Below are 56,922 nucleotides of genomic sequence, written 5' to 3' on the forward strand. Positions count from 1 at the left end.
GTCCACGCCCAGGTCTTCGGGCTTGAAGGTGTCCAGCTGCTTTTTCTTGGCCTTCATGATGTTGGGCAAGGTGACGTAGCGGGGCTCGTTCAGGCGCAGGTCGGTGGTGATGACGGCGGGCGTAGCCAGGGCCACGGTTTCCAGGCCGCCGTCCACTTCGCGGGTCACGTTGACCTTGTCGCCGGCGACTTCGACCTTGGAGGCGAAGGTGGCCTGGGGCAGATCGGCCAGGGCCGCCAGCATCTGGCCGGTCTGGTTGGCGTCGTCGTCGATGGCCTGCTTGCCGCAGATGACCAGACCGGGTTGCTCCTTGTCCACCAGGGCCTTGAGCAGCTTGGCCACGGCCAGAGGCTGCAGCTCGACATCGGTCTCGACCAAAATGCCGCGATCGGCACCGATGGCCATGGCCGTGCGCAGGGTTTCCTGGCACTGGGCCACGCCGCAGGAGACGGCGATGACTTCGGTCACCACGCCTTTTTCCTTCAGGCGCACGGCTTCTTCGACGGCGATTTCGTCAAAGGGGTTCATGCTCATCTTGACGTTGGCGATGTCCACACCCGTGCCGTCCGACTTCACGCGGACCTTGACGTTGTAGTCCACCACGCGCTTGACAGGGACCAATACCTTCATTGCTGCGGCTCCTTAATGATTACTGCATTGACGTTTACGTAAACTGGATTCATTTTATGCGGCACTGCAACACTCTCTGCACAATTTTCCGGACAATCTGCCCGGAGATCTGTGCAGCAGCCTTCGCAGGTGGAATGGCACAAAAAAGAACGACCGTTCAATTTTATGCACAAGCCTTGCGAAATCATGGGTCTCAGATGGGTCAAATCAGGGTAAAACCTAGGAATTGAGTCCATCAGTGCCATGCCTGCATCCAGATAGGCCTCACGGTAACACTGCCGGAAGGCCGCCTCGTCGTTCAAATGGACGGGCCGAAAACACAAGACTCCGCGCTGCGAACGACGCCATCCACGCAGCTCTGCCTGCCCAACAACGAAGGCTGGGGAGCGCAAATCCAGGGTTTAGCGCCAGCGAGGCCTGCGCTTTTGCGCAAAAGCCTGAGCGCCTTCCTGCGCGTCGGCATCCAGCATATTGGTAGCCATGGTCTGACCCGCCAGCTGATAGGCTGACTCCAGGCCCATTTCACGCTGCCGATAGACCAGTTCCTTGCCCATTGTGATGGCCACCCGGGGCTTGCTCACAATGGCAGACACCAGCTCTTCCACGGCAGCATCGAGCCGCTCCGGCTCGACCACGCGATTGAGCAGACCGTAGTGCAGAGCCGTCTGTGCATCGATGAACTCCCCCGTCAGCAGCATTTCCATGGACTGTTTGATCGGCATGTTGCGCACCAGGGGCACGCTGGGCGTGGAGCAGAACAAGCCGTATTGAATGCCGCTGGTGGCAAAGCGAGCCTCGCTGCTGGCCACGGCCAGATCACACTGCGCCACCAGTTGGCAACCTGCAGCCGTTGCAATGCCCTGTACTCTTGCAATGACCGGAACGGGCAGCTTCTGAATCGAGAGCATCATGCGGCTGCACTGGGCAAACAGTTGCTGGTAGTAAGCCAGCTCCGTATGGGCTGCCATGTCCTTGAGGTTATGTCCGGCGCAAAAGGCCTTGCCCTGGGCGGCAAGCACCACTACACGCGCCTGCTCGCTTTTGGCCACGGCATCCAGCGCCGACTGCAGGGCCATGAGCATTTCACTGCTCAAGGCGTTGAAACGCTGCGCGTCGCTCAACGTGATGCGTGCCACGCCGCGCTCGTCCTGACTCAGTTGCACCAAGGAATCGCTCATTGCTGTCACCCTGCTTTCGGACTAGATATCGGCCAATACGCGCAGATGTGCTTCCACGCTGCGCGCCAGCGGGTCCATCACGTAACCGCCTTCGAGACAGGAAACAATGCGGCTCTTGGAAAAACGCCGTGCGATGTCCTTGATGCGAGTGGTGATCCAGGCAAAGTCGTTTTCCGTCATGCCGAGCTGGCCCATATCGTCTTCGCGATGCGCATCAAAGCCGGCGCTGATGAAGATCATCTCGGGCTTGAATGCTTCGAGGCGCGGAATCCACATCATCTCGATGATCTCTCGAATGTCCATGCCTTTTGTATAAGCAGCCACGGGCACGTTGAGCATATTGGAGGCCGGGTCCTTGTCGCCGCTGAACGGGTAGAAGGGATGCTGAAAGATGCCGCACATCAGCACGCGCGGATCACCGGCCAGGATGTCTTCCGTGCCGTTGCCGTGATGTACATCAAAGTCGATCACGGCCACGCGCTTGAGATGGTGGCGCTCCAGCGCATACTTGACGCCCACGGCCACATTGTTGAAAAAGCAAAAACCCATGGCCTGGTTGCGCGTAGCATGGTGACCAGGCGGGCGCACGCTGCAAAAGGCATTTTCCAGTTCTCCGGCCAGCACGGCATCGGTAGCCGCCAGTGTGGCCCCCGCAGCGCGCAGTGCGGCCTTGAAGGTGTGGCGGTTGATGGAGGTATCGGTATCGAGCTGCTTGTACTCGGGCCCGCCGGCAGCCAGCTCCTGCTCCAGCCTGTCGGTCAGCCCCTGCAGGGCGGCAATATGCATGGGATCGTGCGCCAGCTCGATCTCGGCCAATGATGCCAGCGGCACATTGCAGCGCTCCAGCGCATCGCCCACGCCGCTGACCAGCAGCCTGTCTTCTATCGCGTCCAGCCGCGCCGGGCATTCAGGGTGGCCCGGCCCCATCTCATGCAACCAGCAATCCCGGTGGGTGAAATAACCTGTCTTGCCCACAGTCATGTCTCCGCTATCGCTTATTTAGGATATGTTTCTGCCATGCATGCACAGAACACAATTAATGCGCTTTTGAGTCAGCTTAACACGGTGATGGAGGGCAAGCCGGATCAGGTCAGAGACGGTGTCGCCTGTTTGCTGGCAGGCGGTCACTTGCTGATCGAAGACGTTCCCGGTGTAGGCAAGACCACCCTGGCCCATGCGTTGGCACGCAGTTTCGGCCTGCAGTTCTCACGTGTGCAGTTCACCGCCGACCTCATGCCCAGCGACCTCACGGGGGTCTCCATCTACGATCGCGGCCAAGAGGCTTTTGTGTTCCACCCCGGGCCGGTGTTTGCCCAGGTATTGCTGGCCGACGAAATCAACCGTGCCAGCCCCAAGACCCAGAGTGCGCTGCTCGAAGCCATGGAGGAGCGCCAGGTCACGACCGAAGGCAAGACCCACAGCCTGCCCACCCCCTTCTTTGTGATTGCCACCCAGAACCCTCTGGAGCAGCTGGGCACCTTCCCGTTGCCCGAAAGCCAGCTGGACCGTTTTCTCATGCGCATCAGCCTGGGCTATCCCTCGCGCGATGCCGAGCGCAAGCTGCTCGCGGGCAACGGCCGCCGCGCCGCTGCCGATGCGCTGCTGCCCGTCATCTCCCAGCAGGAGCTGCAGCAGTTGCAAGCTGCAGCACTGGCCGTGCATGCCAGCGACGCCCTGCTCGACTATGTGCAGGACCTGATTGCCGCCACACGCAACGGCCAGTGGTTTGCCCAGGGCCTGTCACCACGCGCAGGCATCGCGCTGCTGCGTGCGGCCAAGACCATCGCACTGATGGAAGGCCGCGACTATGTGGCGCCCGACGATGTGCAAGCCATACTGCCCCAGGTGATTGCCCACCGTCTGGTTCCCGTGGGCCATGCAGGCCGTGGTGCCGTGGAGCAGGTGCGCGCCATGATGCAAGCCGTACCGCTATCTTGATGCTGCCGATGTATTTCGTCATGAATTTCATAGCATGAAGCGCTCGGCATCAAAGGGCGAGCAGCCAGAGACTTCCAATATCTTCCAGCGGCTCTCACCCCGCGCCAGGGTGCGCGAGTGGATGTTTGCACGTCTGCCGCGCAGCGACCAGCTCACGCTGACTCAGGGCAATGTCTACATCCTGCCCTCGCGCGCGGGCTGGGCCATGCTGGCCACGCTGATCGTGCTGTTGATTGCTGCCATCAACTACCAGCTCAACCTGGGCTACCTGCTCACGTTCCTGCTGGCAGGCAGCGCGGCCGCCAGCATGGTTGTAGGCCATGGCAATCTGCGCGGTCTGCAGCTGAGTCTCGGTGGCGCAGGTACGCAAGGCAGCACATCGGGCGGCTGCTTTGCCCATGCGCCCTGCCCCATGCATATCAGCCTGCACAATGCCCGCCGCTCGCGCCGCTGGGGCATAGGCCTCGCATTGCACAAGACCCGGCACAACACCGATCACTCTGATGCCTGGACCTGGGTCGATATCCCCGAGCAGGGCAGCACCTCCGTGCAGCTGAGCTTCATGCCCACGCGCCGCGGCCGGCAGGAGCTGCCCGCCATCTCCATACTCACGCGCTACCCGCTGGGCGCATTTCGCGTCTGGGCTCTGTGGCGGCCCCAAACCCTGGTCTGGGTCTATCCCGCACCTGAAATCCATGCCCCGCCGCTGCCAGCCGCCAGCCCCGAAGCCGGCGGCCGCAGCAGCGCCCAAGTACGCAGCGGTGAAGAATTCGATGGCGTGCGCAGCTATCAGACTGGCGACCCGCTCAAGCTGGTGGTGTGGAAGAAAGCGGCTCAGTCCTTTGCCGCAGGCAGCCACCAACTGGTCAGCCGCGACCGGCCCATGGCCCACCATCACCGTCTCTGGCTCGATGCGCGCCATACCGGCCTGGCCGACCATGAGGCGCGGTTGTCGCGCCTTGCCGCCTGGGTGCTGATGGCTCAGCAGCAAGGCCGTACCTGGGGCCTGCGCCTGCCCGGAGGCCAGGAAATCGCACCGGCCAGCGGTGTACAGCACACCACGCGCTGCCTCGAAGCATTGGCCGCCTGTCCATGAAAGCAACCGCCTCTTCCCCCGGCGGCAACTGGCTGCAGCGCCTGACTGCCCTGCCGCGCGATGCACGGGACACGCTGTTTCTGCTCGCCGTCATCGCCTGGATCATGCTGCCTCAGGTTCAGCACACACCTTGGTGGACCAGCGCCTTTGCCGCAGCCCTGTTGCTGTGGCGCGCACGCCTGGCACTGACCGGCGCCCCCCTGCCCGGCCGCTGGGTGCTGGCTGGCGTACTGGCCATCGCCATTGGAGCAACCTGGGCCACGCACAAAACGATTGTGGGCCGCGATGCCGGCGTGACCCTGGTCGTCATGCTTCTGGCGCTCAAAACACTGGAGCTGCGCGCGCGGCGCGATGCCATGGTGGTGTTCTTTCTGGGATTTTTTGTACTGCTCAGCAACTTTTTCTATTCGCAGTCCCTGCCCACAGCCATGGCCATGGTGCTCGGGCTGATGGGCCTGCTCACAGCCCTGGTCAACGCCCATATGACGGCCGGCAAGCCTCCATTGACACAGGCTCTGCGCACTGCGGGCTGGCTCGCGCTCTGGGGCGCGCCCGTGATGGTGTCGCTGTTTCTGTTCTTTCCGCGCATGGCACCGCTGTGGGGCGTGCCATCCGACGATATGGCCGGCCGCTCGGGCCTGTCCGAGAACATGCGCGTGGGCGAAGTCGCCGCACTGGCACTCGACGATAGCGTGGCCCTGCGGATCCGCTTCGATACTCCCGGGGGCCAGGAGCCACCCGCCAACACCCTGTACTTTCGCGGCCCCGTGCTCAGCCAGTTCGATGGCCGCAACTGGCAAGCCGACCCTGTGCTTGACGCCATGACCATGCCTCAGCTGCGCGTGAGCGGTGAACCCATTCGCTACCAGATGCTGATCGAACCCAGCAAGCGCCGCTGGCTGACCCTGCTGGATGCCGCCAAGACCGAACCGCAGATTCCGCCGGGCGCCTCGGTAGGCAGGCTGCGCATGAGCTCCAGCCTCCAGTGGCTGAGCTGGCGCCCGATTACCGATGTGCTGCGTGTCGATGCCCAAAGCCATCTCGACTTCAGTCATGGACCGCTGCAGCTCACTCCAGAGCTCAAGCGCTATCTGCAGCTGCCGGCCGGCAGCAACCCGCGCACACGGGCTTTGGGCGAACATTTGCAGGCCGAATTGCGCGCCCAGCCGGGCGCCGGCGCGGATACGGACAGGCTGATCGCCTCCGCCCTGCAGCACCTGAAAACCGGCGGCTACACCTACACACTGGAGCCCGGCGTGGTGGACAGCGTCCACACCGCCGATGACTTCTGGTTTGACAGCAAGCAAGGCTTTTGCGAGCACATCGCCTCCGCCTTTGCCGTGCTCATGCGCAGCATGGGAGTGCCCGCGCGCATCGTGACCGGCTACCAGGGCGGCGACCGCAACAGCGTGGACAATTACTGGACCGTGCGCAACAGCGATGCCCATGCCTGGACCGAGGTCTGGATTGCCGGCCGGGGCTGGGTCCGTGTGGACCCCACGGGCGCTGTCGCACCCAGCCGGGTCGGCCAGTTCCAGCGCCTGAGTGCTCCCCCCCGGCGCCTTTGCCAGCGCCGTTGGCAACTTCGTCGATACCGGCACGCTGGAGAAGCTGCGCGCTGTCTGGGAGGCCGTCAACAACCGCTGGAACCAGTGGGTGATCAACTACACGCAAAGCCGTCAGCTCAATCTGCTGCAGAGCCTGGGCTTCGAATCGCCAAACTGGACGGATCTGCTGCGCCTGCTGGCGTGCAGCTTGAGCGCTCTGGCGCTGCTGTGGCTGATCTGGGCCCGCGCCACACGTCCGCAGCGCGACGGCTGGAGCCAGCTCATACACGATGCCAGACTGCGGCTGCAGCGCGCAGGCATAGCGAGCGGTGCCAGCGACTCCACGCGCAGCCTGTCGCGCCTCGTGCAGGAGAGCTGGGCCAAGGAATCTGCATCCGCGCCCCTGGCTGCGGCCTTATCCGACTGGCTGCTGGACATGGAAAGGCTACGCTATGCGCCATCCTCCGGCACCGAAGCCACCGAACTGAAGACTTTGCGCCGACGCTGGCTGTCCATCCGGAAGCAACGCTGGCCCTATCCCTCAAGAAATAAAACATGAGCATCACCCTCAATAACAGCAAGCACCTCAAAGCTAAAACACTGAGTACTCTGGCCCTGTGCCTGCTGACTGCGAGCGTCATCGCCGCACCGGCCAAAAAAGCCGTCCGCAAGGCAGCACCGGCTGCCGTAGCCACGGCTGCAGCCGCCACGGCCGTGGCCTATGCCGGTCGGGGCGACGCCATGCAACTGGCCGAAGAAATCGCAGTCCGCCGCGACCTGCCTGTCGACTGGGTGCGTGCGCAGTTGAGCGAAGCGCGCAACCTACCTGTGGTCACACGCCTGATGACGCCGGCCGGCAAGACCTTTGTGAAGAACTGGACGGTATACCGCAGCCGCTTTATCGACCCCGTGCGCATACGCGCCGGCGTGAAGTTCTGGCAGGCCAACCACCAGGCGCTCGCGCGTGCCGAGCAGCAGTTCGGCGTGCCCGCAGAGATCATCGTCGGCATCATCGGCGTGGAAACCATTTACGGCCGCAACATGGGCAACTTTCGCGTGATGGATGCTCTGGCCACGCTGGCACTGGACTTTCCGCAATCCCACCCCCGCGCCCAGGCCCGCACCGACTACTTCCGTGGCGAGCTCGAGCAGGTGCTGGTCACGGCCAGCCGCACGGGCAGCGACCCGTTTGCGCTACGCGGCAGCTATGCCGGCGCCATGGGCCTTGGTCAGTTCATGCCCACCAGCTGGGACAAGTACGCTGTCGACTTTGACGGTGACGGTCGCATAGACCTGTTCAACAGCGCCACCGATGCCATCGGCTCGGTCGCCAACTACTTCGTCGGCCATGGCTGGAAGCCGGGCCTGCCCACGGCCTTTGCCGTGGACATGCGCGCCCAGGGTGAGAATCTGGCAACCCTGCTCGCCCCCGATATCAACCCCACATTCACTGCCGCGCAGATGGCAGAACGCGAAGTACAGGTGCTGGGCGCCGACAGCTATGAGCGTCCGCTGGCACTGATCGAGCTGAAAAACGGCAGCTCCGGCCCCACGGAGTACATCGCGGGTACCGAGAACTTCTACGCCATCACACGCTACAACTGGTCAGCGTTCTATGCGCTGTCGGTGATCGAGCTGGGGCGCGAGGTACATGAAGCCTATCTGGCCAGCCTGACCGTCTCTGCCACACGCAACTAGATTCATTCGAGCTGCAGCGCATTTCCAACAAGCGCTGGCAGCTATTGATTTGATAGTTCTCCAGCCAATCAAAAGCGCTTCATCTGGCACTGACCAGGCATCTCTGCCCTGGCCGCAGCAATCTCGCGCACTACCTTGAAGCCGTAGCCCGAGCCTTCCACATCGAAGTCCACGCCTGCGCTGCCTCTTTTTTCCATCATGCCGACCACCAGAGATTGCTGAAACTGGTGGTCTACCGCCCGCATGCTGCCCGAGCGGCCCGCCATCTGGACCCTGGCATGCTCCATGGCGTGGGCCACTGCGACGGTGTCCGTGCTGCCGGCTTTTTCGAGGCTCTGCGCCAGAGCCTCGATCATGAGCTGCATGCGCATATGCACATAGTCGTCCTGCGGCCTGGGATAGCGCTGACGGAAGGACTGGTAGAAGGCGCGGCTCTCGGCCGTTGACACATTGGGCAGCCAGTCGGCCACTGCCAGCACCTTGCCCACGCCTGCATCGCCCAAGGCCGCCGGCGCGCCCAGTGCATTGCCGTAGAAGGTGTAGAAACGCCCTTCATAGCCTGCCTCGCGCGCAGCCTTGACGAGCAGCATCAGATCATTGCCCCAGTTGCCGGTGATCACGGCCTGGGCACCGCTTTGCTTGATCTTGACCGCATAGGGCGCAAAGTCCTTGACGCGGCCCACGGGGTGCAACTCGTCGCCCACGATGCGCACATCGGGCCGTTGCACGCCAAGCTGGCGCCTTGCTTCGCGCAGCACGGCCTGGCCAAAGCTGTAGTCCTGCCCGATCAGATAAGCGCTATGCACAGCCCGGTCTTCCTTGATGACCTCCATCAGCGCAGCCATGCGCATATCGGCATGGGCATCGAAGCGGAAATGCCAGAAGCTGCAGCGCTCGTTGGTCAGCGCCGGGTCCACGGCCGAATAGTTCAGATACAGCACGCGGCGCGAAGGGTCCCGGCTGTTGTGCTTGTCGATGGCGTCGAGAAGCGCCGCCGCCGTGGCCGACGAGTTGCCCTGCATGATGATGCGTGCACCGCTGTCTATGGCCGCGCGCAGCGCCGACAGTGCCTCTTCGTTCTGGCCCTTGCTGTCATAGCGCTCTATCACCAGCTCATGCAGACCGTCGGCCAGACGCACGCCGCCGCGCGCGTTCACCCGCTCGGTCGCCCACAGCAGATTGCGGAACACGGCCTCGCCCGTGTTTGCAAACGGGCCCGAAAGACTCTCCACCAGTGCCAGCTTGATGGGTTGCGCAAGCTTGGCCTTGGCTGCAGCCACAGCAGCGCCAGCAATGCCGAACGGCGCGCACAGTAGTGGCAACTGCAGGTATTTCAAGACATCACGGCGCAATTTATTCATCAAAAAAAACCTCTTGAAATGCGCTTGCCACCACCTACCTATGAATCAAGCGGCAACAACGCAAGCCGCGCAGTTTAAAGGAGTTAAACACCATGTTCTTCGCCCCTGTGATGAGCCGTAATACCTTTGTATCCCCTCGCGCCGCCGACTTGGCCCTGCAACGCTTTCTGCAGGAAACCCTGGGCGCTGCAAGCCCCGTACAACGCCAGGTTCAAGTCAGCCGCGATGACCAATTCACGACCCTGACCCTGGATGTGCCAGGCCTGGCACGCGAGCAACTCAAACTCTCGCTGGAAGGCTCTGTCGCCAAGCTCGAAAGCGTGGAAGGCGCAGCCCGCCAAGTCAGATACACCTGGGATCTCGGCCATGAAATCGATGCTGCCAACAGCAAGGCCAAACTCGAGCATGGCGTGCTGACGCTGACCCTGGCCAAGCTCGAGCCCCAGAGCAAAGCCGTGACGCTGAGCATCGAATAAGCGCTGTTTACGCCGACCAGCCAGCCTCATCCTTTCTTCCATCTCCTCTTAGCAAGAGGTCGGCCGGAAAGCACAAAGCCCGCAATGCCTTGGCGTTGCGGGCTTTTTTCATGCCAATGCCATGGCCGATTCCGGGAGTTGAGCTGATTCGGCGCCTTGGCCTACAGGCGCAGACTGCCGATGCGTGTCGCACTGCCATCTTGAATTCCTACACTGTGAGTTCAGTCGGGTGCACCATTGCTGCACCGCTTTCCAACCCCGTTTGAGGAATTCACCCATGGCGAAAGTGCTGGTTCTCTACTACTCCATGTACGGTCATATCGAAACCATGGCGCAGGCCGTGGCCGAAGGCGCCCGCAGCGTCAGCGGTGCCGAGGTCACCGTCAAGCGCGTGCCCGAAACCATGCCCGAGGATGTCTTCAAGAACGCACGCGGCAAGGCCAATCAGAGCGCAGAGGTCGCCAGCCCAGCCGAACTGGCCGGCTACGATGCCATCCTGTTTGGCGTGCCCACGCGCTTTGGCAATATGCCGGGCCAGATGCGCAGCTTTCTCGACCAGACCGGCGGTCTCTGGGTCAAAGGGGCCTTGATCAACAAGATCGGCAGTGTCTTCACCTCGACCGGCACCGGCGGCGGCCAGGAAATGACGGCCACTACCACCTGGGCGACGCTGGCCCATCACGGCATGATCATCGTGCCGCTGGGCTATCCGTTGCCCGAACAGACCAATCTGAGCGCGGTCAAGGGCGGCAATTCGCCCTATGGGGCCTCGACGATTGCGGGCGCCGACGGTTCGCGCCAGCCTCATCCCGACGAGCTGAGCATTGCCCGCTACCAGGGCCAGAACGTAGCGAAACTGGCCGTAAAGCTTGCCGGATAAGCGCAGGCAGCCATGAAAAAAGCAGCCACCTGGGCTGCTTTTTTGCTGCACAAACTCACCTGAGCGAATCCAGCGGCCAGCGCGGCTTCACATCAAACGCGTATTCATGCAGGGCCTGCTCGCGTCCCGCCTGTATGCGCATGGCGGCAGCCATGGCAATCATGGCGCCGTTGTCGGTGCACAGATGCAGTTCGGGGTAATGCACGCGAATCTTGTGCTTGGCGCAGGCTTCATTGAGCTGCTCGCGCAGCTGCTTGTTGGCCCCCACACCTCCCGCCACCACCACGCGCTTCATGCCGGTCTGCTTGAGTGCGGCCATGGTTTTCTTGACCAGCACATCCACAATCGCGGCCTGCGTGCTGGCAGCCAGATCGGCCTTGCGCGCCTCCAGCTCTTCGCCCAGCTTCTTGGCCTGGGTCAGCACGGCCGTCTTGAGGCCGGCAAACGAGAAGTCCAGGTCACCCGAATGCAGCAGGGGGCGAGGCAGCTTGAAGGCCTGAGGATCACCACCCTCCGCCAGCTTCGAGAGCACGGGACCACCCGGATAGGGCAAGCCCATGAGCTTGGCCGATTTGTCGAAAGCCTCGCCCGCCGCATCGTCGATGGTTTCACCGAGGATTTCGTATTCGCCCACGCCGTCCACACGCATGAGCTGGGTGTGGCCACCCGAGACCAGCAAGGCAATGAACGGGAACTCCGGCGGGTCGGCACTCAGGAAAGGTGAGAGCAAATGGCCTTCCAGGTGGTGCACGCCCAACACAGGCTTGTCCAGCGCGGCTGCCATGGCGCAGGCCGCACCGGAGCCGACCAGCAAAGCCCCGGCAAGGCCTGGGCCGCGCGTAAAGGCAATCACATCGACATTGTCGAGTTGCACCCCGGATTCGGCCAGCACCTTCTCGGTCAGCGGCAGCACACGGCGAATATGGTCACGGCTGGCCAGCTCGGGCACCACGCCGCCATAAGCGCGGTGCATTTCAATCTGGCTGTGCAGCGCATGACTCAGCAAGGTGGGCACACCTTGGCCGTCCGGCGTGCGCACCAGGGCCACACCGGTTTCATCACAAGAGGATTCGATTCCCAGGATCAGCAAACTCATGGCCGCAAGTGTAGGACTTGCGCCCTCCAGATGCAGAAAAGGCGGACATTAGCCCTGCCCGCCTTCGCTATTCAACTAATAGCAACCTACGGTTGATTCACGGTTGATTCACATTGGGTGTCCCGGAAATATAGTGTTCCAGCTGATGGATCGTGAACTGCTGGGCCGAGATGATTTCCTTGACGATGTCGCCAATCGAAATCAGCCCCTGCAGCTCGCGGGTCTCGCTGATCACGGGCAGATGGCGCATGCGATTGCTGGTCATCAGCGACATGCACTCCTCGCTGGTCTGGCGCGGCAGCACGCAATGCACCTTGCGCGTCATGACCTCGTCCACGCGGGTGCTGGCCGAGCTTCGGCCCTGCAGCGCGATCTTGCGCGCGTAGTCGCGCTCGGTCACGATGCCCGCGATATCGCCACCTTCGAGCACCAGCAGCGCGCCAATGCTTTTTTCCGCCATGAGCTGCAGTGCAGCCAGCATGGTGTCGGAGGGAGAAACGCTGTAGATAGTGCTGTTGCCCTTGGCGCGCAGAATTTCGGCGACGGTCGTCATCTGGTTCTCCTTTCTGGATCGGCCGGTCATGCAAAACGCATGACGACATGACCAGTGTGAGAATCCTGCTGCATTGCGGCAATCAGGCTATGCCCGTATACAAAAACAAAAAAGGCAGCCAAAGCTGCCTTGATACTGTCACTCAATCCGGGCTCAGCGCCGACCGCCCAGCAGTCCCGCGCCCAGCTTGAACAGATCTCCGGCATCAAGCTTGCCGTCGCCATTCTGATCGAGCAGGCTGCCGAGGATGCCTCCTGCCGCACCGCCTTGCGACTGGATCTGGCCGCGCTCCTGATCCAGGGCATTGCCCAGGTCGCCGGCCCCCATGCCCTGCGACTGGACTCGGTTGGCCAGGAAGGACATCACCAGCGGAGCCAGCAGGGCCAGCAACTGACCTGCATTGCCACCCAGGCCCGTGGCCTGACCCAGCCGGGACTCGGCCTGCTGCTGCTGACCGCCAAAGATATTGCCCAGGATGGCGCCTGCATCCAGCTGCGAGCTTCCGGCACCGGAGCCGCCTCCCAGCACCGAGCCCAGAATGCTGCCCAGCCCACCCAGGCCGCCAGCCGCACCGGCGCCACCGCCCGCTGCGCCCAGCAGGCCGCCGAGCCCGCCCAGCAGACCGCCCATATCCATCGCACCATTGGCACTGCTGTGATCGCGCTGCAGCGCACCGAACAGATCGGCAGCTCCCTGAGGCTGGGCCGTGTTCTGGCCCAGCGCACCAAACAGCATGGGCAGCGCCACGCCCACGGCCTGCTCGGCCTGCACGGAGTCAATGCCCAGTTGCTGGGCCAGACCCTGCATGGGAGCGCCCTGCAACTGGCCCATGAGTTCGTCGGTCAAAGATGCGTTAGCGGTCATTTCAACACTCCTCAAAAACAGCGCACATATTACGCGCGCCCTGTGCCCCGAAATGTGATCAATGTTCATCCACTGCGCAAGCCCCTCCCGGGCTATAGACCATTGAGACGGCCTGCGCCCTGGACAGGGCCTCCTGGAGGCCACTGCTGCGTCTGATGACGGCTTCGCTCATTGTGGGCTTCACCCGCATCAGGACACCGACTACTTCGACCCCACGGTCGCGCTGTGCGCCGAGGCCGGCTTCACTCCGCTGATACGCCACGAAGCCGGTCAGCTGGTGAATGTGCTGGCGCTCGTGGCCTGCGGTCTGGGCGTGGCCATCGTGCCTGCATCCTTCGCGATGTTCCACCGCGAGCAGATCGTGTTCCGGCCGCTTCGGGCTTCGCGTCAGGTCAGCCGGCTCGCCGTCCTGGCGTCTGCCGATGCGCTCAAGAGCAACCCCATGCTGGACCTTGTCGCCCAGCTCGCGCAATCGCAGCTGCAGGCCCTGGCTGCACAGCTGGCGCAACAGGGAGCGACGGAGTCTCGAGCACAGCCGGTTTGATTTATATAACCAAATCGTCTGACAACTCATGGTTTTTATAGCGACAATTACGTTAATCATGAGCATCAGCCACTACATCAAGGAAATCGGTCGCGGCACCAAGGGCGCGCGCTCTCTTTCGCGGACCCAGGCCTGCGATCTGATGGGGCAGGTGCTGGACGGCAAGGTCAGCGATCTGGAGCTCGGCGGCTTTTGCATTGCCATGCGCTTCAAGGGCGAAAGCGCCGAAGAGCTGGCAGGCTTTCTCGACGCGACCCAGCAACGTCTGCCCGTGTGGCCGCAGGCCTATAAGGCCCGGCCCGTGGTGGTCATCCCCAGCTACAACGGCTCGCGCAAGCTGGCCAACCTCACACCGCTGCTGGCTGGTCTGCTGGCGCAGAAAGGACTGCCGGTGCTGGTACACGGCAGCCATACCGAGGACAAGCGCCTGGGCACGGCCGAGGTATGGCGGCAACTGGGCTGGACGGTCATAGAGCGTCCCATCGCTCTGGAGCCTGGTGACAAGGTCTGGATGCAGACCCGTCACCTGCTGGCGCCGCTGGATCGGCTGCTGCAGATTCGCCGCCAGATGGGCCTGCGCAACCCCGCGCACAGCATCGTCAAACTGCTGGACCCTATCCATGGCAGCAGCACCGCGCAGTCCGGGCTGGTGCTGGCCAGCTATACCCACCCGGCCTATGCCCAGCCCATGCTCCAGACCCTGGCCCTGCGTGCGACCAGTGCGCTGCTGGTGCGCGGCACGGAAGGCGAGGCCGTGGCCGCCCCTCACCGCGAACCCGTGAGCACGGGTGTGATTGCCGGAGAAATCTGCTTTGAGCGCTCTTCCCTGCACAGCAGCCAGCTCGCATCCGGCACCGAGAGCAGTGCCCCGGAACAAGATCTGAATGCCGAGCAGACAGCCCGGCTGACGCTGGACATTCTGAACGGCCAGTTGCCTGTGCCGGCGCCGATCGCGCAACAATTGGAACAAATACAAGCCCTGCACCAGGGCATGCAGGTCACCGATGCCGACGCTGCCGCCAGCCGCGCCGCACTGCAAGCCTATAACCGCAGCCCCGACTGCCGCAGCCCCGACTGAGACCCCACAATGACTGCCATTTCCCACAACCCCAATCAGCGCGGCTCGTGCACCCTGGTGGGTGCCGGCCCCGGCGATCCCGAGCTGCTGACCATCAAGGCCGCCAAGGCCATTGCCGCAGCCAGCGTGCTGTTTGTCGACGATCTGGTCAGCGATGGTGTGATGAGCCACGCCTCGCCCAGTGCCCGCGTGGTCTATGTGGGCAAGCGCGGCGGCTGCAAGAGCACTCCCCAGGCCTTTATCGAAAAGCTCATGATTGCGGCCGTGCAGGACGGCGAACGCGTGGTGCGCCTCAAGGGCGGCGACCCCTTCATCTTTGGCCGTGGCGGCGAAGAGGTCGAACATCTGCGTCAGGCCGGTATCGAGGTGGATGTCATCAATGGCATCACCTCCGGTCTCGCGGGCCTGACCAGCCTGGGCGCCCCGCTGACCCACCGCGACCGCGCGCACGGCGTGCTTTTCATGACCGGCCATGCCAAGCCCGGCGACAGCGGCCCCGACTGGCGCCAGATCGCCGCCACGGCCCATGCGGCCAAGCTGACGCTGGTGATCTATATGGGAGTGAGCAGCGTCGAGCGCATCAGCAGCGAGCTGCTCAGCGGCCTGCCCGGCAGCACGCCCGTGGCCGTGATCCAGCATGCCAGCCTGCCGCAGCAGCGCCATGCACTGACCTTTCTCAAGGATTTGCCGCAAAGCATTGCCGACCACCAGCTGGGCAGCCCCAGCATCATCGTCGTCGGCGATGTGGTCCAGGGCATTGCCGCCTGGCAGAACCAGTCCCAAGCCTTGCCGCAATCAGCGGCAGCCTGATCCAGGACCATCCCCGGGCTGTCCTGCAAGCCGGGCGAGCGGCAAGCGCCGCCTCGCTGCGAGACTACGTCCACGCAGAAGCGGCGATGCGACTCAGGGAGTACGAGTCTCGGCAAAGCGCTCGGCCAGCTCCTTGCGCAGTTCCTTGCGGATGATGGCGGCGTCCCAGCGGCGCTTTTCCTCGTCGGTTTCGAGCTGCAGCGGGGGCACGGGGGCAGGCTTTTTGTCATCGTCCACGGCCACCATGGTGAAGAAGCAGCTGTTCACGTGGCGCACCACCTGGCTGCGAATCTCCTCAGCAATCACCTTGATGCCGATTTCCATGGAGGACTTGCCGGTGTGGTTCACGCTGGCCAGAAAAGTCACCAGCTCACCTACGTGGATAGGCTGCAGAAACATCACCTGATCCACGCTCAGCGTAACGACATAGCGGCCCGCATAGCGGCTGGCGCAGGCATAGGCAACCTGGTCCAGCAATTTCAAGATGGCGCCCCCGTGCACATTGCCGGAGAAGTTGGCCATGTCAGGCGACATGAGCACGGTCATGCTCAGCTGGTGGGATGGTGTATTCATGGGGCGCGATTCTAGAAGTGATCCGGGACGCACGCTGAACCCTTGCGCATACCCCAATGGGACAATGGGCTGCAGATATAAACAAGTACCGACTTACACCGTGCTGTAAGTCTCAGGAGTGCGTCTTGCAAGTTCTGTTTCCCAACCCCTTCGGCCAGCCTGCCGCCAGCGCACAGGAAGTTGCAGCGCTGCAGGCGCACATTGGCTTCTCAGATGCTTATGCGCAGTTTCTGATCACACAGAACGGCTTTTCCATGTATGCGCTGGAACAGGCCTCAGACCACGCCAGCTATCTTCATGCCAGCACCGAGATTGCCAGCGAAAGCCACGCCAACTTTGCCGACCTCTTCAGCTTTGGCGCGCAACAGCATCAGGAAGACCTGAAAACCGTGCAGTCCGAATTTCTGCTGGCCCGCTGGTTTGTAGCCATTGGCCACGACCAGGGTGGCAACCCATTTGTGGAAGTTCTGCACGGTCGGCACAAAGGAAAGATCGGCAGTCTGGACCACGACCTTTTTCTGGGCGCCAGCGATCTGCAGGAATTCTTCGGCGATATGGAGCTGGAGCATATTGCGGCACTCAGCCTCGCCGATCAGGCCGATGCACTGTGCGATTCCAAGCTGGGCCTGATCTGGTTTCACGCCAGTGACCTGAATCACTTTACGGCCTGCTGCATTCACTGCGACGACGGTTTCTGGGGCTTTGTAGTGGACGAGCCCAAAATCTGAGGCATCTGGGACAATCGCGGCCTTGTTCTTGCTCCATCGCCCTGCCCGCCGTGTCCTCCTCTTCACAGGTCCCCTTCCAGATTTTTGACGCCATCATCATCGGCGCCGGTGCCGCCGGCCTGTTCTGCGCGGCCCAGGCCGGCCAGCAGGGCCTGAAAGTGCTGCTGATCGATCATGCGCCCAAGGTGGCCGAGAAGATCCGCATCTCGGGCGGCGGGCGCTGCAACTTCACCAACCGAGATCTGGACGTGCGTGCGCCGCACAAGCATTTTGTGGGGCAGAACCCTCAGTTCTGCCGTTCGGCCCTCTCGCGCTTCACGCCTGCCGACTTCATCACGTTGATGGACAGACACGGCATTGCCCACCACGAAAAGCACAAGGGCCAGTTGTTTGCCGACCATTCGGCCGAAGACATCATCGCCATGCTGCTGGCCGAGTGCAGCGCGGGCGGCGTGCAGCGCTGGCAGCCTTGCCAGGTCAAGAAAGTAGTGCTTTCGCCGTCAAACCAAGACACAGAATGCGATTTCAGCTATCAGATTGAAACCGATCGTGGCCTGGTACAGGCCGCCAACCTGGTCATTGCCACCGGCGGCCTGAGCATTCCCAAGATAGGCGCCACCGACTTCGGCTACCGTCTGGCCCAGCAGTTCGATCTGCCGCTGATCGAGCGCACGCCCGGCCTGGTGCCCATGACCTTCGACGGCGAAGGCTGGCAACCCTACGCGGGCCTGGCCGGTCTGGCCCTGCCCGTGGAAATCAGCACCGGCAGCAAAAAGGAGCGCATGAGCTTCCACGAGGATTTGCTGTTCACCCACCGCGGCCTCTCGGGTCCCGCCGTGTTGCAGATCTCCAGCTACTGGAAGCCCGGCACCCCGCTGCAGATCAATCTGCTGCCTGGTGTGGATCTGGCCGAGGTGCTGGCCCAGGCCAAGCTCCACTCGCGCAAGCTGGTGGCCAACGAGCTGGCCGCCCATCTGCCCGCGCGCCTGGCCGATGCCTGGGTCGGCCGCATGCCCGAGTTGCAGCGCCCCATCAACGAGGCCGGCGACAAAGCCCTGGCCAGACTGGCCGAGCAGCTGTCGCGCTGGGAGATCACTCCCACGGGCACCGAGGGCTATAAAAAAGCCGAGGTCACGCTGGGCGGCGTGGACACCAAGGTGCTGTCCCAGCAAACCATGGAATGCAAGACCCGGCCGGGCCTGTACTTTATCGGCGAGGTGGTGGACATCACCGGCTGGCTGGGCGGCTACAACTTCCAGTGGGCCTGGGCCAGTGCCGCCGCCTGCGCCCAGGCCATGGCGAAAAAGCAGTCAGTCATGGTTTGAGCGACTGGAACCGAAGCGCCTGCCGCCATGAAAAAAAGGATGGCTGAGCCATCCTTTTTTGCTGCCTGCACCTTCGGCGCACCATCCGGTCAGGCAGAAAACTCCTTGCCTTCATAGTGTTCGGGAACCTTGAGCTGCCCCGAGGCGATGGCAGCCGACGCCTTGGCCACGCGCTCGCGCACAGCGCCGGCCACGCCCTGGCCCATGGTCAGGCGTACGGCGGCCGGGTCGCTCAAACCGATCTTGCGAATGCCCGGGCCGGGCGCACCGCGCTCCTGCATATCCTTGACGGCCAAAAACGCGCCAATGCCCACATCGGCCCAGGCGGAAGCGACAAACACCTGCGGGTCCACCGTAGTCCAGTCGATCACATTGCCGATCTGGCGCGTGCCCGCCTCGCGGCAGGCCTGGGTCACGCCATCGCGGCCGGAGTTGAGCATGGTGAAGATCACATCGGCACCGGCAGCCATCTGGGCCTTGGCAATGCGGTGCGACAAAGCGTTGTCGTCCTGATCGCCAGAGAAGTTTGTCAGCAGCTTGACCCTGGGGTCGGTATCGCGCACGCCGGCCGCATAGGCAGCACGCCCCTTGAGCCCCGGGGGCACGCGAATGCCCGACATATGGCCGACCACCCCGGTTTTGGTGGTCAGCGCCGCCAGCACGCCGGCCAGATAGGCCGACTCCTCCTGCAGCACGTCATAGCTGCAGAGATTGCTTCCCTGTACCGCGCCCTGGGTCACGACGAACTGGGTCCTGGGAAAGCGCGCCGCAACTTCGGCTGCGGCCTGATTGTTCTGCCCGCCATGGGCAATCACCAGCTGCGCACCCTGCTCCGCAAGCTGTGCAAGAGCCGGCACCAGCAACTCCTTCCTGGGCGCCATGCCGTCGAGAAAGCGGGTCTGCACGCCCAGCTCCTGGCGCGCTTTTTCCAGGCCGCGCCAGCCAGCCTCCATAAAGCCCTTGTCGCTGCGCGAGCCCGCAAACAGACCACCCACCACCAGGGAACCGCCGGATGCGGCAGGCCCGGAAACTCCGGCCCTGCCGGCACAGGCCGTCAATGCCAGCAAGCCCGGCACGGCTACGGCCGAAGCCATCCATTGGCGACGCGAAATAAATGAGGAATGAGAAGCGCTGGACAAGATGGAAGCTCCTTGAACACAGAAAAACAGCGACGCGCACAAGCACGAAACCCACTTATTCCTTGACCTCGGTCATGAAATAAAGCCTCCAAACTGTATGCAATTTTCGTGCACACAATACTCCCAAGAAACCCCAGAGCCGAGCTCGGCTGTCCTGGCGCCTGGGCAGCACCGTGCTCTTGCATTGCGCATCCGGCCTCGCTCCACAACACACGCGACTTGAACGCGCCGATAGTCCAAAAGGCACAATGGCGGCGCCTGGATCTGGTCTGCGACAACGCCCTGCCTGCTGCCGCAAAATCATGCGCGCGCGACCGACGCCGGATTGCTTCACGCCCCATTGAAGACGCAGCGCAAGTCTTGGTCTATAATGCTCGACTTTGCTGGCATTACCCCGTCGGCCATACTAGTTAAAAAGTGGCGGGGAAACCGCTGTTCATGGCTCTCAGGCCCGATCTTCCCGAGAACCCTCTGTCAGCACAGATATATCTGGAAATTAAATGACTACCATCCGCGTCAAAGAAAACGAGCCCTATGAAGTTGCCCTGCGCCGCTTCAAGCGCACCATCGAAAAGCTGGGTCTGCTGACCGATCTGCGTGCTCGCGAGTTCTACGAAAAGCCCACAGCCGAGCGCAAGCGCAAGAAGGCTGCTGCCGTGAAGCGTCACTACAAGCGCGTTCGCAGCATGCAACTGCCTAAGAAGCTGTACTAATCGTTGATTAGGACCAGTCGGCCTTAAAACAGCCGCAAACCCGCGCTCGGGACGCCAGGCGCGGGTTTTTTGTTTTCTGGCCACTGCCAAGCCTGCCCGGCCGCGCAGTGACCTCCCAGCGCATGGACAGTCAGCGTCCGTTCGCCCACCCCAAGGAGAAAGCCATGAGCCTGAAAGCCCAGATTACCGAAGACATGAAGACCGCCATGCGTGCCAAGGACAGCGCGCGCCTGGGCACCATCCGCCTGCTGCAGGCCGCGATGAAGCAAAAGGAAGTGGACGAGCGCATCGAGCTCGACGACGCCGCCGTCATCGCCATCGTCGACAAGCTGATCAAGCAGCGCAAGGACTCCATCGCCGCCTTCGAAGCCGCCAACCGCGCCGATCTGGCCGATGTGGAAAAGGCCGAAATGGAAGTGCTCAAGGTCTATCTGCCCGAACGCATGGGAGAAGCCGAGATCACCGCAGCCGTGCAGGCCATCGTGGCCGAACTGGGTGCCTCCGGCCCTGGCGACATGGGCAAGGTGATGGGCGCCGTCAAGGCCCAGCTGGCCGGCAAGGCCGATATGGGCCTGGTGTCCGCTGCCGTGAAGGCCGCGCTGACCCGATAATTGGCAACCGGCCTGGGCCGCCACGCGGCACCAGGCTCAAAAATAGAAGCTGCTTGCGCTGGTTGTGTATGACTTTCAGTCTCAAAAGACTTTAAAAGACATGCATATTAGGCGTTATCAGCTTCTTTTTTCATAGCATTCTTGAATCCTGCGGGCGCCTCGCGGCTGAAGAACTCCTGCAGAAACTCGACGCAGACCCGCACCTTGGCCGAGCGCTCCAGCCGCGTCGGATAAACGGCCCAGATATTCGCCTGCTGCTGCCACTCGGGCAGCAACTGCAGCAGGCTGCCGGCCTGCAGATCGGCCGCCACATCCCAGAGCGAGCGCAGCACGATGCCATGGCCGTCGCGCGCCCATTGCACGGCCATCTCGCCATGATTGGTGGACAGCGGCCCGGTCACTTTCACGCTGCGCTCCTGACTGCCCGAGCGCAGTTTCCAGAAACCGAAGGGATGGTCACGCTCCTTGATGACCAGGCAGTCATGCGCAGCCAGCTCGTCGAGCGTGCGCGGACTGCCGCGCCGCTGAATATAGGCCGGGGCCGCGCACAGCACGCGGTGGTTGTCGGCCAGATGCCGGGCAATCAGGTGCGGGGCGATCTCGTCGCCCACGCGCACATCGAGATCGAAGCCCTCGGCCGCGACATCGACGATGCGGTCAAACACCTCTAGGCGCAGCTGCAACGCCGGATATTGCGCAATCAGCTGCGACAGCGCGGGCGCCACCACATTGCGGCCAAAGCCGAAGCTGGTGGACACCCGCAGCAGGCCGCGCGGCTGGCGTCGCGTCACGTCCACCTCCTGCAGCAGATGCTCGACCTCGTCCAGAATGCGTTGCGCCCAGTGGTAGACGCGCTCGCCCTGCTCCGTGACAGCGACCCGCCGTGTGGTTCGATGCAGCAGCTTCACGCCCAGTTCCTGCTCCAGCAGGCGGATGCGCTTGCTGACAAAGGCCGGCGAAGCATTGTGCGCGGCCGCAGCCTCGGCAAAGCTGGCTTTGCGCACCACGGTGGTGAAGACACGCAGGTCTTCGGGCGAGGGCATTTTCTGCACGATCTGTAAACAATCAGGCCACGATCAGTCAATTGTATTCAGTTATGCAAGGTGCAAAAATACCGCCAGGCACAGGCTGAGCCGCTGCCTCGCCACCCAACACATTCACGAGAGAGCACCATGTCCACTCCCAAAAAGATTGCAGTCATCGCCGGCGACGGCATCGGCAAGGAAGTCATGCCCGAAGGCCTGCGCGCGCTGGAAGCCGCAGCCAGGCGCTTCGACCTGCCGCTGGAGTTCCACCATTTCGACTGGGCCCACTGCGACTACTACGCCAAACACGGCCAGATGATGCCCGACGACTGGAAGGCCCAGCTCTCGGGCATGGACGCCATCTTCTTCGGCGCCGTGGGCTGGCCCGCCACCGTGCCAGACCATGTCTCGCTGTGGGGCTCGCTGCTCAAGTTCCGCCGCGAATTCGACCAGTACATCAATCTGCGTCCGGTGCGCCTGTTCGAAGGCGTGCCCTGCCCCCTGGCCGGCCGCAAGCCCGGCGACATCGACTACTACGTGGTGCGCGAGAACACCGAGGGCGAGTACACCGCCCTGGGCGGCGTGATGTTCGAAGGCACGGACCGCGAGATCGTGATCCAGGAATCGGTCTACTCGCGCAAGGGCGCCGATCGCCTGCTCAAGTACGCCTTCGATCTGGCCCAGAGCCGCGCCAAGAAGCACGTGACCCTGGCCACCAAGAGCAACGGCATTGCCATCAGCATGCCCTGGTGGGACAAGCGCGCCGACGATGTGGCCAAGGACTACCCCGAAGTCACGCTGGACAAACAGCACATCGACATCCTGACTGCCCGCTTCGTGCTGCAGCCCGGCCGCTTCGATGTGGTGGCCGCCACCAATCTGTTTGGCGACATCCTGTCCGACCTGGGCCCTGCCACCACGGGGACCATCGGCCTGGCACCATCGGCCAACCTCAACCCCGACCGCACCTTCCCCTCGCTGTTCGAGCCCGTGCACGGCTCGGCGCCCGACATCTACGGCAAGAACATCGCCAACCCCATTGCCATGGTCTGGTCGGGCGCGCTGATGCTGGACTTCCTGGGCCACAGCGAAGGTGCCTGGCGACAGGCCCACGACACCATCGTGGCCGCCATCGAGCACACGATCAAGGCCGGTCCGCTGACGCCCGATCTGGGCGGCAAGGCCAACACCACCGAGGTGGGCGAAGCCATCGCCGCGGCCATCGCCAACGCCTGATGACTCCGGGCTGGCCGCAGCCGGCCCGATTCAAGACGCACCCCGCACAGGCTGAGCCTGCACCGGGTGCTTTTGCACGCCTGCACGCCCAGGGCCACCGGCTGCGGCGAGCTAGGCTGCAGGCCGCGGTTTGGCTTTGGCTTGCGAAGCCGGTTTTCTGGCCGACCGGGCCTGGGCATTGCGCTGCGCAGCGGCCTGCACCAGTGCCTGGAACGCTGCGGCGTCAAGCGCATCGCCCACATGCAGGTCTATGGCCCGACGCGTGGCGCCTTCAAGACTGGCATTGAACAGGCCGGCCGGATCGGCCAGGGCCGCGCCATGCGCGAAGGTCAGCTTGACCACGGCCTTGTAGGTCTCGCCCGTGCACAGGATGCCGTCCTGCGACCATACGGGCGTTCCGCGCCATTTGAGCTCTTCCACCACGGCGGGCAAGGCCTCGTGGATCAGCGCACGCACGCGGGCCAGCATGGCGCCGCGCCAGTCGTCCAGGCCGGCAATCCTGGCATCGATCAGAGCCGAGGCCTCGGGGCCGCTGACAGGCTCGGCCGGAGGTGCGGGCATGGGTGGCAAGGCGGTCATAGATGGGTCTCCATGGTTGGACCAAGAATCATGCCCGGCACAAGGCTCAAGACATGGGACAAGGATTGCACCACGGTAGCACGCCGGAGCAGAGCGACCCCAGAGTGCCAGCCCGCCCCATATCAGGCTCATTCCAGGCTCAGCCCAGCTCCCCCGCAACCTCGCGCAGGCATTCGACCAGCAAGCCCGTGGTCGGCGTCAGCGGCTGGCCGCGCAAGGTGATCAGCCCCACGGGCGGCAGATCTATGGGCACGACCAGATCCAGCATGGCCAACGTACCCAGGGCGGCATGGCAGCGGGCCACGCCCCGCGCCATGAAGGCCACGGCGCCACGCTGGTGTACAAAGGTCAGCTGCGAGAGAAAGGATGCGGTCTCCACGATGTCGGCCGGCGGGTGCAGGCCGTGGGCATAGAACTGCTGCTCCAGCTTCACGCGCAGCGAGGCCCAGGGCGGCGGCAGCACGCAGGGCTGGCCCGCCAGGGCCTGCCAGCTGGTCGCGCCCGGCGCCAGCAGCGCATGACCGGGCCGCACCACGGCCACCATGGGATCGTCGTACAGCGCCTCGGTCTCCAGGTCGGGCGCGGCATAGCCGGGCTCCAGCCGTCCCACGAACAGATCCAGCTCACCCAGGCGCAGCTTGGGCAGCAAGCGCGTCAGATCCCCTTCCTCCACCATCACCGTGGTCTGGTCCGAACGCGCTTTTAACCGCTCCACAGCGCGCGCCAGCAGCACGGGCGTGGCCACCACCATGGCGCCCACACTGGTGCGCCCGCGGGCACCGCTGGCCTCGGCAGCCATCTCGTCGCGCGTGCGTTCGAAACCGGCCAGCACCGAGCGCGCAAAACGCACCATGCTGACACCGGCTGCCGTGGGTTCGGTGCCGCGCGTGGAGCGCTCGAACAGCACCATGTCCAGCATGCGTTCGACCTCGGCCAGAGTCTTGGAGACAGCGGGCTGGGTCACGGCCAGAAACTCGGCCGCACGGCCCAGGTGACGGAACTGGTCCAGCGCCACCAACAGCTGCAGATGGCGCAGCTTGAGGTTGGAGCGCAGCACACGATCGATCTTGCTCATGGGGCTTCATTACCTAACAGTTATGAAGAGAGTCTATCTTTTCATTGGATTGTCATGGAGCAGTTTTGAACAATCGGGGCTGGCAGTTCAAATAACGACAGGAGACAAGCGATGATCCCCCCACGCAGCAGCCGACGCAGTTTTGTGCTCGGCGCCCTCGGCGCAGCCACGCTCAGCAGTTCCACCCGCCTGCTGGCCCAGACCTGGCCCGAGCGCCCCATCACCTTCATCTGCCCCTGGCCTGCCGGCGGCACGGCCGACCAGTCCATGCGCGCGCTGTGCACCGTGGCCAGCCGCATCCTGGGCCAGGCGATTGCGGTGGAAAACCGAGCCGGAGCCTCCGGCATGATCGGCTCCAAGGCCCTGGCCTCGGCCAAACCCGACGGCTACACCATCGGCCAGATCCCGATCTCGGTCACGCGCTTCTCCCAGCTTGGCACGCTGCAGGCCGATCCGCGCAAGGACTACACCTATATCGCGCGTACCTCGGGCCAGACCTTCGGCATCGCCGTACCGGCCAACTCGCGCTTCAAGACCCTGCAGGACTTCGTGGCCGCTGCCAAGGCCAAGCCCGGCAGCATCACCTACGCCCACGCCGGCGTTGGCGGCGCCACCCATGTGGGCATGGAGGAGTTTGCGGCTGCAGCCGGCATCCAGCTCAGCCATGTTCCCTACAAGGGCGGCGCCGAGGCGCTGCAGGGCGTGCTGGGCGGCCATGTGGATGCGCTGGCCGACTCCAGCTCCTGGGCTCCGCATGTGGAAGCCGGCAAGCTGCGCCTGCTGGCTACCTGGGGCGAGCAGCGCACACCACGCTTCAAGGACGTGCCCACGCTCAAGGACCTGGGCTACAACGTGGTCGTCGATGCGCCCAACGGCATCGGCGCGCCCAAGGGCCTGCCACCCGCCGTCGAAGCCAAGCTGCGCGATGCCTTCCGCCAGGCCGTGGCCAGCCCCGAGTTCAAGGCCGTGGCCGACAGGCTGGACGCGCCCTTGCTCTACCTGGACGGCCCCGACTACGCCAAATATGTGAACACGGTCTACCAGAAGGAGACCGTGTTCATCGACAAACTCAAGCTACGCGACCTGATGCGCTGACGCTCCACATCCCCACCGCCTCAGGCCCGCCATCCCCGGACTCCAAGATGCTCTCCTCCTCTTCTTCCCTGCTGCACCTGCACCCCAACGACAATGTGCTGGTGGCCAAGACCGCCCTGGCCCTGGGCCAGGACATTCCCGAGCTGGGAGTGCGCACGCGCGCCCAGGTGCCGGCCGGCCACAAGATCGCGGCACGCCGCATCGCCGAGGGCGAGCAGGTCAAGAAGTACGACACGGTGATCGGCGTCGCCACACGCGACCTGGAGCCTGGCGACTATGTGCACAGCCACAACCTCAAGCTGGTGGACTACTACCGCGACCCCTCGTTCGGTGCCGACGTACGGCCCGTGGACTACGTGCCCGAAGAGCTGCGCGCCACTTTCCAGGGGTTTGTGCGAGCGGGCGGCGGCGTGGGCACGCGCAACTTCATCGGCATCCTGTCCTCGGTCAACTGCTCGGCCACCGTGATCAAGCGCATCGCCGCCCACTTCACGCCCGAGCGGCTGGCAGCCTTTCCCAATGTGGATGGCGTGGCCGCCTTTGCCCAGAACAGCGGCTGCGGCATGTCCTCGCCCAGCGAGCACTTCGACGTGCTGCGCCGCACCCTGGCCGGCTATGCGCGCCACCCCAACCTGGCGGGCGTGCTCATCGTGGGTCTGGGCTGCGAACGCAACCAGGTCGATGCATTGGTGGATTCGCAAGGCCTCAAGGAAGGCCAGTTGCTGCGCACCCTGGTGATGCAGGAAATGGGCGGCACGCGCGCCACCATAGCGGCCGGTATTGCCGCCATCGAAGAAATGCTGCCCATCGCCAACCAGGCCCAGCGCAGCACCGTCGCTGCCAGCCACCTCAAGATCGGCCTGGAATGCGGCGGCTCGGACGGTTTTTCGGGCATCACGGCCAACCCCGGCCTGGGCGCGGCCATGGACATTCTGGTGCGCCACGGCGGCACGGCCATTCTGTCCGAGACGCCCGAGATCCACGGCGTGGAGTTCATGCTCACGCGCCGCGCCATCAGTCCCGAAGTCGGCCAGAAGCTGCTGGACCGCCTGGCCTGGTGGGAACGCTATGCAGCCGGCCAGAACGCCCAGTTCAACGGCGTGGTCGGCCATGGCAACCAGGCCGGCGGCCTGGCCAACATCTTTGAAAAATCCCTGGGCAGCGCCATGAAGGGCGGCACCACGCCGCTGCGCGCCGTCTATGAATACGCCGAGCCCATCACCGAGCACGGCTTCGTCTTCATGGACTCGCCTGGCTACGACCCCGTGGCCTCCACGGGCCAGATCGCCAGCGGCGCCCAATTGATCTGCTTCACCACGGGCCGCGGCTCCATGTTCGGCAGCAAGCCTGCACCCACCATCAAGCTGGCCAGCAACACGCCCATGTACCAGCGCCTGCAGGAAGACATGGACATCAACTGCGGCGTGGTCGTCGACGGAGAGCTGAGCGTGCCCGAGCTGGGCCAGCAGATCTTCGAGCAGATCCTGCGCCATGCCAGCGGCGAACCAACCAAGAGCGAAGCCCTGGGACTGGGCGACCACGAATTCGTGCCCTGGCACCTGGGCATCGTGAGCTGAGGAAACGCATCCTCCAGAGCTTTGCGCCCTTATCCGATCTTCACTTTCTGCGATTTTCACCATGAACGCCACGCCACTCAGACTGCAACGCACCGAACTGCAGCGCAGCGCCAACTTCATCGCCGGCGCCTGGACACCCGCTGCCAGCGGCGCCAGCTTTGCCGTGACCGATCCGGCCACGGGCGGCACCATTACCGACATACCTGATTCAGGTGCAGTCGACGCGCGCGCCGCCGTGGATGCCGCCCAGGCAGCCCTGCCCGCCTGGCGCAAGCTGCCGGCCAAGCAGCGCGCTGCCATCATCAAGCGCTGGAACGATCTGGTGCTGGCCCATCAGGACGATCTGGGCACGCTGATCTCGCTGGAGCAAGGCAAGCCCCTGGCCGAAGGCAAGGGCGAAGTGGCCTATGCCGCCAGCTACATCGAATGGTTCGGCGAGGCCGCCACGCGCATGAACGGCGAAGTCATTCCCGCGCCCGTGCCGGGCCGGCGCATGTTCGCCCTGCGCGAGCCCGTGGGCGTGGTCGCCGCCATCACGCCCTGGAACTTCCCGGCCGCCATGATCGCGCGCAAGATCGCGCCGGCCCTGGCCGCGGGCTGCACCGTGGTCTGCAAGCCGGCCGAGGACACGCCGCTGACTTCACTGGCCCTGGTGCTGCTGGCGCACGAAGCCGGGGTGCCGGCCGGCGTGCTCAATATCGTCACGGCCTCGCGCGAGCGCACGCCCGAGGTGGTCGATCAATGGCTGGATGACAGCCGCGTGCGCAAGATCACCTTCACCGGCTCCACGCCCGTGGGCAAGCACCTGGCGCGCCGCAGCGCCGACACCCTCAAAAAGCTCTCGCTCGAACTGGGCGGCAATGCGCCCTTCATCGTTTTCGAGGACGCCGATGTGGCTGCGGCCGTGGACGGCTTCATGGCCGCCAAGTTCCGCAACGGCGGCCAGACCTGCGTCTGCCCCAATCGCGTCTTTGTGCACCGCTCGGTGCACGAGGCCTTTGCCCAGCAACTCAGCGCCCGTGTGGCAGCCTTGCACGTGGGCCCGGCCAGCGACCCGGCCTCGCAGATCGGCCCCATGATCAACGACCGCGCGGTCGAGAAAATCGCCCGCCATGTGGAGGACGCGGTGGCCAAGGGCGCCAAGGTGCTCACGGGCGGCCGCCGCCTGCCCGAGCTGGGTCCCACCTACTACGCCCCCACCGTGCTCTCCGGTGCCACTGCGGCCATGGCCTGCGCCTGCGAAGAGACCTTTGGCCCCGTGGCCCCGCTGACCATGTTCGACGACGAGGCCGAGGTCATCGCCGCAGCCAACGACACGCCGTTCGGTCTGGCCGCCTATTTCTACAGCCAGGACGTGCGCCGCATCTGGCGCGTGGCCGATGCACTGGAATCGGGCATCGTGGGCGTCAACGAAGGCGCCCTGGCCGCCGAGGCCGCCCCCTTTGGCGGCGTCAAGGAGTCGGGCTACGGCCGCGAAGGCTCGACCCATGGGCTCGACGATTACCTGCACATCAAATACGTCTGCCAGGGTGGGTTGGATTGAGTGCAGGACACCTCCCTGAGGCGCTGCGCGCCTTACCTCCGCTCTCGCTGTGCGGCGCACGGCGGGCAGAGGAACGACGCCCCCGCTGCGGGGCGGGGCGGCCAATCCAGACCCTTGCTTGGCGTCTCTGGCCTGGGCCGCGCCAGTTACAGGCGCCGCGCCTATTCACCTGCACTCAGCCCTTTCACTGAATCGAGACCCCCATGCCCGCACTGAATCCCTTCAAGACCGCCATCGCCGCACGCCAGCCCCAGATCGGGCTGTGGCTGTCCATGGCCGCCCCCTACCTGGCCGAAGCTGCCGCCACCACAGGCTATGACTGGCTGCTGATCGACGGCGAGCATGCGCCCAACGATCTGCGCAGCACCCTGGCCGCACTGCAGGCCGTGGCCCCGCACCCGGCTCAGCCGGTGGTGCGAGTCGTGGAAGGCAGCACAGCCCTGATCAAGCAGATGCTGGACATCGGCGTCAAGACGCTGCTCGTGCCCATGGTGGACACGGCAGACCAGGCCCAGGCCATCGTGGCCGCCACGCAATACCCGCCCCTTGGCGTGCGCGGCGTCGGCAGTGCCGTGGGACGAGCCTCTCAGTGGAGCAGCCGCGCCGACTATCTGAATGTGGCCGACGACGAGGTCTGTCTGCTGGTGCAGGCCGAGACCACCACGGCCCTGAAAAATCTCGAAGCCATCTGCGCCGTGGACGGCGTGCATGGCGTCTTCATAGGTCCTGCCGACCTGGCAGCCTCCATGGGCCACCGCGGCAACCCCGGCCACCCCGAGGTGCAGGCCGCCATCGAGGCAGCGATGCAGACCATTGTTGCCAGCGGCAAGGCTGCAGGTACGCTGACCTCGGACCCCGCGCTGGCACAGCGCTACCTTCAACTCGGCTGCAGCTTTGTGGCCGTGGGTGTGGATGTGTTGATGTTCGTGAATGCCGCGCGCAAGCTGCGTACCCAGTTTGCCGGCGCCACGGTGGCGGCCCCGGCACTGCCAGGAGCCGCCTACTGAAGCCTTGAGGCACAACGTTGAAGTTGCAACCATGCTCGCATATCCTGACGAAGATGCCGAACAGCCGCCAAAGCCAGGGCAGCATGACAATGCGCGTGGCCTCTCAGCCGCATCTGCACATCACTTCATCGCTGCCGGAGCGATCTGTGCCGAACCTCCGCACGACAAGTTCATGCAGCGACGGCGCCTGGCGCGGTCGACACCGGGGAAGCCGGGTTGGCAGCCAGCCAATGCTCAAACTCCTTCGGTGCCAGCGGCTGGGCGAACAGAAAGCCTTGCGCCACCGGGTAGCCCTGCTCGCACAGCATCACGCTCTGCGTTGGCGTCTCCACCCCTTCCGCCACCACGGTCAGGTGCAGACTCTTGCCAATGCCCAAAATAGCACTGCTCAACGCCCGAGCCGCCTCGTCATGTTCAAGATCGGCCACGAAGCTGCGATCCAGCTTGAGTTCGCTGACCGGCAGCCGGCGCAGATAGCTGAGGCTGGAGTAGCCGGTGCCAAAATCATCCATGGACAGGCGCACTCCATGCGCATGCACCTCGTTGATGGTCTTCATGGTGCTGGGGTTGGTGTCCAGCAAAATGCTTTCCGTCAGCTCCAGGGTCAGGTCCTGCGGCACCAGATCGTTTCGGTCCAGCGTGTCGGCGATCATTCGTGGCAAATCCAGATTGTGAAAGCTCGATGGCGACAGATTGACCGACACCGCGGGGACTTCCATCCCCTTGGCCCTCCACTGCGACAGCTGGCGACAGGCCTCTTCCAGTGCCCAGCTTCCCAGATCGGCGATCAGCCCGCACTCTTCTGCCAGCGGGATAAAGCGGGCAGGCGAAATCTCGCCCAGCTCGGCATGGGTCCAGCGCGCCAGGGCCTCCACGCCATACAGACGGCCGGTGGCCATTTCGATCTGAGGCTGATAGTGCAGGCGCAGGCCGCCGCTTTTGAGCGCCTTGCGCAGTGCAGTCTCCAATGCCAGGCGCTCCTGGGCCAAGCGGTTCATTTCGCTGCTGAAGAAACAGAAACGGCCGCGCCCCTTGCTCTTGGCCTGGTACATGGCCATGTCGGCGCGGTGCACCAGGGTCTCCATATCTCGGCCGTCCATGGGAAACATTGCAATGCCCACGCTGGCGGATATGGACAGCGAGGTGTCGGCAATATTCAGGGGCTCTGCCAGCAGCTCCTGCAGGCGTTCGATGGTATTGGCCACATGCTCCGCATCGCATTGCGGCAGCACGGCAACAAACTCGTCACCCGACAAACGCCCGGCAATATCGGAGCTGCGCAGCACGCGCTGTAATCGCGTCGCGACATTGCGCAGCAATTCATCCCCCACAGGATGACCCAGAGAATCATTGACCTGCTTGAACCGGTCCAGGTCGATGAACAGCACCGCCAACTGCTCGTCATTGCCGGCAGCTGATGCAATCGCCTGATCGGCCTTGGCCTGCAGCAGGCTTCGATTGGGCAATCCGGTCAGTCCGTCGTAGAAAGCCAGCTGACGAATGCGCGCGCGCGACAGCTCACGCTCCAGCGCCAGGGCGCATAGATGGATGCAGGCATCCACCAGTTGCTGGTGAAAAGCCGAGGCATCCCCGGTCAGCTGCTCCCGGTAATAGAACGCGAAAGTACCGATCGGCTTGCCGCCGCTGTTGCAGATGGGAGTGGACCAGCAGGCTTTGAACCCCAGCGGCAGGATCAGGTGCTTGAAATCCGTCCACAACAGATCATGTGCAATATCGTCCACCAGCACCGGCGCGTTGCGCCAGGCCGCCGTTCCGCAGGAGCCCACATTCGGCCCTATGGCCACCCCGTCTAGCAGCGCTGAATAAGAATGCGGCAGGCTTGGTCCGGCCAGCGGGTGAAGCAGCCCCTGGGCATCCACCTCGAGAATCGATGCCGTCACCTCCGGAGCAATCCTCTCGACCTCCTGGCACACCATCTCCAGCACCTCCGCCAGCGGTCGCTCGCGCGCCATGGCTTCCAGCACTCGGTGCTGCAAGGCCTCATGCATCTTGGAGCGCGTGATATCGGTCAGCATCGAAACCGTGTATTGCCAGCGCCCGTCCGCGTCGAGGATGGGGTTGCTGATGACCTTGGCCCAGTAGCGCTGTCCATGCTTGCCGACCACGATTTCCTCACGCCCCACAGGCTGGCCGGCGCGCAATTCCGCGCGATAACGGTCCACAAAGGCTTCGGACGCCTGAGGAGCCAGCAAGGCAATCGGCATGAGCCCCGCGACCTCCTCGGTGCGCCAGCCGAACATGCGCGTAAAGCCGCCGTTGACATGCACGATGCGTGAGCTTCCATCACTGATGACCACTGCCGTGTCGGAGGCATCGGCCACCAGGGACAAGCGACGCAAGTGCTCCTGCTGCGCCTGCTCCCGGGCTCGCCGCTGCGTGACGTCGGTCGCGATCTTCAGAATATGCATCACCCGGCCCTGGGCATCCATCACCGGTGAATAGGTAGCCTCCAGCCAGCAACTGCTGCCATCGCTGCGTAGTCGCTCCACCACACCGGAGTAGGCATTGCCTGCGCACAGATGCGTCCAGATTTCCCGATACCTGGCACTGTCGGCCAGACGCGCAGAGCAAAAGCTGCGATGTGGGCGGCCCAGAGACTGCTCACGCGTAAAGCCCATGAGCTGCAGATAGTTGTCATTGGCACGGTGCAACGACCCATCCAGGCCAAATTCAGCCATGGCCATGACCCTGTCCAAGGCCTGCAGCTGGGCCAGCTGCAGCTCAGGAGGCATCGCGCCAATATCTCCCTCTCGCATCATTATTCCTTTGCATATTCGCATCCCAGGCCGGCTCGAATCCGGAATGGAAAAGTCATGCTTTTATCTGGATGCAGGCAATAATAATGACGAAAACGAGATTCAATATTCGTGATTCAGTCCAAGTGTTCAAAAAAAACTTTGATTATTGACTTGCGAGCCTGTGCTGCGCTGGCAAAGTACTCTGCCGGGCAGTCACCAGCCGTTGCGGCAGAGCAGCGGTGTGCCCGGCTATCAGCCAGCCGGTGTCTCAGCGTCGCCATTTGCCGCCAAATTGGTTGACCACCATGCCCAGCAGAACGCCCAGCGTGCCCAGCCATTGCAGGCCATTGGGAGCTTCTCCCAGCAGCAGCATGGCCGACAGCAGACCGATCACCGGCACCAGCAGCGACAATGGGGCCACGGTGCTGGCTGCATAGCGCTGCAGCAACCGCGTCCACAGACCATAGCCCAGCAAGGTGGACAAAAAAGCCAGATAGGCGATCACCCCAAGCTCGCTCCAGCCTATGGACTGCAGCTGCGAAGCCACCGAATCCGCGCCATCCACCCACAGGGACAGCAACAGCAGCGGCAGCATGGGGAAGACGCTGGTCCAGACGATGAAGGACACCGGCTCATACGAGCCTTGCTTGGCCGCCATCCGCGTCAGCAGGTTCGAGCCGGCCCACATGGCAGCGGCGCCCACGGTCAGCACAAAACCGATCAGCGTCATATCCGATGTCCCCTCACCATGGGCTGCACCGATCAGCAGCAGTCCGGCAAGAGCGATGAGCAGGCCCAGCCATTGCCAGCGCTGCGGTTTCTCGTGCAAGAACGCAGCCGCCAGCAGCATGGTGATGAAAGCCTGGGTCTGAAGCACCACGGATGCCATGCCGGCAGGCATGCCCAGCTTCATGCCGGTGAACAGCAGGCCGAACTGCCCGACCCCTTGCACCAGGCCGTAGGCGGCCAGCAGACCCCAGGAAAGATTTTTGGGCGGACGCACGAACAGCAGAAACGGCAGCGATGCCGCGGCAAAGCGCAGCGCGCACAGCAGCAGGGGCGAGAGCTTGGCCAGCCCCCACTTCATGACCACGAAATTAAGACCCCAGACCACGATGACGATGATGGCGCTGAGCCAGTCCGGACGGCTCATGCCGGAGGTGGGTGAGGATGCAGAACTCATGACACTGACAACTGATATTGGATTTTCTAGATCAAGCCCCCTAGTATGACTTGCCATCAGTCATGGCTGGCTGCGAAAGCGGTCAAATCGAATACCGGGACTGCAAACGGTCTTACTTGAGCAGATACCGGTCCATTTTGATCGGCAGCATGAGCAAGGCCTTGAATACATACAGGACGATCAAGGTGCCGCTGAAGTCGCCCAGAATCATCACCAGAAGCTGGTCCATCTGAAAACCATCCCCTATGACCACGGACCAGGCCTGGTGCAGCAAGGCATTGCTCAGTCCGTAGATCACACTGAGCCACAGCAGGCGACGCGGCGTGAGATCACTGAGAGATCGCCCGAGCCCCATCCATTTACGAGCTGCGCAATAGGTGCCATAAGGGGCAAGCGTGGCCATGATGCCGCCCGCAAATGCCCGCAGCCAGTCATCCGGGAAAAAGTAGAAGTTGCAGACCAGCCATGACACGACGAAAAGCCCGGCCACGCCCGCCTCCGCAAAAAGCAGGGTACAAAGCAGACGAGCGCCTGCAGGCAGGTAAATCCAGTTGACGCCCCTGACAAATTCCAGTTCGGAGAAAATCCACTGATTAAGAGCCAGCATCGCCAGGAACAGCAAAGCCGTGATAACCGCCACCGAAAATTGCGTCCAAATGTTCTTCATGCGCTGCCGCCGAGCTTGTTCACTGTCTGCACAGTATTATGAGTGCCGTTTATTCGCTCTTCGTTAGCGGCGCGTCGCCTGTTTTTGCCTTCTCATGCCAAAGTCCCTGTCTGCCGATATCTATTTACGCTTTCTGCACCTGGCAGCGACCATCCGCAACCTGCCAGTGCTGCCCGCACTGGATCCACTGGAGGAACGCCTGCTGGAGCAAATCGCCAATGCCGGCACGCGCCAGGAGCGTCTTTGCGTCCGGGACCTGATGGCCCAGCGTGAACTAGGGTCTCCGGCCACGATTCACACCCGTCTGAAATCCATGCGCCAGAAAGGCTGGATCCTGCTGGCCGATACCGAGGATGCCAGACGCAAGCAGATCGAGCTCAGTGCCGATGCCCACAAGCATTTCGAGAAACTCTCGCACTGCATAGTTCAGGCCGCAGCCGAGAGCTGATGCAGAAATGAAAAAGCAGCCGCCGGGCTGCTTTTTTCATGGAGCGACCAACAGCGATCAGCTGCCGGCCACCTTCATGCGATTGATCAGCATGGAGCCCACGGTCTTGGCACCGTAGTTGTAGGCATCGGCTCCGATGGCCTCAATGCCCTTGAACATGGTCTTGAGGTTGCCCGCGATCGTGATTTCGTCCACGGGGAAAGCGATCTCGCCGTTCTCCACCCAGAAGCCGCTGGCGCCGCGCGAATAGTCGCCGGTCACATAGTTCACGCCCTGGCCCATCAGCTCGACCACAAACAGGCCCGTGCCCAGCTTCTTGAGCATGGCATCCAGATCGTCGCCCGCCTTGGTGCGGCGCGAAGTCATGACCAGATTGTGCGAGCCGCCGGCATTGCCCGTGGTCTTCATGCCCAGCTTGCGCGCCGAGTAGCTGGACAGGAAATAGCCTTCCACGCGGCCGGCATCGACCACCTTGCGAGCCTGCACGCGCACGCCCTCTTCGTCAAAGGGCGAGCTGCCCTTGCCGCCCAGGACAAAGGGGTCTTCCTCGACATCGATGTGCTTGGGGAAGATGGGCTTGCCCATGGAGTCGAGCAAGAACGTGCTCTTGCGATAGAGGGCGCTGCCGCTGACGGCCTGCACAAAGCTGCCCAGCAGGCCGGCGGCCAGCGGAGACTCGAACAGCACCGGGCATTCAGTGGTCGGGATCTTGCGGCTGCCCAGACGGCTCAGCGTGCGCTCTGCGGCGTAGCGGCCCACGGCTTCTGGCGAGGCCAGATCTGCAGCATTGCGCATGGAGCTGTACCAGTAGTCGCGCTGCATCTCGCCATTCTTGCCGGGCAACTTGGCGATGGGCGCCACCGACATGCTGTGGCGCGAGCTGGCGTAGCCGCCGCGAAAACCGTTGGTATGGGCCGTGAAGAAATGGCTTTGCTGGGCCGAGACGCCCGCACCTTCGCTGTTGCTCACGCGACGGTGGGTCTTGAAGGCGGCCTCCTCGCAGCGCAGCGCCATCTCCGCAGCGGCTTCGCTGGTGATATCCCAGGGATGGAACAGATCCAGATCGCGATGCGTGCCGGGCAGCGCGATATCTGCGCTGTCGGGCAGGCGGGCAAACGGGTCTTCTGCGGTGAAGCGCGCGATGTCATAGGCGGCCTGCACGGTCTGCTTGATGGCGGCTTCGGAGAAGTCCGAGGTGCTGGCATTGCCCCGGCGCTGACCCAGATAGACGGTCACGCCCAGCGACTTGTCGCGGTTGCGCTCCACGGTCTCCAGCTGGCCCTTGCGCACGCTGACCGACAGGCCGCAGCCCTCGGAAGCCTCGGCGCCGGCGTCCGTCGCACCCAGCTTTTTGGCATGCTGCAAAGCCTGGTCCACCAGCCCCTCGAAAAAGGCTTGGCTGAAGCTGAAACCGGCTTGCGGTGCGGATTGGGCCTGTGCACTGGAAGTGCTTGTATTGCTGGAGCGAGGTTTTTTCATAGCGGCGGATATGATAGCCGCCACTGCGGCGCCCTCTGCGCTGCCACCGATATTGCCCCCTTACCATGTCACGCAAACCCACCAAAGGCTATTTTGTTCGCGGAAAGTTCGTTGCCGAAGGCAGCGAGCTGGACCTTGAGCTGAAGGCCGAACTCAAAGGCACTTACGACTCCACCAAGACCGACCTCAAGCGCGAAAGTGATGCGCTGCAGGATCTGGGCAAGGAGCTGATGACGCTGCGCAGCGACCTCTTCAAGCGCCTGCAGTTGTCCGACCAACTGATCGACGCGCTGGCCGAGGCCAAGCGCATCACCAACTTCGAAGGCAAGCGCCGCCAGATGCAATATGTCGGCAAGCTCATGCGCAAGCTGACGCCTGAACAGGTCGCGGCCGTGAAGCAGGCGCTGGACGAGCAGCGCAATGGCTCCGCCAGCGAAAAAATGTCGCTGCAGGTGGCCGAGCAATGGCGCGACCGCCTGATCGTCGAGGAAGCGGCCCTGTCCATCTGGCTGGAGCATTTCCCCGGCACCGATGTGCAGCAGCTGCGTTCGCTGATCCGCCAGTCGCGCAAGGACATCGACAAGGCCAAGGAGCAAGCCGCCGCAGCGGCCGCTGCCGCCGGCCCCGATGCCGAGCCCAAGGAAGTCAGCAAGGGCCGCGCCTACCGCGACCTGTTCCAGCTGGTGCGCGAGCAACTGGCCAGCGCCGGCAAGGCCGATGCGAGCGCCGAGGATGACGGCGATGAGTGATGCGCCCGTATCCGTATATCTTCACGATGCCGTGAAGATCGGCATCGTCTCCATCAGCGACCGCGCCAGCAGCGGCGTCTATGAAGACAAGGGCCTGCCCGCGCTGCAGGAATGGCTGAGCCGCGCGCTCAAGAACCCCATCCAGTTCGAGCCGCGCCTGATTCCCGACGAGCAGGCCGGCATCAGCGCGGCGCTGATCGAGCTGGTCGATGCAGGCTGCAGCCTGGTGCTGACCACCGGCGGTACCGGCCCCGCGCTGCGCGATGTGACGCCCGAGGCCACTTTGGCCGTGGCCCACAAGGAAATGCCGGGCTTTGGCGAGCAGATGCGCCAGATCAGCCTGGCTTTTGTGCCCACGGCCATACTCTCGCGCCAGGTGGCGGTGATACGCGGCAGCAGCCTGATCATCAATCTGCCGGGACAGCCCAAGGCGATTGCCGAGACGCTGGAAGGCCTCAAGGACGCCGACGGCAAATCCAAGGTCAACGGCATCTTTGCTGCCGTGCCCTACTGCATCGACCTGATCGGCGGCCCCTATCTCGAGACCCATGACGAGATCTGCAAGGCCTTTCGCCCCAAGACCGCGATTCGCGCGCCGCGCACTGCATAGCCTGCAGCGCCAGGTGCAATCCCTGCCAAAACATCCACCAAAGCAGCCTGCGGGCTGCTTTTTTCATGGTGCTCACGTGGCATGGCTGCTGCGGGTATCTCGCTGCAATCGCTATCAGAATAAAAGCAATTTGCGCCTTTCATCCATGGACTTCAGCAATAAATCCATCTGAAACCTATGAACAAAAAGCGCTAGCAGCTATCAAAGATGGTGTATCCCTTGGGATTTCCCGCAAGTGCTTGCCCCGATGCCAGACGCAATAGCCACCCCTAGCATGTTTGCTGCGATGCAGCGACGGCGGCCACCCGCCAACCGGACGCTGCACGCTCTCTCCACATTTCTCATAATTTTCAGGAGACTCCATGCATCGCTTGTCCCAGTCTGCGCCCACTGCTTCCCTGCTGGCTCTCGCCCTGACGGCGGCCTTCGCGGCTCCCGCCATGGCACAGGAAAAAGTCAAGATCGGCTTCATCACCGACATGTCCAGCCTCTATGCCGATGTGGAAGGCAAAAACGGTGCCGTTGCCATACAGATGGCGATTGACGACTTTGGCGGCAAGGTACTGGGCAAGCCCATCGAGCTGCTGACAGCCGACCACCAGAACAAGGCAGATATCGCGGCCAGCAAGGCCCGCGAATGGATAGACACGCAAGGCATCAGCTTGGTGTTCGGCGGCACCAACTCCGCCACGGCCCTTGCCATGGCCAAGGTCGCACAGGAGAAAAAGCGCGTCTTTATCGACAATGGCGCGGGCAGCTCGGCTCTGACCAACGAGCAATGCAGCCCCTATACCGTGCACTACGCCTTCGATACCGTGGCCCTGGCCAAGGGCACGGGCGGTGCCGTGGTGGACACGGGCGGCAAGAGCTGGTTCTTTGTGACGGCCGACTATGCCTTCGGCCATGCACTGGAAGCCGACACCAGCAAGATCATCGAAGCACGTGGCGGCAAGGTGCTGGGCTCGGTCAAGACGCCGCTCAACGCCAGCGACTTCTCTAGCTTCATGCTGCAGGCACAGAACAGCAAGGCGCAGATCCTGGGCCTGGCCAATGCCGGCGGAGACACCATCAACTCCATCAAGGCGGCCAAGGAATTCGGCGTCACCAAGAACATGAAGCTGGCCGGCCTGCTGGTCTTCTTCAGCGACATCCACAGCCTGGGCCTGAAGAACACCGAAGGCATGCAGTTCACGGCCCCCTGGTACTGGGACATGAACGATGGCTCGCGCAAGTTTGCCGACGCCTTCATGGCCAAGACCCAGCGCCGCCCCAGCGAGATCCAGGCTGCCGACTACTCGGCCACCATGAACTACCTCAAGGCCGTGGAAAAAGCCGGCACGCTCGATGCCGACAAGGTCATGGCCACCTTGAAAAGCACCAAGATCGACGACTTCTTCGGCCAGGGCTACATCCGTGAAGACGGCCGCTATGTGCACGATATGTACCTGATGCAGGTCAAGTCGCCGGCCGAATCCAAGGGCACCTGGGACTATTACAAGATCATCAAGAAGCTGCCAGCCGAGCAGATCTGGACCACCAAGGCGGAAAGCAAATGCCAGTACTGGCGGTGACTTGAACCCGCGAGGCATATGCCCCGCATCGGCACAACGGACAGCAAGCCGCGGCAGCTGTCCGTTTTTTCATGGCAGCAGTTCCAGCAGCTCCAAGCGTCAATCCGCAAAAACTTACATCGCGATATTTGCGCCTTATCGAGATGGACCTGACGGGCCGCGTCCCCAGCGCCCCTTTCCAAGCCGAACGCCGCAGCCCTGCGGCATCACTCGGCAAAAAGGCAGGCCCTGCGGCCTGCCTTTTTCATGGCGACGGGCAAAAGCGCTTGATGCACAAGTGCCGCAGCCCGGCTTCAGCTCAGGTCAACGTGCCGTGGTGTCGGTCGAGGCATTGACGATGGGAATGTAGAAATCGCCGCCCGCCTGATTGAACTCCGCCGCCTTGGCCTGCATGCCCACGGCAATGCTGTTCTCGGCGCTCACGCCTTGCTGCTTGGCAAAGTCGCGCACTTCCTGGGTGATCTTCATGGAGCAGAACTTGGGTCCGCACATGGAGCAGAAATGGGCCACCTTGGCGCTGTCCTTGGGCAGGGTTTCGTCGTGGTAGGCCTGGGCCGTGTCGGGATCCAGTCCCAGGTTGAACTGGTCCTGCCAGCGGAAGTCGAAGCGCGCCTGGGAGAGCGCATCGTCACGCGAACGCGCGCCCGGATGGCCCTTGGCGACATCCGCGGCATGGGCCGCAATCTTGTAGGCGATGATGCCCTGCTTGACGTCGTCTCGGTCGGGCAGACCCAGATGCTCCTTGGGCGTGACATAGCACAGCATGGCCGTGCCGAACCAGCCGATCATGGCCGCGCCGATGGCGCTGGCGATGTGGTCGTAGCCGGGGGCGATGTCTATGGTCAGCGGGCCCAGGGTGTAGAACGGCGCCTCGTGGCAGTGCTTGAGCTGCTCGGTCATGTTCTGCTGGATCATGTGCATGGGCACATGGCCAGGGCCTTCGATCATGGTCTGCACATCGTGCTTCCAGGCGATCTGCGTCAGCTCGCCCAGCGTGGCCAGCTCGGCAAACTGGGCATCGTCGTTGGCATCCGACGCGCAGCCGGGACGCAGGCCATCGCCCAGCGAGAAGCTCACGTCATACTGCTTCATGATGTCGCAGATGTCCTCGAAATGTTCGTAGAGGAAGCTCTCGCGGTGATGAGCCATGCACCACTTGGCCATGATGGAGCCGCCGCGCGAGACGATGCCGGTGCGGCGCTGGGCCGTGAGGTGGATGTAGGCCAGGCGCACGCCGGCGTGGATGGTGAAGTAGTCCACGCCCTGCTCGGCCTGCTCGACCAGCGTGTCGCGAAAGATCTCCCAGGTCAGATCCTCGGCAATGCCGCCGACCTTTTCCAGCGCCTGATAGATGGGCACGGTGCCGATGGGCACGGGCGAGTTGCGCACAATCCAGTCGCGCGTGGTGTGAATGTTCTTGCCCGTAGACAGGTCCATGACATTGTCCGCACCCCAGCGAATGGCCCAGACCAGCTTTTCCACCTCTTCCTCGATGCTGGAAGTCACGGCCGAATTGCCGATGTTGGCGTTGATCTTGACCTTGAAATTGCGGCCGATGGCCATGGGTTCGATTTCAGGGTGGTTGATATTGGCCGGAATGATGGCGCGGCCGCGCGCCACTTCGTCGCGCACGAATTCGGGTGTGATGATCTTCGGGATCGCTGCGCCCAGGCTGTTGCCGGCCAGGCGCAGCTCTCGCGCCGCGTCCTGCTGGTACTGCGCCATCCATTCACGGCGACCGTTTTCGCGCAGGGCCACATACTCCATCTCGGGCGTGATGATGCCGCGCTTGGCATAGTGCATCTGGGTCACGTTCTGGCCTGATTTGGCTCGGCGCGGCTGGCGCTGCAGCGCTGCGGCTTCGGCACGCAGCTGCTCCACACGCAGGTCTTCTTCGCCGCGCTTGCCGCCGTCGTCCAGCGCCACACGCTGGCGGCCCACATAGTATTCGCTGTCGCCGCGCGCCTCGATCCAGGCACCGCGCACGCTGGCCAGACCGCTGCGCACATCGATCTTGGCAGCAGGGTCGGTGTAGGGGCCGGAGGTGTCGTAGACGCTGACCTGCTCACCGTTGGTGAGCGCAATATCGCGCACCGGCACACGCAGTTCGGGATAGATGGAGCCGCTCAGATAGCTCTTGGTCGAAGCCGGAAACGGCTGGCGCGACTGAGCCAGCAGCTCGGCAAAACGGGCGGCATCGGGGGCATGACCTGCAGCAGGCGCAAAAATGGAATCAGGGGCGTTCATCGCAGTCTCCTCAAAGCGGTTGAAGTGCATCAAACGCTCCGTGGAGTGCGGCCCTGCTCTGATCTTGCCCTGCACTGGCCCGGCCCGCTATGGGGTATCCGGCCTGTGCCGCCGAAATTCTGCAATCTCGGCCTGGTTCTTCACGCACCGGCTGTCCAGAAAAGACAAAACCCCAGTGCGCGAGGCGCCTGGGGTTTGCTGTGCCCATGGCTTTCAGGGCTGGCACTCGTGCCAGTTGCCCTGTCAATCCATCGGCCCTGCGTCAGGGTCCCGCTCTTCTTCCGCCGGTATGAACCGGATCAAGTTCGTCGGGTTCGCCTGCACTGTTTTCACAGTGACTGGCATCTCAGCGCTTTCGCACACCCCGGAGCTGCACGCAGTATAGGCTGGTTTTGCCACAATTTGCGCACTCTTGAAGCTGTTTAACTATCCTGACCCTCAAGCGTCTAATCCGCCGTTCAATCCAGCCCCTGCAGCGCCAGCCATTCATTGCTGGCAGCACGGCTTGCGCGCCACTGGTTGATGGGCGCGCTGACATCCTCGTAGCCCAGGGCAATGCCAAAGGCAATCTGGTAGCCATCCGGCAATGCCAGCTGTTCGATCAGCATGTCGTTGTACATGCGCCAGAAGCCCTGGGCACAGGTGGCCAGACCTTTCTCCACCGCCAGCAGCATGAAGGACTGCAGATAGATGCCCAGATCCACCCATTGCGCATAGCCCATGCGCTCCTCCACGGCCACGAAAATACCCACGGGCGCACTGAACATCTGGCCGTTCTTGGCCAGCTGGGCCAGACGTGCTGCCTTGTCCTCGCGACAGATATTGAGTGAGCGATACAGATCTTCGCCGTTTTCAAAGCGGCGACTGCGGTAGGGCTCCCACAAACCGGGTGGATAGGACAGGCCGGGGCGCTGCACGGCCTCGGTCTCCCGGGCCCTGGCGCACAGATCCTTGAGCGCCTGTCCGCCCACTGCGGTCACACGCCAGGGCTGCATATTGCCGCCGGACGGCGCCTGCGCTGCGGTCTCCAGCAAGTCCCGCACCGTGGCAGCAGCCACGGCCTGCGGCAGAAAAGCGCGCACCGAACGACGCTGCTGCAATGCTTGACGAATATTCATCTCTTCTACTTTCCTAAATCGCTGGTGTGCAGTGTAGGAGCTTGCGGCATTTTCCCGAGTCGCCGTGGATACCTTGTCGCAGCCGCCCCGGTGCTTGCCCTGATGGCGCGCCCTGCTCCAACTGCGACCATGCTGGCTGCCCGTCGCAGTGACCGGGTACTCACCACCTCAGGAGATGACTCTGATGAAGCCTCGCTCTGTTTACTCCGCTACCGTTTTTTCCCCAAGAACATTGACGCTGGCACTGGGATGCCTGCTGACCGCTGCAGGCGCTCAGGCGCAGGACAAGATTCGCATCGGCTTCATCACCGATATGTCGGGCCTCTATGCCGATGTGGACGGCAAGGGTGGTGCTCTGGCCGTGCAGATGGCCGTGGACGACTTTGGCGGCAAGCTGCTGGGCAAGCCCATCGAGGTACTGACGGCCGACCACCAGAACAAGGCCGATATCGCGGCCAGCAAGGCACGCGAGTGGTTCGACACCCAGGGCATGAACATGCTGATCGGCGGCACCACCTCCAGTGCCGGCCTGGCCATGGGCAAGGTGGCCGACGAGAAGAAAAAGGTCTACATCATCAACGGCGCGGGCACTTCGGCACTGACCAACGATCAGTGCAGTCCCTATTTCGTGCACTATGCTTATGACACCGTGGCGCTGGCCAAGGGCACGGGCAAGGCAGTGGTGGAGCTGGGCGGCAAGAGCTGGTTCTTTCTGACGGCCGACTATGCCTTTGGCCAGGCGCTGGAGGCCGACACCACCCGCGTGGTCAATGCCGCTGGCGGCAAGGTACTGGGCAACGTCAGGCACCCGCTGAACACAGCCGACTTCTCTTCCTTCCTGCTGCAGGCCCAGAACTCCAAGGCCCAGATTCTGGGCCTGGCCAATGCAGGCGGCGACACCATCAATGCCATCAAGTCGGCACGCGAGTTCGGCCTGACCAAGACCATGAAGCTGGCCGGCCTGCTGCTGTTCAGCTCCGACATCCACAGCCTGGGCCTCAAAGCCACGGAAGGCCTGATGTTCACCGACAGCTGGCATTGGGACCTGAATCCCGAAAGCCGCAAGTTCTCGGATCGCTTCTTTGCCAAGTTCAAGAAGATGCCCACCTCGCTGCAGGCAGCCAACTACTCGGCCGCCATGCAGTATCTGAAGCTGGCCGAGAAGCTGGGCACGATGGACGCAGACAAGATCATGGCCGGCTTCAAGGCCACGCCGCTATCGGACTTCTATGCCAAGGGCGTGATCCGCCCCGACGGCCGCTACGCTCACGACATGTATCTGCTGCAGGTCAAGACGCCGGCCGAATCGAAGAAGGCCTGGGATTACTTCAAGGTGCTCAAGACCCTGCCCGGCGACCAGGTCTTCACCACCAAGGAAGAGAGCAAGTGCGCTCTGTGGAAGTAGCCGGTCGGCATTGAAGAAGCAGCCGGGCTGCCTGCATGGCACCCGGCTTGATGCCTTGCGCTTCGTCCTCGCCTTCTTGCCACGCAAGAAGAAGCGTCAAGCGACTGCCCGCACCGGCATCAAGACAAGGCTCATTCGAACCCGCGCATCTCGCACCATTCCCCGGGCTCTGCCCTGGTGGAGCGCCACTGGTTGATGGGTGCCGCGCTGTCCTCATAGCCCAGAGCCATGCCAAAAGCGATCTGGTAGCCCTGCGGCAGCGCCAGATGCCGGCTCACAAAATCGCTGTAATTGCGCCAGAAGCCCTGGGCGCAGGTGGCCAGTCCCTTTCCGGTCGCCAGCAGCATCAGCGATTGCAGATAGATGCCCAGATCCACCCACTGCGCATGCAGCATGCGGCTCTCGACCGCGACGAATACGCCTACAGGTGCGCCAAACATATGGGTGTTCCGGGCTAGCTGCAGCAGCCGCCCACTCCTGTCCTCACGCCCCATGCCTATGGAACGATAGAGATCCTCGCCATTGTCAAAGCGGCGGCTGCGATAGGGCTCCCACAGCTGAGGTGGATAGACCAGGGCAGGATCAGAGTTGGGGGTCGCCGCAGGCATGGCCTGGCGCAAGGCCTGAAGGCTGTCCCCCGTCAGCGCTATCACGCGCCAGGGCTGGAGGTTGCCGCCGGAAGCCGCTAGTCCGGCCTGCGCCAGCAAATCCCTGACCAGCGCCGCATCCACCCTCCTTGGCAAAAAAGCACGCACCGAATGGCGCTGCTGCATGGCCTGTTCCACATTCATCATTGCTCGCCTTGGGTTTGAGTTGGCAAGCAGTCTCGGCCGGACAGGCAGGGCTTTCGCCCCTCAAATCGACTACGGGCAAGCACCATGAAAAAAGCCAACGACAGGCGTTGGCTTTCACTGGCAGAGCAGAAGCATCGAGCGATCCATGGACAAGCGCCTGGGGTTTACTTGCCCAGAATCTGATCAATCTTGTCCTTCTGGAATGCCTCGGGTCGTTCGGACTCGCAGGGCACACAGTCCTTTACATGGCCTTGAATCGAGAGCTTCTCAATGGCGGCCCACAGCAGTGCAATCTGCTTTTCATGGCCGGCAGCGCCTTCGGACAGAGAGCGCATGGCCTGGGCCACGGGGTCGACTTCGGCCGTCACGCCATAGGCGGTGAAGCCGCTCTTGCCGCAATCCTCGTCAATCACGACAGCCGTTTGCGCCTTGGCCTCGACCTTGGGTGCCGACTCATGCTCGGTCACATCGGCGCTATGCCCAGTCTTGCTGGGAATGATGCGCGCCGGAATGCCCACGGCAGTCGCACCTGCAGGCACGGGCTTGATGACCACGGCATTGCTGCCTATCTTGGCACCATCGCCTACCTCGAAGCCGCCCAGCACCTTGGCGCCGGCACTGACCACCACATTCTTGCCCAGCGTAGGGTGGCGCTTGGCGCCCTTGTAGAGCGAGGTACCGCCCAAGGTGACACCGTGATAGATGGTGCAGCCATCGCCCACCACGGCGGTTTCGCCGATCACGACACCCATGCCGTGATCGATGAAGACCTCGCGACCAATGACGGCACCGGGGTGGATTTCAATGCCGGTGAACCAGCGCCCCATGTGCGAGATGAAGCGCCCCAGCCATTTGAAGCCATGCGTCCAGCACCAGTGCGCAGGGCGCTGCAGCCAGATGGCGTGCAGCCCCGGATAACAGGTGATGACCTCCCAGGTGCTGCGGGCCGCGGGGTCGCGGTCAAGAATGCACTGGATGTCGGAGCGCAGGCGATCAAGCATCAAATAACAACGTGAGGAATGTTTAGCTTGTGAAGTCTAGCGGGTTGGTGGCTGGCTCTGCAGCATGGCTTTGGCAACACCGCGAAGAATATGGATTTCTTCCTGGGTCAGCTGCGCGCGGTTGAAAAGCTGGTTAAGCCTGGGCATGAGCTTCTTGGGCGCTGCCGGGTCCAGAAAGCCGATATGGGCCAGGGCCTGTTCCCAGTGGCCCAGCATGCCCTGCACCTGGGCCATGTCGGCGCGATGCGCCTCGGGCGTGTGCTCCACCACGGGAAAACCACCCAGTGCCACGCGCCAGTCATAGGCAACGACCTGAATGGCCGAGCCCAGATTGAGCGAGCCGAACTGCGGATTGGACGGAATCGACAGCGCCACATCGCAGCGGTAGACATCGTCGTTGCTCATGCCAAAGCGCTCGCAACCGAACAGAAAGGCCACGCCCTTCTGGTTGCAGGCCGCACCGGATGTGGGTAGGTTATCGGTCAGACCTGCGTTCACTTCAGACACAGAGCGCGTATCGAGCTCTCCTTTCAGGAGCAACTCGAAATGCTCGCGCGGAGTGCGTGTAGGCGGGCCGAAGTCGCGTGGCGTCATCGCCGTCGCGCACATATGGCTGATGCCGTCCAGGGCTTCCTCCAGGGTGTCGACCACACGGGCCTTGTCCAGCACATCCAGTGCGCCACTGGCACGCTGAATGGTTTCTTCCTTGCGCAGCACGTTCTTGTAGCGTGGGCGCACCAGCACCAGGTCGTCGAAGCCCATGGTCTTGAGCGCTCGGGCAGCCGCCCCCACATTGCCGGCATGGCTGGTTTCAATCAGTACGAATCGGGTTTTCATCAACGCAGAACAATGCAAAAGGCCCCACTTGTGGCCTTGATAAGACAGCAGACTACGCGACCAGCTCTCTCTGGCATCCGCAAGCGCCGCAGAGAAGACCCTCGGGTCGCCGGGACGAACAAGCAAAAAAAAGCGCAGCCTGGGTAGAATTGCGCCCATTGTCGCCGCCCCGCATCGCCGGTCGCGGCTTTTACGTTCTTACCCGCGTAGTTCAGCCCAGTTTTGCTCCGGGCTGCATCGCCAACGCACTCACAATTTATGTCGAACTCCCTGCACCCCATGCTCAACGTGGCCATCAAGGCTGCTCGCGCCGCTGGCGCCCTCATCAACCGTGCCGCACTGGATGTGGAATCGGTGCGCGTTGCGCAAAAGCAGGTGAACGACTTTGTGACCGAGGTAGACCAGGCGGCCGAGCGCATCATCATTGAGACGCTGCTCAACGCCTACCCCCAGCATTCCATCCTGGCCGAAGAATCGGGCAGCGAGCATGGTGCCAAGAACTCCGACCATGTCTGGATCATCGATCCCCTGGACGGCACCACCAACTTCATCCACGGCTTCCCCGTGTACTGCGTGAGCATCGCCCTTGCCTACAAGGGCAAGATCGAGCACGCCGTGATCTATGACCCCAGCCGCAACGACCTGTTCACGGCAACCAAGGGCCGTGGAGCCTATCTGAACGAGCGCCGCATCCGCGTCTCCAAGCGCACCCAGCTGCGTGATTGCCTGATCTCCACGGGCTTCCCCTTCCGCCGCGGCGACAACTTCAAGCAATACATGCTGATGCTGGGCGAAGTCATGCAGCGCACGGCCGGCGTGCGTCGCCCCGGCTCCGCCGCCCTGGACCTGGCCTATGTGGCTGCCGGCTTTGCCGACGGCTTCTTTGAGTCCGGCCTGTCCATCTGGGACGTGGCTGCCGGTTCTCTGCTGGTCAGCGAAGCCGGTGGTCTGGTGGGCAACTTCACGGGTGAAGCCGACTTCCTGGAACAACGCGAAATCCTGGCCGCCAACCCACGCATCTATGGTTCGCTGATTCCCGTGCTGGGCAAGTTCAGCAAGTTCGCCACCGCTGGCGAAAAAGCGGCTGTGCGTCAGGCTGTCAAGACTGGCGAATTCGAAGCCCCCGCCGAAGAAGGTGCAGAGGCGGTGGCCGAAGAAGGCCAGAAGAACGCAGAATAAAAAAGGCGGTCGCCCCACGACTGCGGAAAGGGCCTGGTCCGGTGGACCGGGCCCTTTTTTTTATGCCGCCAGGCCGCCCCCAGGCAATAAGCACTCCTTGGGGGCCGAGTCCACAAGCAGTGGACAAGCGCTGGAGGTGTACGTCTCTCCACAGAATCCACAAACTCCCGGTCCAGAATCTGCCCGACGACAAATGGGCAGAACAATATGATGGACTTCTTCAGCCAGCATTGGGCGCTGGCCATTGACTGGGTTTCCGTGCATGCGGTGACTCCCGTGGTCAACGCACTCCATATTGCAGAGGCAGCAGGCGATCCGCGCGAGATAGCCGCCGGCATCCTGATCGCGCTGCTGCAGCTGTTTCTGATCGGCTGTGTGATGCGGCCGCTGGAGAGTCTGCTTCCCGCCGAACGCTGGGCCGACCGCCGCCACACCACGGTGGACCGCAACTACACCCTGCTCATGCTGCTGGGCCTGTTTCCGCTGTTCAGCTTTTTGATCCTCATGCCGGTCGCCCATATGCTGGGCGGCGGGCCTGCCACCGAGGAGGCCAGCGGCCTCAAGGCCTGGCTGCCCTGGTTTGAAGGCCACCCCTATATATTGTTTGCCGTGTACTACGTGGTCTACGACTTCACGTATTACTGGATGCACCGCGCCCAGCACGTCATTCCCTGGTGGTGGGCCATGCACAGCATGCACCACAGCCAGCGCCAGATGAGCTGCTGGAGCAATGATCGCAGCAACTATCTGGACGGCATGCTGCAAAGCTTTGTGCTGGCCAGCGTAGGTCTGGCCATGGGCGTGGAGCCCTCCGAGTTCGCCATGCTGGGCTTGCTCAGCGAGCTGGTGCAGAACTTCTCCCATGCCAACGTAGCGCTGCGTCTGGGCTGGCTGGGCCAAATGGGCGAGCGCCTGCTGGTCGGCCCACGCTTTCACCGCAACCACCATATGCTGCGCGATGCCGAGCGCCCCGAGCGCCACAACTGCAACTTCGGCCAGGTTCTGCCCTGGTGGGATCAGTTGTTCGGCACCGCCCTCTATCACGACGAGGAACTACGCCCCACGGGCGTGAGCGACCCCGAGGTCGATGCCGACAACGAGCGCGGCCTGATCGCCATGCAGTGGTACACCTTGAAGCGCTTCTGGGGAGCCTTCAGTTGCCGCGCGGGCTGGAGGCTGGGCGATGTGTCCTTCGGCCCGGGCTACCGCCCCATTCATGACGACGATCAAGGCTCTGGCTCTCAATCCGAGCAAGGCGTGCAGACGGCCTCTGCCAAATAGCCAAAAAACAGCCATGCCCCCTGCTATTGGGCATCACGGATAATGCAGCATTCGGCGCCCGCCCAGCACCGGCGCGGCGCCCCCTGTTTTGCATACCGCTGAAGCGATGACCCAGACAAGCACAGAATCCCCGTCGCTGCCCTACTCCCCAGACATGACTGACCTCTCGGCGCATACGCCGATGATGCAGCAGTACTTCAAGCTCAAAGCCGACCACCCCGACACGCTGGTTTTCTACCGCATGGGAGACTTTTACGAGCTGTTCTTTGGCGATGCCGAAAAAGTCACGCGCCTGTTGGACATCACGCTGACCACGCGCGGCCAGACCGCAGGCCAGCCTATTCCCATGGCCGGCGTACCTTTCCACGCCCTGGAAAACTATCTGGGCCGCCTGATCAAGATGGGCGAGTCGGTGGCGATCTGCGAGCAGGTCGGCGAAATCGGCGTGGGCAAAGGTCCGGTGGAGCGCAAGGTCGTGCGCGTGGTCACGCCCGGCACACTGACGGACAGCGAGCTGCTTTCCGACAAGAGCGAAGCCATTCTGCTGGCCCTGCACACCGCCGGCCGCCAGCGCGTGGGACTGGCCTGGATGGCCATGACCCAGGGCCGCATTCACATGGCCGAATGCGCGGCCGATGAACTGGGCGCCTGGCTGTCCCGCATCGCGCCCAGCGAAGTGATCTACAGCGCCGGAGTTACCGAGCGCTTCGAGCAAGCCCTGTTTGCCGTCAAGCACAGCGGCGCCATCAGTTGCCCTCTGTCGCCCCGCCCTGACTGGCAGTTTGACTCGGGCCTCGGCGAGCGCAAGCTGCTGGAGCTGCTGGGCGCTGCCAGCCTCAAGGCCTGGGAGGCCGAAGGTCTGCCGCTGGCCCATGGTGCCGGTGCCGCCCTGCTGTCCTATGCCGAACATACCCAGGGCCGCAATCTCACCCATATCCACGCCATCCAGGTACAGCGTGACGACGAGCTGATTGCCCTGCCGCTGGCCACGCGCCGCAATCTGGAGCTGGTCAAGACGCTGCGCGGCGAAGATGCGCCCACGCTGTTTTCGCTGCTGGACAGCTGCATGACCGGCATGGGCAGCCGCCTGCTCAAGACCTGGCTGCTGGAGCCCGAACGCAATCGCAAGGCAGCCATGCAGCGCCTGGAAGCCATTGGCGTGCTGCGCGGCACCGGGGCAGGCATGCCCCCCTGGCAAGCCCTGCGCGCCGAGCTCAAGGGCGTGAGCGATGTGGAGCGCATTACCGCCCGCATCGCCCTGCGCCAGGTGCGCCCGCGCGAGCTGGTGGGCCTGTCCAAAACACTGGAAAAAGCGAAGCTGCTGGCGCAGTCCGGACAGGCTCCGTCGGCCTATCTGACGCAGATCTTCAGCGACCTGATTCCGCCCGAAGGCTGTGCCGAGCTGCTGGCGCGCGCTATTCATGAAGAGCCCGCAGCGCTGGTGCGTGACGGCGGCGTGATCGCCACGGGCTTTGACGCCGAACTCGACGAGCTGCGCGCCATCCAGAACAACTGCGACGAGTTTCTGCTGGAGCTGGAGGCCAAGGAAAAGCTGCTCACCGGCATTCCCAACCTGCGCGTGCAGTTCAACAAGGTGCATGGCTTCTATATCGAGGTCACCAACAGCTACAAGGATGCGGTACCCGAGCGTTTTCGCCGCCGCCAGACGCTCAAGAACGCCGAGCGTTACATCACGCCCGAGCTCAAGGCTTTCGAGGACAAGGCCTTGTCGGCCCAGGAGCGAGCGCTGCAGCGCGAGAAGTTCCTGTTCGAGCAGCTGCTCGACCAGCTTCAGCCCCATGTGCCCCAGCTCACGCGCGTGGCCCAGGCGATTGCCGCACTGGACGTTCTGTGCACGCTGGCCGAGCGCTCGCTGACGCTGAACTGGACCGAGCCGCAGTTCGTCAGCCAGCCCTGCATAGAGATCGAGGCTGGCCGCCACCCCGTGGTGGAAGCACGCATGGCAGAGACCTCCAGCGGCAGCTTCATCGCCAACCACACGCGCATGAATCTCAACACGCGCATGCAGATCATCACCGGCCCGAACATGGGCGGTAAATCGACCTATATGCGCCAGGTGGCTTTGATCGTGCTGCTGGCCAGCATGGGCAGCTATGTGCCCGCCGGCGCTTGCCGTCTGGGGCCCATCGATGCCATCCACACGCGTATCGGCGCCGCCGACGATCTGGCCAATGCCCAGTCCACCTTCATGATGGAGATGACCGAGGCAGCGCAGATTCTGCATTCGGCCACGCCCCACTCCCTGGTGCTGATGGACGAGATCGGCCGCGGCACCAGCACCTTCGACGGACTGGCCCTGGCCAGCGGCATTGCCAGCCAGCTGCACGACAAGACCAAGGCCTTCACGCTGTTTGCCACGCACTACTTCGAGCTGACCGAGCTGCCCGCCAAGGCCAAGGCCGCCGTCAACGTGCATGTCAGCGCAGCGGAGTCGGGCAGCGACATCGTGTTTCTGCACGAGATTCAGGCCGGCCCCGCCAGTCGCAGCTACGGTATCCAGGTCGCCAAGCTGGCCGGTATGCCCGCAGGCGTTCTCAACCATGCGCGCCATGCGCTGGAGGCACTCGAATCCCAGGCCGGCGAGAACGAACTGCAGGTCAATCTGTTCGATGCGCCGGAGCTGGTGGACGCAAGCGCCGCGCCCAGCCCGCTGGATCAGGCCATGGCCGACGTCAACCCCGATGCGCTGAGCCCGCGCGAAGCGCTGGAAGTGCTCTACCAGCTCAAGAAACTGAGCGCCGGCACCGCCTAAGAACACGCTCCAAGCCTTGCGGACTCAAGCTCGGGCCTGATCCCTTCAGGCCCGGCCTGTTCAGGCCTCCAGCAGTTGCGGCTGCTGCTCCTGCACGGACAGGCTGCGCTGCGGTACTTCGCCCAGCTTGAAGGCAGACACCTCGCCCATCAGACGTGCGGCCTGCTCGCGCAGGCTGGTCGCTGCAGCGGCCGACTGCTCGACCAGGGCTGAGTTCTGCTGCGTGGCATCGTCCAGCCCGGCCACGGACTGGTTGATCTCGGCGATGCCGCGCCCCTGGGTCTGCGAAGCATCGCTGATCTCCTCGATGATTCGCGTCACCCTGGCCACGGCGTCCAGCAACTCCTGCATGGTGGCCCCCGCATGCGCCACCTGCTGCGATCCGCTGCCCACCTGGGTCACGGAGTCAGTGATGAGTTGGCGCACTTCCTTGGCAGCTTCGGCCGAGCGCTGGGCCAGGCTGCGCACCTCGGCCGCCACCACGGCGAAGCCCCGGCCCTGCTCGCCGGCACGCGCAGCCTCCACCGCCGCATTCAGCGCCAGGATATTCGTCTGAAAGGCGATGGAGTCGATCACGCCGATGATGTCGGCAATCTTGCGCGACGAGTGGTTGATGCCCTCCATGGTCACCACCACCTGCTGGAAGGCCGTTCCGCCACGCTCGGCCACGCCGCGCGCCGACTGAGCCAGGTCACCTGCGCTGCGCGTGGCTTCGGTATTGGCCTGCACGCTGTCCGTCAGCACCGACAGCGATGCCGCCGTCTGCTGCAAGGCACTGGCCGCCTGTTCGGTGCGCTGGCTCAGGTCCTGGTTGCCCTGGGCCACTTCGGAGCTGGCCACGGAAATCGAATCGGCGGCCTGGCGTACGGCCCCCACCATGCGCTCCAGCGACGAGACAAAGCGGTTGAAGGCCGAGGCCAGCGCCCCCACCTCGTCATTGCTCTCCACCGGCATACGACGGCTCAGATCGCCATGGCCGTCGGCAATCTCCTCCAGCATGCGCGCAGCGCGCCCCACGGGTGCCGCAATCGCCCGGCTCACCAGCCAGATCACCAGCAGGCCGATGCCGCCGCCCACCAGGCCGGCCACGGCCGAGGTCAGCGCAATGGTTCGTCGCACGCCGCCCAGCACCTGAGCCTCGGGCAGCTCGGCAACCACGTACAGGTCCAGCTCGGGCACATAGGAGGAAGCAATCAATTGGCGGCCCGAGGGCGCCTCGTACATGGCATGGGCAAAGCGCTCGCGGTTCAACAGCGCAGCGCTGAGCTCGGCGCTGAAACCGGGCCGGTCCTTGAGCCAGTGCTTGCCATCCACCAGCGCCGGGTCGCGGTGCACGAGAATGCTGCCGTTGCCGCGCACCAGGGAGACCGAGCCGGACTCGCCCACCTGGTAGGCGCGCACGGCATGCGCCAGCTCATCCACCGACAGGCCCAGGCCCGCAATACCCTGCCTGCCCTGGCCGGCATCGAAACGGACATTGATGAACAGCATATAGGCGTTGGAGCTCACGTCCTTGTCGATCTCCAGCACCTGCGACTTGTCCCCGGCCAGCAGCTCATAGAACCATTGGTCACCCTGGCCCTTGGGCGCCAGCTTGCGCATCGGTCCCTGCTCGCCGAAATACTGGCCCGTGCTGCCCGACACCCAGAACACCGATGAGGCCCCGGCCTGCTGCTTGACGGCCTGGGCATACCTTGCCCAGGCCGCATTGCCATCCTCGGGCTCGCCCGCGGCTTCCCAGTCCAGCACAAAGCTGTTGCCGGCCACCGACCTGGCCATGGCCAGCGGCGTACCGATCTGGCGCAGTATGTCGTTGCGGATCTCCCCCACCACGGCCGGCAGCTCCTGACCCACCACACGCTCGCGCAGGCTGGCCCCCGTCAGCACAAAGCCCAGCGTCGTGGAAATCGCCACGAACAGCAGCAGGCAGCTCACCATGCTGGACATGAGCTTGGTCCGTATCGACAGGTTGCGAAATGCGTGCATGGGATTCCCTCTTCTAACCAGCTGTAAGCAAGTGTTCGATCAAGGGGCGGCATCTTCTCACGCATACAGGCGCTGCATCTCAGGGACTTCCTCAGCCCGTTCTCACACCCAGGCATAGGCGCGGCACCGGCAGCAGTTACAGAGCCATAACCGGCATTATTAAAACCCTTCTAGAATCGCGTAGCAGCCTGTGTTTGAAGCTATACATTTAGAAGCACTCAGCGCTTGCTGCGCCTGACATTCATACGTTTTTCATTATTGCCTCTATCACCCATGACATACTGCGTCGCCCTCAAGCTCAACGCCGGCCTGGTGTTTCTGTCCGACTCCCGCACCAATGCCGGACTCGACCAGATCAGCACCTTCCGCAAGGTCATGCTGTACGAGCAACCGGGCGAGCGCTTCATGGTGCTGCAATCGGCCGGCAATCTGTCCATCACCCAGTCGGTGCGCGAGCTGCTGGAGAGCTTTCAGCTGCACGACACGACCACAGACGAGATGCTGACCATCTGGAATGTGCGCAGCATGTTCGATGCCGCGCGCGTGTTGGGTGCGGCCGTGCGCCATGTGCATGAGCGCGAAGCCACGGCCCTGCAGCGCGCCGGGGTGGACTTCAATGTCTCCATGATTTTCGGCGGCCAGATCCAGGGCGAGCGCATGCGCCTGTTCCAGGTCTATTCGGCGGGCAACTTCATCGAGGCCACGGGCGAGACGCCCTACTTCCAGATCGGCGAATCCAAGTACGGCAAGCCCGTGCTGGACCGCGTCATCACCTCCGAGACCCCGCTGGACGAGGCCGCCAAGTGCGCTCTGGTGTCCATGGACAGCACGCTCAAGTCCAACCTCTCGGTAGGCCTGCCGCTGGATCTGATCGTCTACGAGAACAACCGCTTCGCCACGGACCGCATTGTCTGCCTGGATGCCGACAACCCCTATCTGCGCATGCTGCACGACAGCTGGGGCGAGCGCCTGCGCCATGTCTTCGACAGCATCGACGATCCGGCCTGGGACGGCGGCCAGACCGACACGCCGATTCGCATTCACAGCCCGCGTGCGCACCCGCTGGTCAAGGTCGGAGCACCGGCCGCCTCGCGCTCGGCCCATGGACTGGGTGCGGGCAACTGCCCGCCCGCCGCGCTGCGCCAGCCCGTGGTGCCGGCTCAGGCGGGCCTGAGCATGGCCGATGAATACCAGCGCCTGCAGACGGCAGAGGAGCAGGCACGCATGCAAAGACAGGCAGGCCTTTCAAGGCGCTAAACTGATCGACGCTCCGACGCCCCTTTGGGGGCGTTTTTCATATCCAGCCCGCCTCTCATGTCCCAGCCCACTGCAACAACCGGCAAGCCCAACACCCTGCCCGTGGTCTTCGCGCACGCCAACAGCTTTCCCATCGGAACCTATCGCCTGTTGTTTTCTCTGCTGCGCCAGCGCGGCATCGAAGCCGGCGGCGTGCAGCGCTTCGGCCATGATCCCAAGCGCCCCGTCACCAACCACTGGCCGCATCTGGTGGACGAGCTGATCGAATACATAGAGCAGCAGGTCGAGCGGCACGGCCAGCCGGTCTATCTGGTGGGCCACTCGCTGGGCGGCATTCTGAGTTTTCAGGCCGCCTCCAAACGCCCCGATCTGGCGCGCGGCGTGCTGCTCATCGACTCGCCCCTGCTGGGCGGCTGGAAGGCGAACGCCGTGGGCCTGGCCAAGCAAACGCAGATCGTGGCCTCGGTCTCTCCCGGCAAGATCAGCCAGCGCCGGCGCACCACCTGGGCCAGCAACGAAGAGGCGCTGGAGTATTTCCGTGGCAAGAAGGCGTTTACCCAGTGGCACCCGCAGGTGCTGCAGGACTATGTGCAGCACGGCCTGGAGGACGACCAGGGCAAGCGCAGCCTGCTGTTCAGGCGCGAGGTGGAAACCGCCATCTACAACACCCTGCCCAGCAATCTCAACAACCAGCTCCGGCGTCACCCCGTGCGCTGCCCCGTGGCCTTCATCGGCGGTCGTTCATCGGTGGAGATGCGCCAGGTGGGCATGGAGATGACGCAGCGCATCACGCGCGGGCGCATCACCATGCTGGACGGCGGCCATCTGTTTCCCATGGAGCGGCCCGAGGCCACTGCCGCCGCCATCGAGGCTTCGCTGCTCAATATGGAGCAGACTATTTTGCAGAAATCTGCTGGCAGTACTCACAAATAAGTAGCTTCTTGCGCTTTTCAGCTAACGATTTCAGCATCAAAACAACCTGTAATTCAATCAGAACAAGCGCTGCAAGCTATTAAAAAAGCCGCTTGCTATCACGCAAGCGGCTTTTTTGTGGGCAGCACCAAACGCTCAATGGTGCCAGTCCACGATGCCGGTATAGGCCGTCACCAGCACGATGATGCCGAAAACGATGCGGTACCAGGCAAACGGCACAAAGCTGTTGGTGGAGATAAAGCGCAGCAGCCAGCGCACGCACAGCCAGGCGCTGATGAAGGAAAAGATCAGACCCACGGCAAACAGCGGCACATCCGCCATGGACAGCAGCGCACGCTCCTTGTAGAGGCTGTAGACGCCCGCACCGATCAGCGTGGGCATGGCCAGGAAGAACGAGAAGTCCGTGGCCGCCTTGCGCGACAGGCCCATGAGCATGCCGCCGATGATGGTGGAGCCGCTGCGGCTGGTGCCGGGCACCAGGGCAAAGCACTGCACCAGGCCGACCTTGAGCGCATCGAGAGCGGTCATATCGTCCACCGACTGCACGCGGGTGGCGGCGGCGGGGCGGTTCTCGGCCCAGAGAATCACGAAACCGCCGAGGATGAAGGTGGTCGCCACGATGACCGGCGTGAACAGATGCTCCTGCACGTATTTGCCGAACAGCAGCGCC

Annotated in this window: 50 protein-coding genes, 1 pseudogene and 1 riboswitch (1 of these 52 only partly in view); of the genes and pseudogenes, 28 read left to right on the plus strand and 23 right to left on the minus strand. The window is 63.2% G+C overall.

Translation table 11 applies throughout. The features are described 5' to 3' along the window. The 3 genes from V8Z78_RS12800 to V8Z78_RS12810 all read right to left on the minus strand — a co-directional run. Positions 1–630: electron transfer flavoprotein subunit beta/FixA family protein (locus V8Z78_RS12800; protein ID WP_349731501.1), on the minus strand; the 630-nt coding region annotated here is incomplete at its 3' end. 401 nt (positions 631–1,031) lie between these two features. Beyond that, positions 1,032–1,808, minus strand: coding sequence for an enoyl-CoA hydratase (locus tag V8Z78_RS12805; protein ID WP_314352480.1), 777 nt, complete (start codon positions 1,806–1,808; stop codon positions 1,032–1,034). 21 nt (positions 1,809–1,829) lie between these two features. Continuing rightward, a complete protein-coding gene (locus tag V8Z78_RS12810) occupies positions 1,830–2,789 on the minus strand; it encodes a histone deacetylase family protein (RefSeq protein ID WP_034363027.1) in 960 nt (319 codons plus the stop codon). A 36-nt stretch (positions 2,790–2,825) separates the two neighbouring features. Here V8Z78_RS12810 and V8Z78_RS12815 point away from each other — a divergent pair, with 36 nt between their 5' ends. The 4 genes and pseudogenes from V8Z78_RS12815 to mltB all read left to right on the plus strand — a co-directional run bounded on the left by V8Z78_RS12815 (position 2,826) and on the right by mltB (position 8,087). Next, on the plus strand, positions 2,826–3,746 hold the full coding sequence (locus V8Z78_RS12815) for an AAA family ATPase (RefSeq protein ID WP_280041801.1): 921 nt from the start codon (positions 2,826–2,828) through the stop codon (positions 3,744–3,746). Positions 3,747–3,780: 34 nt separating this feature from the next. Then, positions 3,781–4,842 carry a DUF58 domain-containing protein gene (locus V8Z78_RS12820; protein ID WP_349731502.1) on the plus strand — a complete coding sequence of 354 codons (1,062 nt, stop codon included), beginning with the start codon at positions 3,781–3,783 and terminating at the stop codon, positions 4,840–4,842. Then, a pseudogene (locus tag V8Z78_RS12825) lies at positions 4,839–6,948 on the plus strand (transglutaminase TgpA family protein). Before V8Z78_RS12820 ends, V8Z78_RS12825 begins: the two are co-directional and overlap by 4 nt. Further along, positions 6,945–8,087 carry a lytic murein transglycosylase B gene (mltB, locus tag V8Z78_RS12830; protein ID WP_349731503.1) on the plus strand — a complete coding sequence of 381 codons (1,143 nt, stop codon included), beginning with the start codon at positions 6,945–6,947 and terminating at the stop codon, positions 8,085–8,087. The pseudogene V8Z78_RS12825 and the gene mltB overlap by 4 nt, the downstream one beginning before the upstream one ends. A gap of 68 nt (positions 8,088–8,155) precedes the next feature. Here the strand turns inward: mltB and V8Z78_RS12835 are convergent, their stop codons facing one another. Then, the gene (locus V8Z78_RS12835) at positions 8,156–9,448 is read right to left on the minus strand and encodes a branched-chain amino acid ABC transporter substrate-binding protein (RefSeq protein ID WP_349731504.1); all 1,293 of its coding nucleotides are present in this window, start codon (positions 9,446–9,448) and stop codon (positions 8,156–8,158) included. 92 nt (positions 9,449–9,540) lie between these two features. Between V8Z78_RS12835 and V8Z78_RS12840 the strand changes: the two genes are divergently transcribed. Together V8Z78_RS12840 and wrbA are read left to right on the plus strand one after the other, a co-directional pair. Further along, positions 9,541–9,924 carry an Hsp20/alpha crystallin family protein gene (locus V8Z78_RS12840; protein WP_039049179.1) on the plus strand — a complete coding sequence of 128 codons (384 nt, stop codon included), beginning with the start codon at positions 9,541–9,543 and terminating at the stop codon, positions 9,922–9,924. Positions 9,925–10,201: 277 nt separating this feature from the next. Beyond that, positions 10,202–10,804, plus strand: coding sequence for an NAD(P)H:quinone oxidoreductase (gene wrbA, locus V8Z78_RS12845; RefSeq protein ID WP_349731505.1), 603 nt, complete (start codon positions 10,202–10,204; stop codon positions 10,802–10,804). Positions 10,805–10,859: 55 nt separating this feature from the next. Here wrbA and tsaD read toward each other — a convergent pair whose 3' ends face one another. The 3 genes from tsaD to V8Z78_RS12860 all read right to left on the minus strand — a co-directional run bounded on the left by tsaD (position 10,860) and on the right by V8Z78_RS12860 (position 13,317). Continuing rightward, positions 10,860–11,900 carry a tRNA (adenosine(37)-N6)-threonylcarbamoyltransferase complex transferase subunit TsaD gene (gene tsaD, locus V8Z78_RS12850; protein WP_349731506.1) on the minus strand — a complete coding sequence of 347 codons (1,041 nt, stop codon included), beginning with the start codon at positions 11,898–11,900 and terminating at the stop codon, positions 10,860–10,862. Between the two features lie 97 nt (positions 11,901–11,997). Then, complete coding sequence (locus V8Z78_RS12855) at positions 11,998–12,453, minus strand: CBS domain-containing protein (RefSeq protein WP_003069429.1); 456 nt, start codon at positions 12,451–12,453, stop codon at positions 11,998–12,000. 153 nt (positions 12,454–12,606) lie between these two features. After that, positions 12,607–13,317: a DUF937 domain-containing protein gene (locus V8Z78_RS12860; protein ID WP_046460876.1), complete on the minus strand. Its 711-nt coding sequence runs from the start codon at positions 13,315–13,317 to the stop codon at positions 12,607–12,609. 133 nt (positions 13,318–13,450) lie between these two features. Between V8Z78_RS12860 and V8Z78_RS12865 the strand changes: the two genes are divergently transcribed. From V8Z78_RS12865 to cobA, 3 genes are read left to right on the plus strand one after another with little or no spacing between them, the layout of a single operon-like run. Further along, on the plus strand, positions 13,451–13,861 hold the full coding sequence (locus V8Z78_RS12865; protein WP_279090310.1) for a LysR substrate-binding domain-containing protein: 411 nt from the start codon (positions 13,451–13,453) through the stop codon (positions 13,859–13,861). Positions 13,862–13,919: 58 nt separating this feature from the next. Continuing rightward, complete coding sequence (ybiB, locus tag V8Z78_RS12870) at positions 13,920–14,939, plus strand: DNA-binding protein YbiB (protein WP_349731507.1); 1,020 nt, start codon at positions 13,920–13,922, stop codon at positions 14,937–14,939. A gap of 9 nt (positions 14,940–14,948) precedes the next feature. Continuing rightward, a complete protein-coding gene (gene cobA, locus V8Z78_RS12875; protein ID WP_349731508.1) occupies positions 14,949–15,749 on the plus strand; it encodes a uroporphyrinogen-III C-methyltransferase in 801 nt (266 codons plus the stop codon). Positions 15,750–15,842: 93 nt separating this feature from the next. Here the strand turns inward: cobA and V8Z78_RS12880 are convergent, their stop codons facing one another. Continuing rightward, positions 15,843–16,322: an acyl-CoA thioesterase gene (locus tag V8Z78_RS12880; RefSeq protein ID WP_003069412.1), complete on the minus strand. Its 480-nt coding sequence runs from the start codon at positions 16,320–16,322 to the stop codon at positions 15,843–15,845. Positions 16,323–16,447: 125 nt separating this feature from the next. Here V8Z78_RS12880 and V8Z78_RS12885 point away from each other — a divergent pair, with 125 nt between their 5' ends. Both V8Z78_RS12885 and V8Z78_RS12890 read left to right on the plus strand, forming a co-directional pair. Then, positions 16,448–17,050, plus strand: coding sequence for an SMI1/KNR4 family protein (locus tag V8Z78_RS12885; RefSeq protein ID WP_280008851.1), 603 nt, complete (start codon positions 16,448–16,450; stop codon positions 17,048–17,050). Positions 17,051–17,100: 50 nt separating this feature from the next. Next, on the plus strand, positions 17,101–18,375 hold the full coding sequence (locus V8Z78_RS12890) for a BaiN/RdsA family NAD(P)/FAD-dependent oxidoreductase (protein WP_349731509.1): 1,275 nt from the start codon (positions 17,101–17,103) through the stop codon (positions 18,373–18,375). Between the two features lie 89 nt (positions 18,376–18,464). On the opposite strand, the gene V8Z78_RS12895 is transcribed toward V8Z78_RS12890, so the two are convergent. Then, complete coding sequence (locus V8Z78_RS12895) at positions 18,465–19,514, minus strand: BMP family protein (RefSeq protein ID WP_237704510.1); 1,050 nt, start codon at positions 19,512–19,514, stop codon at positions 18,465–18,467. 500 nt (positions 19,515–20,014) lie between these two features. Between V8Z78_RS12895 and rpsU the strand changes: the two genes are divergently transcribed. Then, positions 20,015–20,227 (plus strand): 30S ribosomal protein S21, encoded by a 213-nt coding sequence (gene rpsU, locus V8Z78_RS12900; protein WP_003052999.1) that lies wholly within the window; start codon positions 20,015–20,017, stop codon positions 20,225–20,227. A gap of 164 nt (positions 20,228–20,391) precedes the next feature. After that, on the plus strand, positions 20,392–20,838 hold the full coding sequence (locus V8Z78_RS12905; RefSeq protein WP_039049219.1) for a GatB/YqeY domain-containing protein: 447 nt from the start codon (positions 20,392–20,394) through the stop codon (positions 20,836–20,838). 107 nt (positions 20,839–20,945) lie between these two features. Here the strand turns inward: V8Z78_RS12905 and V8Z78_RS12910 are convergent, their stop codons facing one another. Then, on the minus strand, positions 20,946–21,881 hold the full coding sequence (locus tag V8Z78_RS12910; protein ID WP_349731510.1) for a LysR family transcriptional regulator: 936 nt from the start codon (positions 21,879–21,881) through the stop codon (positions 20,946–20,948). Positions 21,882–22,010: 129 nt separating this feature from the next. Here V8Z78_RS12910 and V8Z78_RS12915 point away from each other — a divergent pair, with 129 nt between their 5' ends. After that, positions 22,011–23,099, plus strand: a complete 1,089-nt coding sequence (locus tag V8Z78_RS12915) for a tartrate dehydrogenase (RefSeq protein WP_179626613.1) — start codon at positions 22,011–22,013, stop codon at positions 23,097–23,099. 111 nt (positions 23,100–23,210) lie between these two features. Here the strand turns inward: V8Z78_RS12915 and V8Z78_RS12920 are convergent, their stop codons facing one another. Together V8Z78_RS12920 and V8Z78_RS12925 are read right to left on the minus strand one after the other, a co-directional pair. Further along, a complete protein-coding gene (locus tag V8Z78_RS12920) occupies positions 23,211–23,678 on the minus strand; it encodes a DUF1801 domain-containing protein (RefSeq protein ID WP_349731511.1) in 468 nt (155 codons plus the stop codon). A gap of 139 nt (positions 23,679–23,817) precedes the next feature. Further along, a complete protein-coding gene (locus tag V8Z78_RS12925) occupies positions 23,818–24,753 on the minus strand; it encodes a LysR substrate-binding domain-containing protein (RefSeq protein WP_179626614.1) in 936 nt (311 codons plus the stop codon). A gap of 111 nt (positions 24,754–24,864) precedes the next feature. On the opposite strand from V8Z78_RS12925, the gene V8Z78_RS12930 reads away from it, so the two are divergent. From V8Z78_RS12930 to hpaI, 4 genes are all read left to right on the plus strand, one after another. Continuing rightward, positions 24,865–25,848, plus strand: a complete 984-nt coding sequence (locus tag V8Z78_RS12930) for a Bug family tripartite tricarboxylate transporter substrate binding protein (RefSeq protein ID WP_349731512.1) — start codon at positions 24,865–24,867, stop codon at positions 25,846–25,848. A 47-nt stretch (positions 25,849–25,895) separates the two neighbouring features. Further along, positions 25,896–27,425 carry a UxaA family hydrolase gene (locus V8Z78_RS12935; protein WP_314352494.1) on the plus strand — a complete coding sequence of 510 codons (1,530 nt, stop codon included), beginning with the start codon at positions 25,896–25,898 and terminating at the stop codon, positions 27,423–27,425. 61 nt (positions 27,426–27,486) lie between these two features. Continuing rightward, positions 27,487–28,968: an NAD-dependent succinate-semialdehyde dehydrogenase gene (locus tag V8Z78_RS12940; RefSeq protein WP_314352495.1), complete on the plus strand. Its 1,482-nt coding sequence runs from the start codon at positions 27,487–27,489 to the stop codon at positions 28,966–28,968. Between the two features lie 203 nt (positions 28,969–29,171). Then, positions 29,172–29,975, plus strand: coding sequence for a 4-hydroxy-2-oxoheptanedioate aldolase (hpaI, locus tag V8Z78_RS12945; RefSeq protein ID WP_046460888.1), 804 nt, complete (start codon positions 29,172–29,174; stop codon positions 29,973–29,975). Positions 29,976–30,145: 170 nt separating this feature from the next. Here hpaI and V8Z78_RS12950 read toward each other — a convergent pair whose 3' ends face one another. From V8Z78_RS12950 to V8Z78_RS12960, 3 genes are all read right to left on the minus strand, one after another. Then, the gene (locus V8Z78_RS12950) at positions 30,146–32,752 is read right to left on the minus strand and encodes a sensor domain-containing protein (RefSeq protein ID WP_349731513.1); all 2,607 of its coding nucleotides are present in this window, start codon (positions 32,750–32,752) and stop codon (positions 30,146–30,148) included. Positions 32,753–33,002: 250 nt separating this feature from the next. Next, positions 33,003–33,887 carry an EamA family transporter gene (locus V8Z78_RS12955; RefSeq protein WP_420831205.1) on the minus strand — a complete coding sequence of 295 codons (885 nt, stop codon included), beginning with the start codon at positions 33,885–33,887 and terminating at the stop codon, positions 33,003–33,005. 142 nt (positions 33,888–34,029) lie between these two features. Then, positions 34,030–34,584 (minus strand): hypothetical protein, encoded by a 555-nt coding sequence (locus V8Z78_RS12960; protein ID WP_039049164.1) that lies wholly within the window; start codon positions 34,582–34,584, stop codon positions 34,030–34,032. Between the two features lie 94 nt (positions 34,585–34,678). Between V8Z78_RS12960 and V8Z78_RS12965 the strand changes: the two genes are divergently transcribed. After that, positions 34,679–35,032 carry a hypothetical protein gene (locus tag V8Z78_RS12965; RefSeq protein WP_003069365.1) on the plus strand — a complete coding sequence of 118 codons (354 nt, stop codon included), beginning with the start codon at positions 34,679–34,681 and terminating at the stop codon, positions 35,030–35,032. Positions 35,033–35,089: 57 nt separating this feature from the next. On the opposite strand, the gene pmbA is transcribed toward V8Z78_RS12965, so the two are convergent. Next, complete coding sequence (gene pmbA / locus V8Z78_RS12970; RefSeq protein WP_012839320.1) at positions 35,090–36,511, minus strand: metalloprotease PmbA; 1,422 nt, start codon at positions 36,509–36,511, stop codon at positions 35,090–35,092. Positions 36,512–36,576: 65 nt separating this feature from the next. Here pmbA and yjgA point away from each other — a divergent pair, with 65 nt between their 5' ends. From yjgA to V8Z78_RS12985, 3 genes are all read left to right on the plus strand, one after another. Further along, positions 36,577–37,260 carry a ribosome biogenesis factor YjgA gene (yjgA, locus tag V8Z78_RS12975; protein WP_280041824.1) on the plus strand — a complete coding sequence of 228 codons (684 nt, stop codon included), beginning with the start codon at positions 36,577–36,579 and terminating at the stop codon, positions 37,258–37,260. Next, positions 37,253–37,870, plus strand: a complete 618-nt coding sequence (mog, locus tag V8Z78_RS12980; RefSeq protein ID WP_046460930.1) for a molybdopterin adenylyltransferase — start codon at positions 37,253–37,255, stop codon at positions 37,868–37,870. The genes yjgA and mog overlap by 8 nt, the downstream gene beginning before the upstream one ends. Before the next feature lie 362 nt (positions 37,871–38,232). Next, on the plus strand, positions 38,233–39,441 hold the full coding sequence (locus tag V8Z78_RS12985; RefSeq protein WP_003069356.1) for an ABC transporter substrate-binding protein: 1,209 nt from the start codon (positions 38,233–38,235) through the stop codon (positions 39,439–39,441). 303 nt (positions 39,442–39,744) lie between these two features. Here the strand turns inward: V8Z78_RS12985 and thiC are convergent, their stop codons facing one another. Together thiC and V8Z78_RS12995 are read right to left on the minus strand one after the other, a co-directional pair. Further along, positions 39,745–41,688: a phosphomethylpyrimidine synthase ThiC gene (thiC, locus tag V8Z78_RS12990; RefSeq protein WP_349731514.1), complete on the minus strand. Its 1,944-nt coding sequence runs from the start codon at positions 41,686–41,688 to the stop codon at positions 39,745–39,747. Between the two features lie 259 nt (positions 41,689–41,947). Next, positions 41,948–42,065: riboswitch (TPP riboswitch) on the minus strand. A gap of 81 nt (positions 42,066–42,146) precedes the next feature. Next, entirely contained in the window at positions 42,147–42,806 is a 660-nt protein-coding gene (locus tag V8Z78_RS12995) for a nitroreductase (RefSeq protein WP_349731515.1), read from the minus strand. Between the two features lie 184 nt (positions 42,807–42,990). On the opposite strand from V8Z78_RS12995, the gene V8Z78_RS13000 reads away from it, so the two are divergent. Further along, the gene (locus V8Z78_RS13000) at positions 42,991–44,211 is read left to right on the plus strand and encodes an ABC transporter substrate-binding protein (protein WP_349731516.1); all 1,221 of its coding nucleotides are present in this window, start codon (positions 42,991–42,993) and stop codon (positions 44,209–44,211) included. Positions 44,212–44,342: 131 nt separating this feature from the next. Here V8Z78_RS13000 and V8Z78_RS13005 read toward each other — a convergent pair whose 3' ends face one another. From V8Z78_RS13005 to V8Z78_RS13015, 3 genes are all read right to left on the minus strand, one after another. Continuing rightward, entirely contained in the window at positions 44,343–45,002 is a 660-nt protein-coding gene (locus V8Z78_RS13005; protein WP_046460931.1) for a nitroreductase, read from the minus strand. Positions 45,003–45,169: 167 nt separating this feature from the next. After that, entirely contained in the window at positions 45,170–46,006 is an 837-nt protein-coding gene (cysE, locus tag V8Z78_RS13010; protein WP_012839329.1) for a serine O-acetyltransferase, read from the minus strand. Positions 46,007–46,042: 36 nt separating this feature from the next. Continuing rightward, entirely contained in the window at positions 46,043–46,843 is an 801-nt protein-coding gene (locus tag V8Z78_RS13015) for an RNA methyltransferase (protein ID WP_349731517.1), read from the minus strand. A 258-nt stretch (positions 46,844–47,101) separates the two neighbouring features. Here V8Z78_RS13015 and V8Z78_RS13020 point away from each other — a divergent pair, with 258 nt between their 5' ends. From V8Z78_RS13020 to mutS, 3 genes are all read left to right on the plus strand, one after another. Further along, the gene (locus tag V8Z78_RS13020) at positions 47,102–48,022 is read left to right on the plus strand and encodes an inositol monophosphatase family protein (protein WP_003069344.1); all 921 of its coding nucleotides are present in this window, start codon (positions 47,102–47,104) and stop codon (positions 48,020–48,022) included. Between the two features lie 207 nt (positions 48,023–48,229). After that, on the plus strand, positions 48,230–49,303 hold the full coding sequence (locus V8Z78_RS13025) for a sterol desaturase family protein (protein WP_003069342.1): 1,074 nt from the start codon (positions 48,230–48,232) through the stop codon (positions 49,301–49,303). A 154-nt stretch (positions 49,304–49,457) separates the two neighbouring features. Further along, positions 49,458–52,076, plus strand: a complete 2,619-nt coding sequence (gene mutS, locus V8Z78_RS13030; protein WP_502878845.1) for a DNA mismatch repair protein MutS — start codon at positions 49,458–49,460, stop codon at positions 52,074–52,076. A gap of 60 nt (positions 52,077–52,136) precedes the next feature. On the opposite strand, the gene V8Z78_RS13035 is transcribed toward mutS, so the two are convergent. Continuing rightward, positions 52,137–54,062, minus strand: coding sequence for a methyl-accepting chemotaxis protein (locus V8Z78_RS13035; protein WP_349731518.1), 1,926 nt, complete (start codon positions 54,060–54,062; stop codon positions 52,137–52,139). Between the two features lie 273 nt (positions 54,063–54,335). Here V8Z78_RS13035 and V8Z78_RS13040 point away from each other — a divergent pair, with 273 nt between their 5' ends. Beyond that, positions 54,336–55,319, plus strand: a complete 984-nt coding sequence (locus V8Z78_RS13040; RefSeq protein WP_046460897.1) for a proteasome-type protease — start codon at positions 54,336–54,338, stop codon at positions 55,317–55,319. 57 nt (positions 55,320–55,376) lie between these two features. Further along, on the plus strand, positions 55,377–56,252 hold the full coding sequence (locus V8Z78_RS13045) for an alpha/beta hydrolase (RefSeq protein WP_349731519.1): 876 nt from the start codon (positions 55,377–55,379) through the stop codon (positions 56,250–56,252). A gap of 135 nt (positions 56,253–56,387) precedes the next feature. Here V8Z78_RS13045 and V8Z78_RS13050 read toward each other — a convergent pair whose 3' ends face one another. Further along, positions 56,388–56,922 carry the 3' portion of an undecaprenyl-diphosphate phosphatase gene (locus tag V8Z78_RS13050; protein WP_003069230.1) on the minus strand. It continues 290 nt past the right edge of the window, so only the last 535 of its 825 coding nucleotides appear in the window; its start codon lies off the right edge, out of view; the stop codon is at positions 56,388–56,390.

Source organism: Comamonas sp. wu1-DMT (assembly GCF_040187805.1).
Lineage (GTDB): Bacteria > Pseudomonadota > Gammaproteobacteria > Burkholderiales > Burkholderiaceae_C > Comamonas > Comamonas thiooxydans.

Bases quoted from the DNA above. Each gene is read 5' to 3' on its own strand.
- rpsU (WP_003052999.1), top strand. From the start codon at position 20,015: ATGACTACCATCCGCGTCAAAGAAAACGAGCCCTATGAAGTTGCCCTG.
- V8Z78_RS12915 (WP_179626613.1), top strand. From the start codon at position 22,011: ATGTCCACTCCCAAAAAGATTGCAGTCATCGCCGGCGACGGCATCGGC.
- V8Z78_RS12910 (WP_349731510.1), bottom strand. From the start codon at position 21,881: ATGCCCTCGCCCGAAGACCTGCGTGTCTTCACCACCGTGGTGCGCAAA.
- V8Z78_RS12810 (WP_034363027.1), bottom strand. From the start codon at position 2,789: ATGACTGTGGGCAAGACAGGTTATTTCACCCACCGGGATTGCTGGTTG.
- mog (WP_046460930.1), top strand. From the start codon at position 37,253: ATGAGTGATGCGCCCGTATCCGTATATCTTCACGATGCCGTGAAGATC.
- tsaD (WP_349731506.1), bottom strand. From the start codon at position 11,900: ATGAGTTTGCTGATCCTGGGAATCGAATCCTCTTGTGATGAAACCGGT.
- V8Z78_RS12835 (WP_349731504.1), bottom strand. From the start codon at position 9,448: ATGAATAAATTGCGCCGTGATGTCTTGAAATACCTGCAGTTGCCACTA.
- V8Z78_RS12805 (WP_314352480.1), bottom strand. From the start codon at position 1,808: ATGAGCGATTCCTTGGTGCAACTGAGTCAGGACGAGCGCGGCGTGGCA.
- V8Z78_RS13045 (WP_349731519.1), top strand. From the start codon at position 55,377: ATGTCCCAGCCCACTGCAACAACCGGCAAGCCCAACACCCTGCCCGTG.
- V8Z78_RS12960 (WP_039049164.1), bottom strand. From the start codon at position 34,584: ATGAAGAACATTTGGACGCAATTTTCGGTGGCGGTTATCACGGCTTTG.
- thiC (WP_349731514.1), bottom strand. From the start codon at position 41,688: ATGAACGCCCCTGATTCCATTTTTGCGCCTGCTGCAGGTCATGCCCCC.
- V8Z78_RS12815 (WP_280041801.1), top strand. From the start codon at position 2,826: ATGCATGCACAGAACACAATTAATGCGCTTTTGAGTCAGCTTAACACG.
- V8Z78_RS12940 (WP_314352495.1), top strand. From the start codon at position 27,487: ATGAACGCCACGCCACTCAGACTGCAACGCACCGAACTGCAGCGCAGC.
- V8Z78_RS12925 (WP_179626614.1), bottom strand. From the start codon at position 24,753: ATGAGCAAGATCGATCGTGTGCTGCGCTCCAACCTCAAGCTGCGCCAT.
- mltB (WP_349731503.1), top strand. From the start codon at position 6,945: ATGAGCATCACCCTCAATAACAGCAAGCACCTCAAAGCTAAAACACTG.
- V8Z78_RS12985 (WP_003069356.1), top strand. From the start codon at position 38,233: ATGCATCGCTTGTCCCAGTCTGCGCCCACTGCTTCCCTGCTGGCTCTC.
- V8Z78_RS12820 (WP_349731502.1), top strand. From the start codon at position 3,781: ATGAAGCGCTCGGCATCAAAGGGCGAGCAGCCAGAGACTTCCAATATC.
- V8Z78_RS12860 (WP_046460876.1), bottom strand. From the start codon at position 13,317: ATGACCGCTAACGCATCTTTGACCGACGAACTCATGGGCCAGTTGCAG.
- V8Z78_RS13035 (WP_349731518.1), bottom strand. From the start codon at position 54,062: ATGCACGCATTTCGCAACCTGTCGATACGGACCAAGCTCATGTCCAGC.
- V8Z78_RS12930 (WP_349731512.1), top strand. From the start codon at position 24,865: ATGATCCCCCCACGCAGCAGCCGACGCAGTTTTGTGCTCGGCGCCCTC.
- ybiB (WP_349731507.1), top strand. From the start codon at position 13,920: ATGAGCATCAGCCACTACATCAAGGAAATCGGTCGCGGCACCAAGGGC.
- V8Z78_RS13000 (WP_349731516.1), top strand. From the start codon at position 42,991: ATGAAGCCTCGCTCTGTTTACTCCGCTACCGTTTTTTCCCCAAGAACA.
- V8Z78_RS13005 (WP_046460931.1), bottom strand. From the start codon at position 45,002: ATGAATGTGGAACAGGCCATGCAGCAGCGCCATTCGGTGCGTGCTTTT.
- V8Z78_RS12950 (WP_349731513.1), bottom strand. From the start codon at position 32,752: ATGCGAGAGGGAGATATTGGCGCGATGCCTCCTGAGCTGCAGCTGGCC.
- V8Z78_RS12955 (WP_420831205.1), bottom strand. From the start codon at position 33,887: ATGAGCCGTCCGGACTGGCTCAGCGCCATCATCGTCATCGTGGTCTGG.
- V8Z78_RS13025 (WP_003069342.1), top strand. From the start codon at position 48,230: ATGATGGACTTCTTCAGCCAGCATTGGGCGCTGGCCATTGACTGGGTT.
- hpaI (WP_046460888.1), top strand. From the start codon at position 29,172: ATGCCCGCACTGAATCCCTTCAAGACCGCCATCGCCGCACGCCAGCCC.
- wrbA (WP_349731505.1), top strand. From the start codon at position 10,202: ATGGCGAAAGTGCTGGTTCTCTACTACTCCATGTACGGTCATATCGAA.
- V8Z78_RS12995 (WP_349731515.1), bottom strand. From the start codon at position 42,806: ATGAATATTCGTCAAGCATTGCAGCAGCGTCGTTCGGTGCGCGCTTTT.
- V8Z78_RS12920 (WP_349731511.1), bottom strand. From the start codon at position 23,678: ATGACCGCCTTGCCACCCATGCCCGCACCTCCGGCCGAGCCTGTCAGC.
- V8Z78_RS12855 (WP_003069429.1), bottom strand. From the start codon at position 12,453: ATGACGACCGTCGCCGAAATTCTGCGCGCCAAGGGCAACAGCACTATC.
- cysE (WP_012839329.1), bottom strand. From the start codon at position 46,006: ATGCTTGATCGCCTGCGCTCCGACATCCAGTGCATTCTTGACCGCGAC.
- cobA (WP_349731508.1), top strand. From the start codon at position 14,949: ATGACTGCCATTTCCCACAACCCCAATCAGCGCGGCTCGTGCACCCTG.
- V8Z78_RS12840 (WP_039049179.1), top strand. From the start codon at position 9,541: ATGTTCTTCGCCCCTGTGATGAGCCGTAATACCTTTGTATCCCCTCGC.
- V8Z78_RS13020 (WP_003069344.1), top strand. From the start codon at position 47,102: ATGTCGAACTCCCTGCACCCCATGCTCAACGTGGCCATCAAGGCTGCT.
- pmbA (WP_012839320.1), bottom strand. From the start codon at position 36,511: ATGAAAAAACCTCGCTCCAGCAATACAAGCACTTCCAGTGCACAGGCC.
- mutS (WP_502878845.1), top strand. From the start codon at position 49,458: ATGACTGACCTCTCGGCGCATACGCCGATGATGCAGCAGTACTTCAAG.
- V8Z78_RS13015 (WP_349731517.1), bottom strand. From the start codon at position 46,843: ATGAAAACCCGATTCGTACTGATTGAAACCAGCCATGCCGGCAATGTG.
- V8Z78_RS13040 (WP_046460897.1), top strand. From the start codon at position 54,336: ATGACATACTGCGTCGCCCTCAAGCTCAACGCCGGCCTGGTGTTTCTG.
- V8Z78_RS12965 (WP_003069365.1), top strand. From the start codon at position 34,679: ATGCCAAAGTCCCTGTCTGCCGATATCTATTTACGCTTTCTGCACCTG.
- yjgA (WP_280041824.1), top strand. From the start codon at position 36,577: ATGTCACGCAAACCCACCAAAGGCTATTTTGTTCGCGGAAAGTTCGTT.
- V8Z78_RS12905 (WP_039049219.1), top strand. From the start codon at position 20,392: ATGAGCCTGAAAGCCCAGATTACCGAAGACATGAAGACCGCCATGCGT.
- V8Z78_RS12880 (WP_003069412.1), bottom strand. From the start codon at position 16,322: ATGAATACACCATCCCACCAGCTGAGCATGACCGTGCTCATGTCGCCT.
- V8Z78_RS12935 (WP_314352494.1), top strand. From the start codon at position 25,896: ATGCTCTCCTCCTCTTCTTCCCTGCTGCACCTGCACCCCAACGACAAT.